Source organism: Peribacillus sp. FSL K6-1552 (genome assembly GCF_038005205.1).
Classification (GTDB): domain Bacteria; phylum Bacillota; class Bacilli; order Bacillales; family DSM-1321; genus Peribacillus; species Peribacillus butanolivorans.
Genome location: NZ_JBBOST010000001.1, coordinates 2,247,632 through 2,305,302, shown reverse-complemented (window position 1 = coordinate 2,305,302; position 57,671 = coordinate 2,247,632). Strand labels below are relative to the sequence as shown.

The following is a 57,671-nucleotide window of genomic DNA, read 5'->3' as shown; positions in this document are numbered from 1 at the left end:
TGAAGGAGATGTAACAGCAGGTCCTGCTGTATGGATGGAACCAGTAACAGATGAGGAATATAACAAGTTAATATAATTTCAGAGAAAAAGTTGAATGACTCGCATAGTGACTTGTCATTCAGCTATTTTTCGTATTATCAATTTGCACAATAAAGCAAGCATAATGATGATTGAGGTTAAGAATTACCCTGTTAAACAGGGCTTTTTTATATCAATCCTCTAATATCTGGATACAAAAATGCGTCCATTATGACCACTTGGGTCTGAACTATTTTAAATCTAGGTATCTCTTACATTTTCGGTGGAAAAGAACAACTGGATTTTACTGTAGTAGTAGAAAAGCTTAAACATTTATTCTCAATTGATCGACTACTCTTAGAAGGCGGCGGAGTTTTAAATGGCACCTTGAAGTATGAAAATAAATAATCATTTATTAATACAGAAAGTTAATAGAAGGAATCAACCGATAATAGACACTTGGTTCGTACACTTAGCACTTATACTAGGAGAAACCAATTGGTTAGACTCTGTTGAAGATGAATGGTGTAATTAATTATAAAACTAACACATCGAGTCAATTGATTCGATGTGTTAGTTTTTTTAGAAAGAACGGCTTTTTCAATAACTTTGTGAAAAATTGTACTTAAACTAACCTGCCCCGATAGTTGCATAAGAAAAAGGCTGTCTTAGCAACCTTCCTTATCGAAGTAAAGCACCTGTTAGTTGAATAATTAATTAAACTCTTTAAACACATTTCTTTTAATATCGTTCCATTCTGAATGAATAATGCTAAAGTATACATCATCTCTGCTTACTCCAGATGTATCCATATAATTTGCTCTAAAAACTCCTTCTTTTGTTGCTCCTAACTTTTTAATTGCCTTTTGTGAACGAATATTTCTAATATCAGCACTAAATTGTACTCTTCTAAAATCCATAATTTCAAATGCATATTTTAATAGTTCAAATTTACAGGCTTTATTTAATCCAGTTCCTCTATATGGATTACCGTACCAAGTCCATCCAATTTCCAATCGCTTATTATTAAACTGAATATGTCCAAACCTTGTTGAACCAGCAATTTCATTGGTTCTTTTATCAATCACTAAAAAAGGATATGAATAGCCCAACATTCTTTGATTTATGGTTTCATCTATGTACTCGTTGAGTTCTGCATCATTCTTACACTCTATTGTATAGTAAACCTCTTCATCATAAATGATATTTTTTAACTGCTCTTTGTATTTTTCTTCAAATGGAATTAACTTAACAAGATAGTTTTCTAAAATTATTTGGCTGTTATAAAATTCATTCACCACTTTTAACATTTCCCCTTAACTTTACATTTTGATTATTCCAAATTATTGCACATACGACTTTATTCTTAATAAACCTATCCTGCCCCGATAAGTTGCATAAATAAAAAGCTGCAAGACAGCTCCGATCTTCAACTAAAGCACCTTTTAGTTTAGTAAGACTTATTGTAGAGTTGATACAAACTTTTCCGATAAGAAGTTTTTTAAATTACATTGGGATATAGCCTTTAACTAGATATACAAATATCACAACAGGTATAAAACTGAAAATCATCAATAAATTGGTCAATGCTGTTAATCTATTGTTTGCTAAGTAACCGAAAATAAATCCAATCGGATTAAGGATAAAAGTTAACATTCCAAAACCGGCTTGGATATTAAATACTAAATAGGGAAACCAAGAAGTAATACCAAGAATCAAAAGTATAATAGATATCCAATAAAAGCAGCTAGCCCTTTTATTAATTGGAATTTCATTCAACTATTTCAAATCCTTTCTGTTTATCTATACCATTATAAGTCATTTGGGTAAATCATGGAAAAATATTACTCATCCCACATATTAATGGTGGTTTAACGTATTAATACCCGGGAGACACATACTGTGCAATAGACAAGATAGAACTGAATGTATGTACGATAAAGAAAAGGTATATGATGATAAAATTTCACCGTTAATGAATCAAATTGTTGAGATTTGCAAACGAGAAAATATCCCAATGGCATCACAGTTTTATATAAAACAGGCTTTCCCTCCCATGACTCAACGGGTCAATTGCCCTATCATTCCGTCGTCATGCCTATCCAAGGGGTGAAAGGCCAGTTATGCTAACCTACCTCGATCGTATTATAAGGTCAGCAAGTTATTTCTGGTTGACCAATTTTTATATGGTTTTATTATAACGGTAGCCGGGGCAAAACGTACCTGCTCGTGGGGATAGACCCCGTCAACTAAACAGTTTGCCCCCTACTTGTAGAAACATGATTAGGCTGGTTGGGACATAGATCTTGTATAACAAGCGAAGCTGTTACACTGCAAGGAGAAATAGGGGTACCGGTAGTCCACTAGATTAGGAGGAGATTTAGAATGAATCCAGTCGTTGGTCTGGATATTTCAAAAGGGGAAAGTCAGGTTCAAGCATTTTGGATAAGGGTATACCTTATCAAACATGCCCATCAAGAAAACGAAACAATTTCAAACACAAAAAAACGTTATTCTTTGAATAAAATACTCGAAAAGGATGACGTTTTTTCATGGTCCTCTCGCTTTGAATTTAATAAATCATCTTGTTCGTTAAGCCTTCTTCATCTAAAGTAGATAGATATATATGATGTAGAGGTGAAGAGATGACATTTCTTTTATTACGGTATTTTATTTTTTTTCTTGGTTTAATTTTCTTTGGATTAGGAAATGCGATTGCGGTGAATGTTCAATCCTTGGGGCTGCATCCATGGGAGGTTTTAAACGTCGCCCTGTTCCAACGGTTCGGGTTCACGATTGGGACGTGGAGTGTCATATGCGGCTTAGTACTTGTGCTAATCGCCTGCGTCGTTGATAGGAAGCATATTAGCATTGGTACCTTTCTAAATGCCTTGTCAATCGGCCCGATTATGGATTTCTTCTTGCATCTCAACATTCTTCCTCATGAAACGGAGCATTGGTGGTTAAATCTATTCATCTTGTTGATGGGTATCATCATATCCGGCATTGGCGGAGGAATCTATGTGGCTGCGGGAATCGGGGCCGGTCCTCGGGATGGTTTCATGCTTTCCGTTTCGGAAAAAACCGGGTTATCGGTCAGTCGTGCAAGAATCGCTGTCGAGAGCCTCATCTTGATTATCGGCTTCATCCTTGGCGGTCCAGTGTTTATTATGACGTTTGCATATACCTTTATTCAAAGCCCGATCTTTCAGTTTTCCATGAAGCTGATGAGTTCCTATATCGCTAATCTTGATCGGAAGCAAAAGGGACAATTTAAGATCCCCTTATAATTAGAAGAGATTCTGTTTGTAAATCATAAAGATGCTATAGAAAAACAGACCTTTGTCATGAAATGTATTGTAGAGAGCATAGAAGTGACAGATTTACGCAATAAAACAAATAAATATAAAAAATCCACTCTTTTTTAAAGAGTGGTTTTTTTTATTAACGATTAGTATAATTAACATTTTATTGGCAAAATATGGTTAAAGAAAACTACACATATTCTAACGAGGTTTATTTTATAATATAAAAAATCTTAATCTTTATTGTTGTTTTTCCGAACAATAGCTCGGATAACTCCAACTTTTTACATAATCTCACCCTAAGAAATAAATGGGAAAGTATTAGCCAAGTCTGCCAATAAGACTAAACTGGTTTGATCATCCATATAATCAAACTCGGATATGTGTCCATAACGATATTTGACCTAATGGCATTTTATATGTATAAAGCGACCGATCTAGATCGTAATCAAATTATAATATTTTAGAAAACTGCCTTATTTTATAAATTTGAGTCTGGTAATGTCTGTGATTTTAGTTTTATGTTTACAAACAAAATACTAATCAAGATAAATAAAAGGCCCACTAATAAATTTAGTGTAATTTTTTCATGCAACATAAAAGAACTGCAAAGGATTGCAATAAGCGGGATAAGGAACGTAAATGAACCTACTTTGCTCGCTTCTCCTGAACCTACAAGTGTAAAGAATGCAAGCCACCCAAATGCAATTACAAAGATAGAGATGAATAATAAATTTATAATAAATGGCAATTCCCACTGGATATTTGACCAGCTTTCAACGCTGGAGCCTACACTTAATAAAAAAATGCCTCCCATAATAAGTTGTAATGTAACCATCCAAATTGAGTCTACACGATCACCAGTTTTCTTAATAAAAACAGTACCTAACCCCCAGGATAAAGCAGAGCCAAGGGCTAGAATAATTCCAATCGCTGAAACATTACCTGTAAATCCTCCTGCACTTATAATAGCAACACCTGCGAAGCCAAGAATTAATCCAACAATTTTTAATCCATACATCGATTCCCCTAGCCAAATCCAACAGAAAACCCCAAGTAAAACTGGCTCAATGAACACAATGGCCGAAAATAATCCCGCAGGTGCAAAACCAAGACCTACCGTTTGAAGGCCGTAAAAGAGAATAATGTTTAGAGAAGCAGAAATTAGGTAAAAATGCCATGTTTTTTTAAAGCGAAGTTTTTTATATCTCGGTAGAGCAAAAATTAGTAAAATCAGACCACCCAATATAGTTCTTGTTCCCGCAAATAATATTGGTGGTGTATAATTCAGCGCCATTTTAGATAATGGCCAATTAACGCCCCACACAACTACAAGAAATATAAGCAGTAAAGCTGTATTTGTTCGAGAAATTTGTTTCATAGTTGTGCCTCCTTAACATTCGTACCTAAATCATAATACTACTTTTAATGATTAATACAAGATAAACGATCAGTTATGTTTTTTAATGATTTTGTACTCAACAGAGCAATTTGTCTAAAGTATTAATGGGATTCTATTTTATTAGAGACAACATTCTATGTGAAAACAGATGCGAAAGTATAAAACCTAACTTTACATAAAGAAAAAAAATACTCTGGAGAATATCTCATCCCAGAGTATTTTTTTACGCTATACTACTTTTTTATTTTTAACCGTCTCTTTTCCTTATCCGGTTTAAAAGCAGTAAACCTTGGAAGCAGCAATTTGTATTTCTTCTCCTGTATGTGGGTTTCTAGTTCGATCTGCTCGTTACACGCTCCAAATCTAATCAAATTAGAGCTTCATAAAAGTAAGGACCTCGAATTCTATACACTATCTTGTCTCCAGAAAGCTTACCATACATGTTAGCACTATAAACTTTGTTATGACCTTGCACCAATTACTGTGGTCCAACCGCTATATACCTTCGCCTTCTATAATGTGTATTCTCTATTCCTTCACAAATTTTAATTTTGGATTTTTCCATTAATAACAACACACTTCCCATTTGTAGGTTGCTTTATCATCCTTCCATCCTTGATGTATACAGTGTAAGTATTATTGACTTTAGCATCTAATCTTGCTAGGTCTCCCGTTCTTGCTATGATATTTTTGACAGCTTCCCTCTTCAGATTATCCATAACTTTCTTTTTCCATTGTTCCCGTTTGTTTTTTTGCTTATTTTCATCAACCATCAGGATCCCATCCTTTTTGTTTGATTTATGTTTTCTTCCTGATATTAGAGTATTATATTTTTATCATCTTGTTACCCTTATGCTTTTCCTTATTAATCCGTTTTGGATTTTATTTTTGTACATAACAGGTAACGGTAAAATGAAACAATAAACGAGTAAAGGGGGACATAAGTACATAGAAGGAATAAAGAATGGAACTGGAAAGAGAAGCTCCTCTCCTACTTATAGTCGCTGAAACAGGTGATTTTTGTTTTCTTTTAATGATTCTACTGTAGTTAGATTTTTGACAAGCTAAAATAAGCATTTGTTCTACCCGATTTTCAAATGCCAAGTTTTTATTTAACTCAAGCCCAACGACACCAGTATAAGTAATTATCAAAATTTTAAAAGCGAGTTATGTTGATTTCCCACTCATCCTGTGTTTTTCATCTCTACTTTGAGTTAAAACAGCCGCATCGCGAAAAAGATTTAACAATGTTGGTTATAACTCACCCTAGTGATAACAAGAAAAGAACACACATAAAAACAGGATGCAACGGAAAGTTGCACCCTGTCTGAAAAAAGGGGTTTGCTTCATTTCGAATTAGCATAAATTCTCTGCGATAAACACCTCATCTACATTAGAGTAAATACGGGTATCTGACTAGAGTTTTCCATCCAAAGCAACCATCCCCTATATCTTAAAAGTTTCATCAACTTTCAAAGCATAAATGACAATTATTGAATGAGTTTTCTGCTTTTACGTGCAAGCGAACCATCTCCTTGCTCGAAACGATTTTTTAATGAAGCTTCTAGTAGTTAAGTTAAACGTCTTTAACTGACACCTCATTTACTATATGATGTGAATCATACGTAATCACTAGCCCCTTCTTCTTTATTTATAATGACCATCAAGCGGGTAAAATATAATTGGTTTTTTATGGATATCGAGAACTGTTTAAAATCAAGTTATATCTATATGATGTTTCTATAAAATGTACTTTTTAACGTTAATCAATTTTTAAAGAAATAATCAACGTTAACTAAGCAAGGGGTTTCCTCGTAAAAGTGTTTTATGGTATGATAGTACGATTGTTTATCTACCCTGTGACACATTTACATTCATCTAAGAAAAGAGGTATTTATGCACGCTACAGAATTATCCAAGCGACATTGGCTACTCATCTTAACACTTACTTTATTAACATTTGTTCTCGGGACAAGCGAATTTGTTATAATCGGGATCTTAACCGATATTTCCTCGAGTCTCCATATAACAAATGCAAAAGCAGGTACACTCGTTTCTGCGTTTGCGATTACGTTTGCCATTGCCACACCACTCGTGATGTCGACAACAAGCCATTTTCCAAAGCGCAAATGGATGTTGTTTTTGATAGGTTCGTTCATCATCCTGAATGCTTTGTGCGTGATTTCGACGAGCTACATCATGCTCCTTGTACTTCGGATGATGACTGCGATTGTAACAGGAGTTTTAATTTCGCTTGCCATGATTGTTGCAAGTGAAACCATACCAATCGCAAAACGTGGACTTGCTATATCATTCGTTTTCGGTGGTTTTACTCTTGCAAACGTAATTGGAGTACCAATAGGCACTGTCATCGCTGATTGGTACGACTGGAATGCAACCTTCCTGTTAACTACATTTCTCGGTGGAATTGCGTTTTTGGCATCTTTCTTCATTTTGCCTACTATGCACAGTACATTCCGCAGTTCAATGCGTGAGCAATTTTCTTTGTTAACACACCCACGAATCTTAATGGCTTTTTTCATTCCATCTCTTGGATTTGGAGCAACGTATGCCGTTTATACGTATCTTGTTCCGATCCTTAAAGGAATGGAAGCACCAAGTAGTTCAATCAGTTTGATCTTGTTTGGCTACGGATTTATTTCCATTTTCAGCAACATACTCGCTGGTAAAATTGCCAGCTACAATGCTATCGGACGCCTCCGGTTTGTTTTTCTCGTGCAAGCAATTGTTCTGATCAGTTTATATTGGACGACAGATAATTTTATCTTTGGATTGGTTAATATTAGCTTGATGTCATTAATGGCTATCCTTTTAACAACATCTACCCAGCTTTATTTGATAGACCTTGCCGTTATTTATCAACCAAAAGCTACAGGACTAGCTGCTTCACTGATGCCAGTAGCAAGTAATGTCGGTATCGCCTTTGGTTCTGCATTAGGCGGAATTGTTTACCATCAGGGAAATTTGATGAATGTGACATTGGTCGGTGGGCTGGTTGCTATCTTTGCAAGTCTTCTAACTTTCCTAAGTCATCGCTTAGACCAAAAACAAAAGAAACCAGCATAAGAGAGAAGCTACGAACGCCTTGGTATGCTTCCTATGGTACCTCCAATAGAACAAAAAAAACAAAAATCTTTCCATGGCATAATAAACGAGATTATAGTTAATCTTTCAAATAAAATTGAAGAAAGAAGTATCAAGAACGTTGAGTTGTTCTTTGATACTTCTTTTAAAATTAGGACTAGGTGCTTACCTCTAAAAATCAAGCGGACAATTGCAAAAGAACTTATCAAGAACAATGTTTCTGATTAAAGGAAATATTGATCTAAGAATCGATACTTATGGTACGGTTCCACCTAGTTAATCCAAAAAAATCCTATAATTGAGATAAAATCCTAATCATTTTCTATTCTTTATTTCTTCAATTTTGCAGCAGGTTTCGGTTCGAGTGGAAAAAACATTCGCTAGAAACATATAGCACTCCTCATGTGCAGAGTGTATGTGGCATCACAAGGGTGCTGGTGGGTTTATTACATTCTAGAAAACAGACTGTATCAAAACAAAAGTTGCCGGCTGCAAAGGAACTTGAAACTGAATAATATAAGTACACATGAGTTGATGTGATTCATTTTTTCTCTAATTTTTTGAGAGTTACATCATTTCACTGTCCCCGTCCCATCAACATTCTTTTCCAAAGTTATCAAGCAATGCACGCACTTCATCTGTTGATTTCGTGTTCATCAATTGATTTCTTAATTCACCAGCTCCACGGAATCCTTTGACATAAATTTTGAAAAAGCGATGAAGCCCTGTGATTGAACGTGGCAGTGCTTCCGCATATTGATCTTGAAGATCAAGCTGCAGTCTTAAAAGATCAAGGTATTCTTTACTGCTATGCTCTCTTGGCTCTTTTTCAAAAGCAAAAGGATTTTTAAAAATACCTCGCCCGATCATAACGCCATCAATACCATATTGTTCAGCAAGCTGCAGCCCAGTTTGACGGTCAGGAATGTCTCCATTGATTGTTAGTAGCGTATTTGGTGCGATACGGTCACGTAATTTTTTGATTTCCGGAATTAGCTCCCAATGTGCATCTACTTGGCTCATTTCCTGTCTTGTACGTAAATGAATAGAAAGGTTCGCAATATCCTGTTTTAAAATATGCGTTAGCCACTCCTCCCACTCATTTACATCCTTATAGCCAAGTCGTGTTTTCACGCTGACAGGCAGTCCGCCCGCTTTTGCTGCTTGAATAAGTTCTGCCGCAACGTCTGGACGCAGAATAAGGCCACTACCTTTCCCTCTCGATGCCACATTCGGTACAGGGCAGCCCATATTAATATCGATGCCTTTAAATCCTAGCTCTGCCATGCCAATACTCATTTGACGGAAATATTCGGGATTATCCCCCCAAATATGTGCCACCATTGGCTGTTCATCTTCTGTAAAAATCAAACGGCCACGCACACTTTTCATGCCCTCTGGATGACAATAGCTATCCGAGTTTGTAAACTCTGTGAAAAATACATCCGGTCGACCGGCTTCACTTACTACGTGACGAAAAACAACATCTGTCACATCTTCCATTGGTGCAAGTACAAAAAATGGTCGTGGTAAATCACGCCAAAAATTATCTATCATTTCAAACTCAAATCCTCTCACTATGGATACAACTTCAATCTCTCGGTCAAAAAATATAAAGCCAAATGTTCCACTTCTTTTACACTTATATCATGATTAATCACTTATTATCAAACACAAGTACATTTGGACATTTATAATTTGTGAAAAACAATCGGCAATGTTTATTTTAACGAAAATCGGTCCTGAATGGTATTTTTATAAACAAAAAAAGCAGATGGTATAGATTTTTTCTATATCAACTGCTTTCTATTATACAAACTCCAACCACACGACCGCTTCACAATGCGGAGTGTATGTGGCAACACAAGAGATGCAGGTGGGTTTATGTAACCTGATTGGTTGAGTTCAGAAACAAATCAGGTTACTATTTGATCACTTAATTTATTGATTTTCCATTTAAATAAGAGCCACAGTTACTATATTTTCTAAATAGAACTTTCCTAAGGTTATTTTTGAAAGGGACATGTGCTCGTTTCTTTATAAATTCTTCTCAAAATACTTTATTTTGGATTATATTGATTTTTTTGCATTTCAAGAGATGTATTAGACAATTTTATTTCTAATTCAAAAGGACGCACTTTTATCTTCTTTAAATTAATTTTTATATCTTCTTCACCGGATAATAACCTATAGTCTTTTAAAATATATTCGTAAATGGCTTTATAATATTCTAAGTTTCCTTTACAACTCTCATATAAACTAATAATCCATTTACCTTCATATTTTTCAAATATGGGTACGTGTATAGGATTGAAATTATTAAAATACCAATCTAATTCTTCCTTTGGCCAAAATTCTTTGATATTTTCTAAATGTGCGTTTAAAAGTGATTCTGGTTCGTGCCTCTTTACAATACTCTACAAGAAGAAAGTTTTGTACAAAATTTATTAAAAAAACTCAATAATAAAAAGCATCAATTTCAGAAAGAACTGGAAAAAATCCAATCAGAAATTGATACTTTAAAGCAAAAGAAATTAAACTATGTCAATTTGTTCACAGATGATATTATATCAAAAGAAGAATTAGTCGAGTACCGCGAGCTAACAGATAATAAAATCTAAGAACTACAGACTAAGGAAACTCAACTCAATGATAAAATGAACGAATGTGAAGATGAAAACTATGCAGTTTCCATCATCCAAAAATTAAAAGATGTTCTTTCATTAGAAGAACTAACAAATTCTTCATTCATTGGTTGAGAAAATTACTTGTACAGACGATGGTGAAATTCATATCCAATACACCTTCATTAACCCTTTACAAGTAGTGTAAGAACTCTATACAAAGGCAACTAGCGATTCGTTAGTTGCCTTCTTTTAAAATGAGTTGCGAGACACACTCTACATGACTCGACTGTGGAAACATTCTATCTTATATCGTCCCTTCAGCATTTTAATGTTTGTCGGAGGTAATAGGGAGTGTCTGTTCAACTATTACTCCTACAGAAAAATACTCTCTTGCGATAAACCTAATTTGGCATACCATCACATCTCACAATCCTATTGATTCCCAAACAAAAAGCTAATTTTCACCTTATTTCTCTCGTAACCTTTACTGTTTATATTTTAAAGCTATAAATACATATTTTACTTAAAGATACTCTTCACTCCCGTATGCCACCCTATTTCTAACCACTTACCATAAGGTGCTTTCTCCTTAAAATACCATGAACGGAAATGTGTAATCCGCCTTTATTAAGGACAGCCATAATTGAATGGACTGGTGATAATTTTTTTATCCAATATAATTAATCATTGCAACTTCATCACAAGAGTTAAACTTTGGGCAATTCATACAATCAATCCACACTTTTTCTGGCAAAGTATCCTTTGAAATAATTTCAAAGTTACATTTTTTAAAAAACTCCGTTTCGTATGTTAATGATATTAATCTGCTAATTTCAAGTCGTGAAGCTTCATTTATAATATGATTAACCAATTTACGACCTATACCTTGACCAGAATGATTTGGATCTACGACTAATGAACGTACCTCTGCTAGGTCCTGACCTAAAACATGTAATCCGGCAACCCCAAGTATTTTATTATCCTCTTTCATGACATACATACATTGTAAATGTTGATATAGTGATAATTTTGTACGAGGCAAAACTACTCCTTGTTCAGCGTGAATTTGTATTAAATTATAAATATATTTAACATCACTGGTTACTGCATGATAAATATCCATATTTTATCTCCTTTTTAGATCTTAGAATGTTTATTATAAAAATATATTATTTTGTATTTTTATGCAATGAAATGTTTTTTTATTTATGTCAACGCTACGACGTCTCCCCACGTAACGAGAATACGTGCAATCCATTTTCGCGCCCCGGACTTTTCCTGCATCACATTGCTTGGAATTTCAAACAAGAAATAGCTGATAAAGAAAATACCAGAAACGATTCCAAACATCTGGCTTGTCAGTGCCAGTGCCTCGTTCATGTCCAAAGCCGCATAACCTAAATTCGCTCTGTCAATGAATGCGATTACATACAAGACAATAAGAAATGGTACTATTCGTCTTGCCACTTTTCTAGTCGTTTGTCTTTCTAAACATAGTTGCATTGCTCATGCAGCTCACTCATAAATGTAAATATTTAAATACAAAAACCTCAATTTATTTATTAATGAGAATAAGCCAAATAACATTCCATTAATTGAGGACTGAAAACAACTTAAAAGTAACCTTTTACATCAGTAAAGTTTCAAAAGTACTTCCCTTTTAATATTAAGTTTTACAGTTTGCGAAACCAGGTTGTAGTCATTAAAGAAAACTCTTGATTAACTCAACAGTTTTTTATACAATATTTGTAATACAAATATTCGTTTTTTGTAGTTTAATTAAAGGTTTTTCTTTTTTATAAACAAATTGAAAGCGCTTTCGAATCAATATTTCTAAAAATTAGAATAAAATCTCAATACATCCCATAAATATGTCATACAAATTTAAATTCATAATACAAATTTTTAGCTTTTATCCTTCTCTATTGAGATAAAACATGAAAGGTGATAGATTATTTTGTCCCAAAAAGAAAGTGTTTCTCAAATGATCTCCCGTGAATTATTAAACATGATTGAAACAGGGCAGTTCCGTCCAGGTTCTAAGCTGCCAACGGAAAAGGAGTTAACGGCTCATTTTTCTGTAAGCAGAGCACCCATACGCGAGGCATTAAGCATGCTGCGTGCTGCTGGTGTCATTAACTCCCGTCAAGGAGGCGGAAGCTATGTGGAAGAAACGACAAGTTCAACATTCATACATCGCATACAAGTAGAAAGAGATGATGTTGAAAATATTAAGTATCTATTTGAGATGCGAAAGATTCTGGAGCCTGAAGCGGCCTATTTAGCTGCCCTAAGACGTACACCAAAATGCCTTGACCAAATGAAGAATATTTTAAAAAGAATGGAAGAAGAATCTATTGAAAAAGGTACTACTGCCATCCATTCTGATATAGAATTTCACAGTTCCATTATTAAGGCTACGCAAAATCCGATTATGATTCAAACGCTAGAAAGCTTATCTACTCTCTATGAAAAAGCGTTAAACATTACTCTTCGTCCAAACGAACAATTAAAACGAAAACGTAAAGCAGTCTACGATGAACATCAAAGCATTCTTCTGGCAATTGAAGCAGAAGAACCCGAATTGGCTAAACTTCAATGCCAGATTCATTTAAGAAACGCCGAGAAAAAATTAAGTTTATTTTTACAGGATTATACAGTATAGCAAAACAGAAAGGATGATAATGAAATGAAAGTAGTAACCACCAATCACATTCAGGAAATCGATGCAATTATAAAAACGGGAAAAGTCTATACAGATGAAAGTGACCGCTTTAGCTATTCATTCGATGCTTCATTCGGGACGTATTTGCCGGACCTCGTCATTCAGACAAAAAGTACAGAAGAGCTAGTATCCCTCGTGAAGTTTGCGAATCGGGAGAAAATCCCTCTTTATCCACGGGGCCAGTCTACTAGTTTAAGTGGCGGGCCGCTTCCGGTTAAAGGGGGCATCGTCCTCGATTTATCTGTGATGAATGATATTCTGGAAATTCACGAAGAGGACCTTGTAGCAGTGGTTTCTCCTGGTGTTTTGACATCGAATATACATAAAGCAGCTGAACAAAAAGGATTTATGTATCCACCTGACCCAAGCAGTTCTCACGTCTCGACAATTGGCGGCAATTTAGCTGAAAACTCTGGAGGGCCGAGGGGGCTGAAATACGGCGTAACGAAAGATTATGTTATTGGCCTTGAAGTGATTACACCTGAAGGAGAACTCATAAAAACAGGCGGGAGTACCGTTAAGAATGTGACCGGATACGACTTAACGAAGCTGATTGTCGGATCAGAAGGTACACTCGGCATCATTACGAAAGCAGTGCTCAGACTCATTCCTAAACCGAAGGCTACTGCAACAATAATGGTTATTTTTGATAGTTTAGTAGATGCAGGAAGTGCGATTTCCAAAATTCTTTCTGCCGGTATCTTCCCTTCAAAAATGGAATTGATGGATCAGGCATCCATTGTAGCAGTTGAACAGTTTGAGCCACTTGGCTTACCTGTTGATGCGGCTGCACTTATTTTAATTGAAATGGATGGCCATCCACTTGCTTTGCAAGAAGAAGTTGCCCAGGCATCTGAATTATGTCGTGCCGTAGGAGCAAGAGAAGTTAGAATTCCAAAGGACAAAGTCGAAGAAGCGGAACTATGGAGAGCACGAAAGCTCGTATCTCCGGCCATTGTACGGATTAAGCCTACGAAAATTTCAGAAGACGCCACCGTTCCTCGCAGCAAAATTCCTCAAATGTGTGAAAGACTACAGAAAATAAGAGACAAGTATGGTGTTCATCTCGTTGTTTTTGGGCATGCAGGTGATGGTAACCTTCATCCTAACATTATTTGTGATAAAACGGATAAAGAAGAAATGAGCCGCGTTGAACTAGCTGTTGCGGATATTTTTATGGCGGCCATTGAGCTTGGCGGAACCTTGTCCGGCGAGCATGGCATTGGAATGATGAAAGCTCCCTTTATGGAAATGGAGCTAGGGGCAGCCGGCCTCGATATTATGAAACGGATTAAAGAAGTATGGGATCCAAATAACATTATGAACCCAGGGAAAATTTTCCCTGAACCGGGACAAAAATTGGAGTTGAGCTAACATGGAAACATCACTTAAACAGTTAAGAGAAGAATTTCAATACGACAAAACGAATAACTGCGTCCAATGCGGCTATTGTTTGCCTGTGTGTCCGACTTATACAACATTCGGAAAAGAGACACATTCACCACGTGGTCGGATTAACTTAGTGAAAATGGTCGGTGAAGGAAAAATTACAGACTTATCTATTCTCGAAGAACCATTCGATTTGTGTTTAGGCTGCAGGGCGTGCGAAACAGCCTGCCCGACAGGTGTAGAATATGGTTCCATTTTAGAAGCCACTCGCGCAGCACTTGTCAAACGCAAAACCTTTTCTATTCCTGTGCGACTACTTCGAAAATCAATGCTGAAAAAGGTTTTCCCAAGTAGGAAGATGATGAACGTCACTGGACACTCCATTTGGCTGTACAAAAAAAGTGGGCTGCAAAAAGCGACTCGTTCATCAGGTATTATGCAAAGGTTACCTTATAATCTTGGTGCATTCGAAGCAATCATGCCGGAACCGGTTTCACCGGTGGAACGAGGGCGTGCCCTGAAAGAAGTGAAAGCAAAATTGAATTCGAAATATATAGTAGCCTTTTTCACCGGTTGTATTATGGATGCGATGTTCCACCACATTAACCAATTATCCATTAAGCTTCTTTCAGAAGCGGGCTGTGATGTTGTCGTTGTACCGAAACAAACATGCTGCGGCGCACTGCACGCCCATTCTGGAGAAATGGATGAAGCACGCAATCTTGCGAAACAAAACATTCTAGCTTTTGAAAAAGTGGAAGCTGATTTTGTTGTCAATAATGCTGGAGGATGCGGCGCCATGTTATATGAATACGGTCATTTACTTTCAGATGACAGCGAATGGGCAGACAGAGCAAGAGCTTTTTCAGCTAAGTCAAAAGATATCAGCCAAATTCTTGTTGAATGCGGATTACCAGAGATAGCAGCCCGAGCTGGCGAGAGAGTTACGTATCAGCGCTCTTGCCATATGACGAACGTTCAAAAAGTAACGCAAGAACCAGTCGAATTATTGAAAAAAGTGCCTGGAATACAACTTATTGAAATGGATCAGGCTGATATGTGCTGTGGATCTGCAGGCATTTATAATATTGTAAACTATGGTTCATCCATGCAGATTCTTGATGAGAAAATGAAGCACACGAAAGCCACAGAGACAGCTGTTATTATTACAACAAATCCTGGCTGCCTATTACAGATGAAACTTGGTATTGATCGTGAAGGACTCACACAATCAATGCGCGCCCTTCATCTAATTGAATATTTAGCTGAAGCTGCCGGTATCGATTATTAAATTCCTTCATCTATTGGTCTATTTGGCAAGGTGACTTTCCCAATAGACCAATAGAATCTCAAGTAAATAAAGTGTTATTGTAACTTTTAAACAAAGTTTGATCAAATTAATACAAGAAACCTTGATAACTGAAAAAATAGAAAGAGCATGTTTTGAAAAAATATTAATCAAAACATGCCCTTATACTATTTAATTGGATTATTCTTTTATTAAAAAGATTGAGAATTTTTGTGTTCATTAATCAACTAACGCACCCGTTATTTCTATTAGGTTAAGGAACTTTATTTCATTTTAGGCTTTATTCTCTGTTCAAATTCATCTTTGGCTATATCCCAAACTTCATATTCTTCACCAAACTTATCTCGAACATCTTGAGCCATTAAATCAGTAATTATTTCATAATCATCTACTATATCTTCGTTAAGGATTCCCTTAACTGTACTCCACTTAATAAATTTATCATCACTTGGGCTGATAATATAAAAATATCTGATTTCAAACTTGTTTATCATTGGTTCCTCCAGGATGAATTTTGGGTTTAAATCTTAATTCCAGTTTACAATACGAGTTATGTCCTCTTAAACTATCCTGCCCCGTTAGTCCTATAAGAAAAAGCTTTAAAGATAGCTCCGATCTTCAGCTAACGCACCTGTTAGTTGAAGAAGAAATACTAATCCCTAATAAGATATTTACCTGCCTCATTTTTAATCCTTGATATTACATCGTTCTCATTAAACTCTAAAGGTATATCACCATTTCGTAGTTCATCAATCATTTCACTTATCTCATACCACTCCATCAAATCATTTGGATAATCTAAATCCGAAGCAACAATCCGATAAATCATATAAGCAAAATCAAAGGTCAATGAATGGTTATTTTCTTTAATAATTTCATTTGCTAAATGACCTATATAGGCTCTAGCACATATCTCAAGGGTTGGTTTCTCTATTACCAATTCATTCAAAGCTCTTTTAAAATAAACTTCCACTTCGAAAATATTTTCGTCAAATGGAAATGAAGAAATAATATTTACGGATGGTGATGACACATCGGTTTTTAACAAGTTGTGCGACCAATTTACATAATCCTCAGTCCAAATAGTTCTCTTTTGAATCTTGTAAAATAAAGCATTTGTTTCCATTTTATTAACCACCTTATAGGTTCTATTCCTACAACCAGATTATAATCCTTATTAAACTAAACTGCCCCTATAGTTCCATAAGAAAAGGAGCTGTTGATCAGCTCCTGGCATGAAGTAAAGCACCCGTTAGTTTGCAATAAGAAAGTGTTTACTCTTTAATCCACTCTAACATTTCCATACGGTTACCAAAAGGATCGGAAATATAGAACCTTTTAGCTCCTGGAAGTTTATCGTCTTCAATAACATCAATACCGTTTGTTACCAGATGTTTTTTTAATTCCTCTATATTTTCTATTTCAAAAGCAGGATGTGCCTTTTTGGCTGGATAAAATGGTTCTTCGATTCCTATATGTATTTGATAATTTCCAAATTCAAACCAAACCCCGCCACGTTTCTTTAATTCTTCAGGTTTTTCAACTTCGTCAAAACCTAAAATATTCTTAAAAAATTTTCTTGCAGTGTCCTCACTACCTTTAGGAGCAGCGAGCTGAATATGGTCAATTGCTTTAAAAATAAAGGGCATTTATATCCTTCTCCTCTGACTTCAAATGGATATTACTTTTGCTATTTCCAATTTTACGTCAACTGGAATGATAAGGAAATTTTAAAGTTATTATTTATAACCATAAGTCTTCCTTATGGTTATAAAATGGTTATAAAGCTTTTGTTCTTCAACTAAACTGCCCCGATAGTTAAATAAATCGAGTAGGAGGAGGCGCCTAGCCTCCGACCTCTCACACCACCGTACGTACCGTTCGGTATACGGCGGTTCAGTTTAAGTCTGACGTAGTTTTGTATATCGTTCATATAGATTTACTAACCCTTGGTGGAGCCAATAAACATTATTAAGGATTTTGTCTAGAATAGGACTATGCGCTATGCGCCAATAACCCTTTCTGCTATTTCCCCATTCATATGCTTTTCCAAATGGGACGCCTAATCCTTTGAGTTTCTTCACCCTCGTTCTTGGCAATTTCCATTGCTTCCATAGGCACATCCTGAGTCTTCTTCGAATCCATGAATCTAAATTCTTCAATACGTTCGGAGTATCAATGAGGGCGAAATACCCCATCCAACCTCTAAGGTATTGCTTTAACTTATTTATTCGGAGTTTCATGGGTATCGGTAATTTTCTCGAGGTCATTTCCCTGATTCGTTTCTTTACTCTCTTCACCGTTTGTTTAGCCAGTAGAACCTTCGGGTTCTTCTTTGACTTCGTGAAACTAAAACCGAGAAACGTTCTGTTCCAAGGGCGATCATACTTCGACTTCTCGTAGTTGACCTTTAGCTTCAGTTTATTTTCAATGAAGCTTGAGATATTTCCCATTGCACGTTTGGCGGCTTTTCGTGTCTTCACAAAGATAGTACTGTCATCCGCATACCTTACGAATCGAAGATTGCGTTTCTCTAGTTCTTTATCTAAATCGTCTAACATGATATTAGATAATAAAGGACTTAACGGACCTCCTTGCGGAGTTCCCTCCTCACTTTTATGAAAAAGTCCGCCTATCATAATGCCTGCTTGAAGGAATTTACGAATCAGTTTGAGAACTCGTTTATCTTCAATTTTCCGCTCTAACATTCCCATGAGCTTGTCATGATTCACTTTATCGAAGAACTTCTCCAAGTCCATATCCACTATCCATGTATAACCTTCGGTTATATAGGACTTTGCCTTTCGAACCGCCTGGTGCCCTTGTTTGTTAGGGCGAAACCCATAGCTATTCTCCGAAAAGGTTGAGTCATATATCTTGGTCAATATTTGGGCAATGGCTTGTTGAATGAAACGGTCTAGAACGGTTGGAATACCCAATAGCCGAACTCCGCCGTTTGGTTTCGGGATTTCGATACGACGGACGGGCTGCGGTTGATAGGTACCCTGTAAAAGGGCAGTTTTCATGTTGTACCATTCGGTTGCGAGGTGCGGTCTCAGGTTTTGAACCGGCATTCCATCTACACCATGGCTTCCCTTATTTCTTTCTACACGCTTCAATGCCTGTATTAAGTTTTCCCTCTCTAGTATCTGTTCCATTAACATCGTTGATATCCTTTCCCTGCGTGGACGAGATGGTCTATTTGTGCCTTTATCTGCTCCGCCCTTTTGAAGTTCCCCGTGTATTCACCACTTCTTCCTTCAAATAAGTTCCGTTAGGAATTGTTTGCTTCTTCGCAGATAACGAACGCCTAGTATTCATCCTCCTTAATCTGTTCGGTCCTTCCTTATCTTCTCGAGTAGACAAGTACTATGACCTCTGCTGACTTCTGATGATTCAGCTGTCCATCACTGGACAGGTTACCAAGTGTACTTGGCTGTCATCAGACCTCCCCGGGTAAGAGTGCAATCTTTCCCTCCATCTATCTGCTTCATTTACTCTGTACCACCTTCGGCAGTAAGGACTTTGTTTTGTTTCGCAAACTCATCCAATGATACCTAGCCTTATATGAAGTTCGTGTTCCTCAGACCGGAGGTTTGCCGCTTGCTTCCTTCAGATTCCACGTCACCATGGACACCCTTGCATTAAGCTAACCATTACTACTGCCTTCATGGTTCGGGACTCACACCCTATAGATTGCACCCATGCCGGGCGCACGAAAAAGGTTGCCGAAGCAACCTCCCTTATTGAAGTAAAACACCTGTTAATTCATTAACCATAATAATTCTGGTAGATTTATCAAGACAAAAAGTAAACCTAACCATCTACTTTCAATCATAGGGGCAAGGTATGTAAGAATTATTACTAACCAACATCCCCTTGCGATTAGAAAATCCGATTACCTTTGCTTCTTACTTAGAAGAAATCCAATAGTTGCTACTAAAATCACAAGAAAGCTACCTATACACGCAGTAACTATCCCTTCTGTTTTGTCTTTTGCATAAAAACAAATAAATGTATTAAAAGAGACAAAAATTAAAAAAATTAATAACTTTGTAACTAAGTTAATTGTATTTATTGATTTCACAGTAAACCACATTCCTTAATGGTGAATTAACGATATCATATTAAAATAATTTGAACCTTTAAGAAAATAATAACAATAAAGAATAAATATTCATAAGGGTAAAATAATCCATAGTTGATAAGTTATATAATACTAATCTGACTTTAGTACCAATAAAAAAAGAGCTATAATCATAGCTCCAAATTCATTTATGTTATTCAACTAACGCACCCGTTAGCCAACCATGCAGCGCACGACCAGCGCTGCACCACAGAGAATGAAAATGGTGGAAAACCGTCCATACTGATTCTATGGCTGGGTGAGGAAGGTCGATGAACTATGGTGCCATTAGAGCCCATCCGTTAGTCTGACTCCAACGACCTCGGTGCATCACAGACTGTCGCTCCCTTACGGGAAGCACTCATGGTAGATTAATCCTATTCTGGTTTTTGCACCAGCCTCTAATTTTTTCGCCATAGGAAGGATGGTTTCAATGGAAGTTATCATTGAACGAGTATGCGGAATGGATGTACATAAAGATAACATTACCGCCTGCATTATGACCCCCGAAGGAAAGGAGATTCAAACATTTTCTACAAAAACGGTGTTTTTAATTCAACTGATGGATTGGATTAAATCACATGGTTGCACTCATGTCGCTATGGAGAGCACAGGTGTGTTTTGGAAGCCTATCGTGAACTTAATTGAGGCTGAAGAAATGGAATTTTTAGTTGTTAACGCACAACATATGAAAGCAGTCCCTGGTCGAAAAACAGATGTCAAGGATGCCGAGTGGATCGCTCAACTTCTTCGTCATGGGTTGTTGAAAGCAAGCTTTATCCCTGATCGAAATCAGCGAGAATTACGTGAGCTTGTTCGTTATCGCAGAAGTATTATTGAAGAACGAGCTAGACAGCATAATCGAATTCAAAAGGTACTTGAAGGTGCAAATATCAAATTAGGATCTGTCGTATCTGATATTATGGGCGTTTCATCAAAGGACATGCTTCAAGCGATCGCAAATGGTGAGGATGATCCTGAGAAACTAGCAAACTTTGCGCGACGCTCGATGAAGAAGAAAAAAGATGATTTAATCCTTGCCCTGAATGGGTATGTGAATCCTCATCAACGCATGATGCTCAAAACGATTCTAACTCATATTGATTTTCTGACTGAACAGATTGAAAAACTTGATCAAGAGGTTGCCCAAAGAGTTAGTGTGTATCAAGAAAGCATAGAACGACTGGATTCAATACCTGGTATTGCCACTCGGATGGCAGAACAAATACTAGCTGAAATCGGAACGGACGTTGAAAAACAGTTCGAAAGTGCAGCCAGATTATGTTCATGGGCCGCCCTCGTACCAGGACACAATGAAAGTGCAGGAAAAAGGAAATCAACCAGAGGCAAAAAGGGAAATAAATATTTAAAATCTGCTTTAACCGAAGCTGCTCATTCAGTTGGAGCCTCCAAAAACTATCTTGGAGCTCTATACAGACGGACAGCTGCGCGAAAAGGAAGAAAACGAGCTGGAATTGTCGTTGCCCACGCCATGTTAAGAATTTCTTATTATCTTTTAACAAGGAAAGAAATGTATGTAGACTTAGGCGAAGATTATTTTGATAAACAAAAGCAAGCTTCCATTGTAAGAAATTCGGTCCGAAGGTTAGAAAACTTAGGATATACCGTAAATATATCAGAGGCATCCTAACCACCGATTTATTAGAAGATCTAATAGGGCGCTGCTCTTTTTCAAAAAAATTGAAGCTTGCGTTTTATTTAATATGGTCTTTTTTCTTATTATTAGTGTTTAATTTTCATGGTAGTTTAAGTACAATCCTTCACAAACTAACATTGAAATAAGAAAAAGAGGTGCGGCAGCTACCTCCGTTGTTCAACTCAAGCCCCCTATAGCATTCCTGTGAGCATTAATTATCGGCTTAAAAAAAACAGAGCCCCTCGGTATGATGAGAGTATTTCACTGGCGGGCATCTTTGGAGAAGCTGGAGATCTGAGTACTCACGGGGGATTTTCAAATGATCCCCTATTTCAATCTGCCCCCATCTTATCAAAAACGGTCCTACCTCTTTCGTTCCTCTAAAGCAACCTTATACCTTGTGGTTTGAAATCCTGCGAATAGGCGAGTATTCGTGAGCATTATCTATTAAACTGAGGGAGTTCAATAAGAACGTAATAATTTAATAAAAACAGCCAGTTAGGTAAACTGGCTGTTTTTGAAATGAAAATATACATGAACTACCACAGAATTAACGCAAGGTGTATGATAGCATTAAATATCAAGTTTACGGGTACCAATCCATTTCACAATTTCAGGATCGCGATGTGAAAAGAACAAGCTCTCTTTCGTATCTAAAGTAGCGATTCTTTCCATATCCTCTTGACCTAATTCAAAGTCAAAGATATTGAAATTTTCAATCATTCTTTCCTTACGAACAGACTTCGGAATCGCAACGACTCCTCTTTGTGTCAACCATCGTAGAATAATCTGGGCAACGGATTTATTATGCTTTTCGGCTATTGATACTAAAATTTCGTTCTGAAACATGTTATTTTTTCCTTCAGCAAATGGCCCCCAAGACTCTATTTGAACATTGTTCTCTTTCATAAATTTAGAACTTTCTATTTGCTGGCAGAAAGGATGTGTCTCAACCTGGTTTACAGCAGGAATTACTTCATTATGAGTCATCAAATCCATCAGACGGTCCATTTGGAAGTTACTAACTCCGATAGCCTGGACTTTACCTTCGCGGTACAATTCCTCCATAGCGCGCCAAGAACCATATACATCTCCGAATGGCTGATGAATTAAATACAAATCCAAATAATCCAATTGCAGTCTTTCAAGTGAACTACCGAATGCTTTCTTTGTGCTCTCATAACCAGCATCCTGAACCCAGAGTTTTGTGGTAATAAACAATTCCTCTCTTGGCACACCACTCCGTTTGATTGCTCTGCCTACTGCTTCTTCATTTAGATAAGAGGCAGCAGTATCGATCAGACGATAGCCTGCCATTATTGCGTCATAAACGACTTGTTCACACTCATTTTCATCTTGAATCTGAAAAACACCAAAGCCTAGTATAGGCATCTCAACACCATTGTTCAAAATTACTTTTTGCATATAAAAACCTCCTGTTTTTTAAATAATCGGAACATACTACTTACAATAAACAAAATTTATTGGTGTTAAATTATCTCTCTTGATGTGTAGGACGAATAAGCATTTCATTAATTGCTACATCTGATGGCTGTTCAATGGCAAAAGCTATCGCACCAGCAATACTCTCAGCGTCTATCGCACCTTCATATGCTTTATCGATTCCTGGTTTAAGATCCATATCTGTAATGGAATTTATTATTTCGCTCGTAACAGCTCCTGGTGAGATAATGGTTGTACGAATATTGTTACTTAACTCTTCTTTGCGAAGACCTTCTGTAATTGCACGTACCGCAAACTTTGTTCCTGCATAGACCGTACTTCCAGCTCCAACAACATGTCCAGCTACTGAAGACAAATTAATGACATGTCCTGATTTTTGTTCTCTCATGGACGGAAGCACAGCCGCAATCCCATAAAGTACGCCTTTAATATTTACGTCAATCATCTTATTCCAGTCTTCGATTCTTTTTTTATAAAGAAATGAATGTGGCATAACGCCAGCATTATTCACTAATACATCAATTTTTCCAAACTTTTGAAGCGCGTACTCAGCAAGCTCTTCCATTTGTTCATGTGACGTTACATCGGTTACTTTATAAATAGCTTTTCCACCATTTTTTTCGATTTCTTTCTGTAACTGCTGTAAACGATCTTCACGACGAGCTGCCAAGACCAACTTCGCACCTTTAGAAGCAAGTTTTTTAGCTGTTGCCTCTCCAATTCCACTAGAAGCACCTGTAATAATCACAGCTTTTTCTTTTGTATTAGACATAATTTATATCTATCCTTTCTTAATAAAAAGTAAATTTATTGATCCAGATGTTTTGCCATCCAAAGCATCTGCTGAATCTATTTTCTAAAACTTCACTGCTGTGCACTTGAGAGCTCACGGCTGCGTCTAAATGAAAACACTCCAATCAGTAGAGCAATCACGACTGATGTAGCTCCAACCCAACTGATTTCTAGTATTGATGACCTCCCTGCAACAATACCTCCAATTCCAGCACCAGCTGCAAATCCAAGTTGTACAAAGGAACTGTTCAGACTAAGCACGATACCAGAGGCTTCTGGAGTCAACGAGACTAGGTTAAAGTTTTGGGTAGGCCCGAACGTCCAAGCAGCGATTTCCCAAATCATAAGCAACGGGAGGGTAACCATTCCCCATCCAAATCCAGAGACAGTGGACAGCAACACTAGTGAGATGATGTGGACAACCATGGAGCCGACCAGCGTGCGAACGATGCCGATCCGGTCTGCCAATAAGCCACCAACCTTAGAGCCAATCAAGCTTGCTATACCCATAGCTAAGAGAATGATACTTAATTTTCCTTTCATGGTTGGCATAACGGCGGTCAGAAAGGGAGTGATATACGTATTGAGCATCGAATAGCTAATAAATACAAAGAAGGTTACACCAAGTGTGAGTGCGATCCTCGGATTCTTCAAGAGGGTAAGACGTTTGCCCAGAGAAACAGACGCTTCGCCCTCCATGACCGGAATCGTCCGTGCAACGGCAAAGATAGCCAATAGGCTGAAGAGGCCAATGCCCCAGAAGATGCCCTTCCAATCATAAGACGTAGCAATCATACGGCCAAGGGGAACGCCGAAGACAAGTGAAGAACTATACCCCATTGCGACGTTAGCCATCGCTCCACCTTGACGTCCAGGAGCCGCCAGTTTTGCAGCTATACCATAGGCGGTGACAACGAAGACCCCTGTTCCTACCCCCAGTAAAACGCGAGAGACCATCAACAATCCAAAGCCTGGAAGAGTGATTACCCCAATGACGCCGAGTAGTATGATGGCCAGAGCCAGTAACAATTGCTTACGCTGATCCATCTTCGAGGTTGCTACCATAACAAGGGGCGTGCCGATTGCGTTACCGAGAGCGAATACGGTAATAAGCTGACCTGCGGTTGCTACCGATACATCGACGGAATCCGCCACTTTATCCAACGTACCTACGATGACGAATTGTGAAGTACCGACCACGAAGCTAATAAGGGTCAGCATGTAAATTTTCCAAGTATTTTTCATTCTGTTCTATCTACCCCTTTATCTATGATGTGATATATTAAGTTTTGCATTTTAGACTTTTTGTATCTTGTTTAGTTACCAGTAAAAATCCCCTTCGAACTTCTACACTTGGAAGCCACAGCATAACAACAGCTTATTTCCATACAATCAGCCCGTTAGAAGAAACTTCTGGATCACTTCGTTCTAATGTACGCTTTGCATGATTTATCTTTCATTCTTTGCATTATTATCGCTTCAAACGGTTATATTATTTATCCGCATCCTTATTATGCTACAAGGGAGAAAGCAACCGGTATCCCATTCTTCTCAAATGATTGCCCAATCCTCTCACGACCATTTACGCAGAAAGTAAATTAGCCTTATAATGGGACCAACACGGATGAAGAAAACAAAGGAGGATTTTATGTTTGAACAATTATATAGACAAAGAGTTGAGCTCGCCAAAATCATAGAGGGTCACACAGGACGGGACGGTTCTCAAATGACTGCTATTCCGTCTTTATTTTTCTCCCGTTATTCTAATGATACCGGACCAAATTACGGAGTTCACAAGCCTTCCTTATGCATTGTGGTTCAAGGGATGAAGGAGGTATTCTTGTCACAGGAGCTCTATAGGTACGGTCCTGCCGATTACCTTGTTGCATCCGTTAAGCTGCCAATTACCGGACAAGTCACGGAAGCCTCTTCCGATGTGCCTTATCTTGCTCTCAAACTTGAATTTACACCGAGTGAAATATTAGAGGTGTTACGTGAATTCCAAATGGGAGTTGACAAAAAGGAAAATGCAAAACGAGGTATGTATGTCAGCAAAACAGAGCCATCTTTGCTAGACGCGGTAACAAGATTAGCTCGTTTGCTAGATACTCCAAAAGACATCAAGGTACTTGCTCCTTTAATCGTGAAAGAAATCATCTATAGGGTTCTGCAAGGAGAACATGGGGATATGCTGAAACAAATAGCAATAGAAGGAAGTTCTACTCTTCAAATCAGTGACGTGATTGAACATATCATGAATAACTATGAAAAGTCTTTTAAGATTGAGGAACTTGCGGAAATAGCAAATATGAGTGTTTCTTCACTTCATCGGCACTTTAAAGAGATAACCGCGATGAGCCCAATTCAATTCCAAAAACAACTGAGACTTCAAGAAGCCCGAAGCCTGTTATTATCCGAATCAGCAGATGCAGCAGATGTTGCATTCCAGGTAGGCTATGAAAGTCCATCACAATTCAGCCGTGAATATTCGCGCATGTTTGGTTTACCACCAAAAGAAGATATAAAGCACCTGAAGGAGCAATATGAACAAAGGGTAAAAGCTTGATTCCCCTTCACGTGGGTTCATTCTATATTAATTTAGTTAAAAAAGTGCATTAATCTAATCCCGGATTAATGCACTTTTTCATTCTGCAATTTACCTATCTTTGTACGCCATAGCTTTATCCTGCTTCCGAACAAATTTCAGAGCATAATGAGTCCCACTAATATATATTCCCATGATGGATAGATGATCTATTAAAAATCCCATGGAGGACTTATCAATGTTCCAACCAAATGGATTATATACCGTTAACTTGTAAAACATATCTCTCTCGAAAGAAGCCTGCACACCATAAACAACAATCATCACCGCTATGACACGAAACACAATTGTGTGGATACGACTGGTGCTAGTAATTCCCGTTATCTTTCGTACTGCATTGATAATTGTTCCCCAGGACATTCCTATATGCACAGCCATGAAGATAAATCCCCAATATGAAGTCATAACATGTATCTGTAATAGAATCATGTCATTGTTTATAGGAATAAAGGCAAATATGTCATGGGAAATTGGCACAGAACTTAGCATTACTACAGCCATAGATACAAGAAAAAGCAAATTGACCGCAATGCTCAGAATACGTCGTACATTGTGCTTTCCCTTAAAAATTATCTTATACCATCTTCGATTTAAAATATTGTGGGCAATAAACAACAAAAACAATAAAACTCCTACCAGTTCATGGATTGTATTTCCAGTAATATGGTAAGCCATTGCAACTAACATCAGAACTGTCATTGAAAGGTCAATAACCAGCCTGATTAACATAATTCGATTCAAAAGGCTCTCCTCTTTCAACTTTAATTAATACTTGGGTCGTTCTTCGTAGGGAAGTATCATTGATGATAACATCCAAATTTCGTTTAAATGCTAAAAAATCCCCTATGTCTCTTGATTAAAATGGATCATCAAAAGAACCTTCTGGATAATCCCCACTTTTTCTTCATCTTCCATTAAGCTATTTCCATGCAAAATATCCCGCGAGGCCTCCAGATTATCGTCTAACGCTTTTACCTCCCAGTGTTTTGTAGGAATACCTGCAATCTTGGATTCTGTACTGCTGTCCTTTGATCCTGTAAAATCTTCAAGATCATATTTCTTCATTTCATCCAACGTGTTCACGAAGTCATCACGCTCCTGATTGGCGTGACAAGAAAAGCAGCGACCGATGTCTTCCTCGTAATCCACTGACTTGTCTCCATTGAACTCCTGGTATAGCCAATCGCCGTTACGCATCTCAGGGGGATTCTGGTCTACCCAGCCATCGCGCTTTTCCATCACGAAGATTTCATCAAGCTTTTCATCCCTATAGATTTCGAGAGTGATTACGGTGCCGTCAGGGATTGGCTGACCGTTCTGCACCGCTTCGATTGCTTCCTGGCTCGTGTAGAGCTCCTCTCTGACATTTCCTCGATTTACAGTCGTGTAGTTCACGACTGAACTCAGACATCTCCTGCTGTGAGGTGTCACCCGATGGCTCCTGTTGAGAAATCCCATTTGTGTCATTATTGTTGTTACAAGCAGTAAGAGTGAGGGACATCACCAATGCAAGGAACGGAAATAATAGTTTTTTCATATTGTTTTCCTCCTACAATTTTTAGTATTTGTATTGATTCGTTGGAGTCAAAATAGTATAAGATTCTGGGATGTGGTGCTGTTTTTATGGTTATAAATTCTGAATTACCAAAGGTAATGACTATTATTATTGGGGACTAGCTGCTTATGTTTCTTTTCATAAAGTGTACTCTGTTTAGAACTTTGGGTTTTATTTTCAACAGAATAATTGTTTTAGAAAAAGTAGAGGCTTTTTTATTATGCAGCAAATGAAAAAACGACCGATATCCTATTCCTCTCAAATGGTTGCCTAATCCTACCACAATAAAAATTAAAGTTATACGCCTGGTTATTTTGACAAAATCACAAATATCTTCGTATAGAATTATTTAATAGAATGAAATGACTTAACTGCTATAAGTCATAACGGTACCAGTGGATATTATTGGTGAAGAATCTATTGTTATCCCCTATGAAAAACAGCGTCAATATATTGAGGAAGAAGAGAATGACATAGGGCAAAGAAGATTTAACCAGGAGTATAAACATTTAAAATGGAGTTTGTGAAGAAATGTACTTAAACTAAACTGCCCCTTTAGTTTAAGTACATTTCTTCACAATCTTTATAGTGATATTAACATTGTCAGATTAGACAACTTTGAAGGGGTTTATTTTAAAGGGGCCGTTTTGATATAAGAGAATTTGAATTCAGTGAATTTCTATAACAAAATGAAAAAAGTCTAATTTTGTAAAAATTTGCATTGTTAAAAACATATAAAAATTTGGAACATAAAACTATAATTAGAATATAATGGTAGCTTTTCATTTGGAAGGGGAAATATTAATGAAACTTAAAAAAAATGTACTTATGTTTCTGATTTTACTATTATCTGTTTCTGTTCTACCACTTCAAGCTGGTGCTACCGTCAGTGATACTTGGCCAGTGAGATTTACCAATATCGGTACATACGATGGGTGTACTATTGATAACCACGGGGGTGGGAACATTGTGGTAAGAATTAAACAATGGGGTGTTCATTCTGGTGAAAAAGCTTCAACAAGATGGGATTTGAGAAAATTGGATGGAGGAGCCCTTGTTAAACGAAAATATGTTACTTCTGACTTTAATTCAAACATAACTTTTTATGATATTCCAAGAGGAGATTATACACTTACATGGGTAGCTGAAACTAATAATGATACAAATGGTTGGTATTATGTAATAAGTCCCGGAGCAGATATTTTCAGATGATTAAAAAAAGAAAGAGCTGCCCGTAGTAGCCAATAACTGACTACTACGGGCAGCTCTTTTCAATGTCATTGTATTGTTGACCTTAATATTCAATCATTCGGAAGGTTTTTCATTAAGTTTTTGAGTTTTATAATTAATATCATCTTCAATAGCACGGTTTAAATTATTTTTTATTTGTGTATAGCTTTCTTTATTAAGTTTACCTTCATTGAGTTGTTTATCTAATTGAGTAGTCATCTCGTTTCTTAAAAAGTTAATTAAAGATTGTTTTGAGACGCCCTGACTTTCAGCAATCTCTGCCATACTCTTTCCTTCCTTTAGTGAATGTGTATAATCCTTTTCTGTTATTTTCAAAAAGTTGTATAGATTATTGTAATTAGGTGTATATTCAAAAACAGTATTTTGATTTTGATTAGATAACGTTTGAGCTCGTACAACGTCTGTATTTGAAATAGTTAAGGTTAAGGAAAACAATAAAATAAAAATAGCTATTTTGTTTAACATCAGATCACTCCCTTTTGATATTTATTACCTATTATTAATCTTATTAATTTTTTTTATGTAAAAATTTTGATAAGACTTTAGTTCAAAAAATAAAACCTTTAAATGTTAATTTAAAGGTTTTTTATTATGCTCAAAATTTCCAAATTGGTGGATATTGCATTACAGATTAGTTACCTCATAATTGGTTCCATTAAACAATAATGGATACTAAAGACATAAAAAATAGACAATCATTGCGATGGTCTTCTTCAACTAAACTGCCCCTTTAGTTCCATAAGAGCTGCCGAAGCAACTCCCTTATTGAAGTAAAGCACCCGTTAGCCATCCATGAAGCGCAAAAATCAGCGCTTCACCACAGAGAATGAAAATTCTAGGTCGATAATGTTTTAATGGCTGCCTGGCATAAGTGAAAAACAATGGAAAACAAAAAAGCTATTAAAACCAATGGGCAAATCAATCAACTTTTAGATGAATGTACCGGGAAAATAAAAACTGAATAAACTGTTTGTATGATGAAAGGAGGTTAACAACGGATGTCTTCTCACAATTCTTATGAACCGAATTGGAACTATTATCGTCAGGGCCAAAGAGTAAGCCGCCAACAAGGTGGATCCTTAGGTCAAGCCAGTATAAGAGCACAGGGATCAAACTTAGGAACACAAGCTCATGGTGGTATGTCCCATCCGTCCCCTTCTCAAGACTCTGGTAGGCCATGGACAAGGGAGTACTCCAGGCTATTCATATCCGTCATATCCGTCATATCCGTCATATCCGACCAGTTCATATAATGGTCATTCATCAGATATGCAGCATATGTTCCAAATGTTGAACAGTCTCGGGAATCAATTGGATCAACTGAGTAAGTTGATTGCGCAGAACAATCAATTGTTACAATCCATGCAAGACCAAGAAGATACCAAGTGTGTCCAGGGTGGTGGCGGAACGGTCATTGTACGGATGTAGGATTACTCTGAGATATAATTAAATCTAAAATATGTCCAAAATTAACTCAATTTAAATTAATTTAACAAGAAGCTAAAAGGATCCTCGAGTCGAAGATCCTTTTTCAATGCCGATAACATTTGATTATGTGAACTAGCGTTTTTTCGTTAGTTGAAGAAGAAAAATCAAAAGCATTGTTTAAGAGAGTCTATTTTAAAGAAGTAACAATCAAAAAAGTTCGTAAAAGTGTACTTTTACGAACGAATTTTAATTGGTTATTTCTTCTAAGATCTCTTATGTAACCTAATTGATTAGGTTCTTCAACGAACTGGCCAGTTCGTTGAAAAAGGTATTCTAAAAAAAATGTAACAGACACAGAGGTGCCTGCTAAGTGAAGTAAATATAGATGACGTGAAACGTCATTTGCAAGAGGTATTAGATAACTATCCAAGAACAGGATTAAGCTGTGAAATAGGTGTTCATCCAGAGCTTGTAATTTGAGTTGAGGGTTAAATTACCAAAAACACCTTCTTCTACGATCGAATCGATCGAATCTGTCAAAACGATCAAATCGATCGAATCTGTCACGACGATCGAATCTGTCAAAACGATCAAATCGATCACAACGGCGTCTTCTATCACAAAAAAACATTCAAATCCCCTCCTTTTAACACTCTTACTATAGAATATGTTGGTATGAAAATAATGAATAGACAAGAGGCCATAAATCAAGAATACATAATCAAACAAAATAAATTCTGGTGCCAATCGATTTTATTTCCCTATACAAAAACCCCTTGTGCGGCAAGGGGTTTTTGTTTTTCGTACTTCCGTTAAAATACATTATGGGGTCCCGCCAACATTTCGCGGAAAACATACGGTAAGACATTTTTTGGAATGAAAAAGCAGGCTTTTTATACGCTAAGGAAGGATATTTTTCACCATAAACCCTCGTTTTTGGTGAATTTTAAGATGCAGTTCGTAGCGTGGCTGTCACATTGACCGATAATTTGCGTATATTTTAAGTGTTATTTTGCACATCCAACTTTAAAAACCCAGCTACCTTCACATCAGAAGATTAGCTGGGTTTCTTAATTATTTACATCTAATTATTTATAAGAAATATTCGGATCCGCCTAGTAAAAAAGCGACTGCTCATTGTTCAGCAATCGCGCCCGATTACTGAAGATGTAATGTAATATCAAAGGTTGTTAAACCCGGCTTGTGTGTAGAGATAATAAAGTTGTTTAATTCAAGTGCCGAATATTAGTGTTCAGCCCCAAATTATAAAGTGAATTTTCCACCATGATAACAATAGTAATTTTCAGCTTTAAGATTTTTAATCTTTGTCAAAGACTGTTTTGCTTTCTCAAGATTTAAACAAAAGTGTGGATTAGCAATGACTAATTCATGATTTTCTTTAACAGCTGAATCACCTGTAATTACACTTTTTAAACTTGGAAAATATAAAGAAATATGCCCTGAAGTATGCCCTGGTGTTGCTATTACTCTACAATTGTTATCTAAAATCATATCACCATCATGTATCTTTTCATCTATTGAAACATGCTTCAAATTCTTTAATTGCTGTATAAACCATTTACCAAATTCCATATCTTCATTTGGCATATTTTCTAGCATTTTTTCGGCTTGAACCAATCTCTCTGCCTTCATTTCACCACTAATGTATTTTGATTCAATTTCACTAGCTATAATGTTAATCCAAGGATACTTTTCTTTGAAATCATATAAGGAACCTATATGATCATCATCATAGTGAGTAATGATTATATTCTTTAAATTTTTTATTTCATATCCATTATTAAAAATTTCATTTTCGATTAAATTTAAAAAATTTGTATACCCTGTATCGACCAAGGTAAGTTCATTTTCTAATATAATTAAGCTAGGATAAATGTAATTTTTTTGTCCATTAAATTCAAATTCAATTGGTAATTCTATAATCTTCATTTTTCTTCCTCCATACTGCGCATTATAATAAGTATAATCCTACACAATTATATCTATAATTCAACATACATATCTAGTTTGGTTTAAAGTGCGTTGTTCAATTAAATGGTGTCACTTGACCGATAATTTGCGCATATTTTAAGTGTTATTTTGCATATCCACCTTTAAAAACCCAGCTACCTTCACATGAGAAGATTAGCTGGGTTTCTTAATTATTTACATCGAATCATTTATAGAACTATTCTGATCCGTTTAATAAAAAAGCGATTGTTGAAGAGCTTGTTGAACTAACGCCCCAGTTACTTTACCGTGTATAACTTCACAATCTAGATATTGTTGCATTACTGCAATTAAAAAAGAAGTTGCTGTCCACTAAGAAAAAGTCAACAATGATCGTAGCTGAGAAATATTTGTATTTAGATATCATATTCACTTTTAAATTCGAAAACCTCATCAACAGCTTGGTGATACCCACCCGATTTTTGAAAGGATTCCTTAATATTTACAACAGCTTTATGGAAAGATTGGTGGTTTAACACATGATCTGCGGATTCACGTAGTTGATTTGCTGTTAAGTTTTGCATTTGTAATTTAATACCGGCTCCGATATTGGCAACTTGTTGAGCAATTATAGGCTGATCAGCGCTTTGTGGGATTACAATTAACGGTACCCCGTAATAGAGACCTTCATTGGTACTGTTCATTCCACCATGTGTGATAAATAATTTAGTGTATTTCAGCACCTCAATTTGTGGAACATAATTTTTTACAATGAAGTTTTTAGGAATCTCCCCCAAATCAGATATTTGAGCTTTTTCCCCAATAGACATGACAACAGTATGATCAGTGTTCCCAAATGCCTTAAAACAAAGCTTATAGAAATCAATTGCTTGGTTAAAGACAGTACCCAGAGAAATGTAAATTAGGCTTTTTCCCTTGATTGCGGTAAGGTCGAAGTTTTCTTGCGTTGATCGTAAAGAGATGGATGGACCTACAAATTTGTAAGTTTGGTCAAATGTTTCTCCAAAGGGTTGAAACTCCCTAGTTGTATAAACGATTGTAAGTGGTGCAGGGTTACAAAAAACTTCATAAGGAGAACGGATTTCAACATCATATTTTTCTTTAATTTTTGTTGTCAGGTTTTGAAAATCATCATTTATCGTTTTAACAATTTCTGTTGGGATATTTTGTGAAAGATGTTCCAACATTTTATCAAATGATGCTTTTGTCTGTGCAAAAGAAGTACTAGAATTAATTGCCGGAAGTTTTAGTATTTGTGCAAGTAAACGTCCACAACCAAACATGGAATCGTGAATGATATAATCAAATTGTTCCCCTTCGATTTGCTCCAGAACACTAGGTATCATGATATCTGCCGTAAGCAAAAGACCATTGATTCTTTCGAGTAAATAATTTCTTCCACCTGAGATAAAAGCTTTTATAAATTTTTCACCGTCAAATGTTCGTACAGTAGCTCCCGTCTTCTCAATACGTTCTCGAAAAGCTTCTATCGTAAAGTACACTACCTCTTCACCACGCGAAATAAGCTCTTGCACAACTCCAATAGTTGGATTGAGATGTCCTTCTGATCCACCATTAATAAATAAAACACGTGCCATTATAACCACTCCTTAGGTAAAATGTTCTCTAGATTGTGTAAGAGTAAGGGTCATTGCCCCATACAATTGCTCAACTTAAATAATGGAATTAAATTTATCATAGTACAATATTTTAAAATCTCAAACTTTTAATTAACCTTGTAATTTAAAATTTGCATCAAACGAGATCTTTGTGATGCGTGTATTAAATATAAATACATAGGTATTTGTTTGCACGGGATAGTTTAGTAATCGGAATCAAATAAATATGAAAAAGCGATTTAAACAGGTGCAAAATAACGTCTAAAGTGACAGATAAGGTTGTAACTTTGATTTAAATGGATTTCGAAAACGTTCCTATTGGGTGTACTCTATTAGAACGAATTTTTGAGAGGGATTTTTTCAATAGAAGACTCGATAAGATAAAAGCACTGAACTTAGGTAATTTGGACAAGCATGTATTTTTTCATCCCATATATATAGTAGAAAAAGGAGTGTTGTATATATGGGATGGTATAACAAAAGCTACAATCAGCGTCCTCCACAGCTTCCAATCCCACCCGAACCACCAGAACCACCAACCCCAACAGTCTAAGCTGAAATTGGGGTACAGACATCAAAACGGAAACCTGCTTAGCCTGTAATGGGCTGGGCTTTTTTACTTTGGCTGTTTTCGTAAAGATTGTTGTTTTTTTGACCAAAGCAACCGTTAGCTCTATTTTGACTAACCACTTCACCAAATGTCCTTTATTAAGCGAATCATCATTCTTGGTATAAACATTAAGATGTTCCAAGCCACTTCAAATAAGAGCTCAATTAGGCTTTCTTTAAAAAAGCCGTTCTGCCTTTCTTTTTTTATTTTTTTATTTTTCATCTTCTAACTCCTAATAACTCAATATTTATTTAAATTATAATCCAATTTTCTTTGTTGTAATAAATATATGGTTTGATATAAAACTTCCTCCTTTACTTCATAAATTAATCCACCAGCAAGGTCTCAATCTTTGTTTAACTATTCTGCCCGGTTAGTTGAAGAAGCTATTTCCATCTAAATGTACCGTAAAATGGTATATTAATCTTTTTTATGCCATTAGAGCAACAATCCTTGCGAAAATAGCCTTTACTTTTTACGGTATGGCGGAAACTATCAGAACCTTGTTATTTGATTTTTTATCGTCAGTATTCATTTTTAAATAACCTCTAACAACCATAAAAGTTGGTATTCCCCACATAAATATAAAAGTTACAAGAGAATCAGTATTTATATTCAATAGTTACCTCTCCCATTCAGCATTACCATTTTACCATAAAAATCCATTATCCTTGTACAACTAACCTACCCCGATAGTTCCATAAAATCGAGTAGGAGGAGGCGCCTAGCCTCCGACCTCTCACACCACCGTACATACCGTTCGGTATACGGCGGTTCAGTTTAAGTCTGACGTAGTTTTGTATATCGTTCATATAGATTTACTAACCCATGATGGAGCCAATAAACATTATTAAGGGTTTTGTCTAGAATAGGACTATGCGCTATGCGCCAATAACCCTTTCTGCTATTTCCCCATTCATATGCTTTTCCAAATGGGACGCCTAATCCTTTGAGTTTCTTCACCCTCGTTCTTGGCAATTTCCATTGCTTCCATAGGCACATCCTGAGTCTTCTTCGAATCCATGAATCTAAATTCTTCAATACGTTCGGAGTATCAATGAGGGCGAAATACCCCATCCAACCTCTAAGGTATTGCTTTAACTTATTTATTCGGAGTTTCATGGGTATCGGTAATTTTCTCGAGGTCATTTCCCTGATTCGTTTCTTTACTCTCTTCACCGTTTGTTTAGCCAGTAGAACCTTCGGGTTCTTCTTTGACTTCGTGAAACTAAAACCGAGAAACGTTCTGTTCCAAGGGCGATCATACTTCGACTTCTCGTAGTTGACCTTTAGCTTCAGTTTATTTTCAATGAAGCTTGAGATATTTCCCATTGCACGTTTGGCGGCTTTTCGTGTCTTCACAAAGATAGTACTGTCATCCGCATACCTTACGAATCGAAGATTGCGTTTCTCTAGTTCTTTATCTAAATCGTCTAACATGATATTAGATAATAAAGGACTTAACGGACCTCCTTGCGGAGTTCCCTCCTCACTTTTATGAAAAAGTCCGCCTATCATAATGCCTGCTTGAAGGAATTTACGAATCAGTTTGAGAACTCTTTTATCTTCAATTTTCCGCTCTAACATTCCCATGAGCTTGTCATGATTCACTTTATCGAAGAACTTCTCCAAGTCCATATCCACTACCCATGTATAACCTTCGGTTATATAGGACTTTGCCTTTCGAACCGCCTGGTGCCCTTGTTTGTTAGGGCGAAATCCATAGCTATTCTCCGAAAAGGTTGAGTCATATATCTTAGTCAATATTTGGGCAATGGCTTGTTGAATGAAACGGTCTAGAACGGTTGGAATACCCAATAGCCGAACTCCGCCGTTTGGTTTCGGGATTTCGATACGACGGACGGGCTGCGGTTGATAGGTACCCTGTAAAAGGGCAGTTTTCATGTTGTACCATTCGGTTGCGAGGTGCGGTCTCAGGTTTTGAACCGGCATTCCATCTACACCATGGCTTCCCTTATTTCTTTCTACACGCTTCAATGCCTGTATTAAGTTTTCCCTCTCTAGTATCTGTTCCATTAACATCGTTGATATCCTTTCCCTGCGTGGACGAGATGGTCTATTTGTGCCTTTATCTGCTCCGCCCTTTTGAAGTTCCCCGTGTATTCACCACTTCTTCCTTCAAATAAGTTCCGTTAGGAATTGTTTGCTTCTTCGCAGATAACGAACGCCTAGTATTCATCCTCCTTAATCTGTTCGGTCCTTCCTTATCTTCTCGAGTAGACAAGTACTATGACCTCTGCTGACTTCTGATGATTCAGCTGTCCATCACTGGACAGGTTACCAAGTGTACTTGGCTGTCATCAGACCTCCCCGGGTAAGAGTGCAATCTTTCCCTCCATCTATCTGCTTCATTTACTCTGTACCACCTTCGGCAGTAAGGACTTTGTTTTGTTTCGCAAACTCATCCAATGATACCTAGCCTTATATGAAGTTCGTGTTCCTCAGACCGGAGGTTTGCCGCTTGCTTCCTTCAGATTCCACGTCACCATGGACACCCTTGCATTAAGCTAACCATTACTACTGCCTTCATGGTTCGGGACTCACACCCTATAGATTGCACCCATGCCGGGCGCACGAAAAAGCTGCCTTAAAGGCAGCTCTGATCTTCAGCTAACGCACCCGTTAGTTAAGTGAAGCTGTTCACAATCATTCGTTACATTAATGGAATGTTACTTTATAACTTAAAGACTAGATAAAATTTTAATAAAAAGAACTTGGAAACTGAACTGCACCCCAATTGTTAGACAACATCAAACAATTGGAGGTGCAGTTTTTTTGACTAAATATACGATAGACGAAAAATTACATGCAGTTTTAGAGTACTTGGAGGGGAAAAAATCCTATAAATCCATTGCACAAGAAAGAAATGTAGGTTTATCCCCTTTGAAGAGATGGGTCGCTCGCTATCTAGAACATGGGATGGAAGGAATTGCTTCATCCTATACAAATTACACTCTGCCCTTTAAACTAGAGGTACTTAAATATATGAACGATTATGGGGCATCGATCAGCGAGACCGCTGTACACTATAATCTTCCTTCCGATTCTACACTTTTGAAATGGTCAAATCAGTTGAAGGAAGGAGGTATAGACGCCCTTAAACCAAAGAAAAAGGGGCGTCTATCCATGAAAAAAGAAACCAAGAAAACATCACCAGCTAAAGGCTCTCAAGAAGCACTTCTTGCCGAATTAGAATACTTACGTGCAGAGAATGCCTATCTAAAAAAGTTGAATGCCTTAGTTCAAGAAAAGGAAGCCCTACAAAGAAAGACAAAGCGAAAGTAGTCCATGAACTAAGGGAACAATTTGATTTAAATCTGCTTCTATCCATTTCTAACATGGCACGGAGTACATACTATTATTGGGTAAACGCCTTCGGGCGTGAGGATAAATACACAGAAATGAAATCCCTTATCGAGGAGATTTTCCATACGCATAAAGGGCGTTATGGGTATCGTCGTATCACCCTAGAATTACGTAACAGAGGTGCTCGCATCAATCATAAAACAGTTCTCCGATTGATGAATGAACTAGGATTGAAGTCTTTAGTTCGCATGAAGAAATACCGTTCGTACAAAGGGAAAATCGGCAAGATTGCACCCAACATTCTAGCACGTGATTTCAAGGCAACAAACTCAAATGAAAAATGGGTGACAGACGTCACAGAATTCCATCTAGCTGGGGAGAAACTATACTTATCGGCCATTCTTGATCTGTTTAATGGAGAAATCATCGCCTATAATATCGAATCTCGGCCTGTTTATCCCCTCGTTTCCAAAATGCTGGAGAAAGCCTTTGACCGCTTGGAATCGAAAGATTCACCCATTCTTCATTCAGATCAGGGCTGGCATTACCAGATGAAACAATATTCGCATGATTTGAAAAGACATAACATTACACAAAGCATGTCCCGTAAAGGAAATTGTCTCGATAATGCGGTCATAGAAAACTTCTTTGGCCTATTAAAATCAGAGTTACTTTATCTTCAAGAATTTGAAAGCATGGAGCATTTCAAACAAGAATTAGAAGAATATATCCATTACTACAATCATCAACGAATCAAGGTAAAATTAAAAGGCATGAGCCCGGTAGATTACCGGGTTCATGCCCTCAAGGCTGCCTAATTAAATAAAGTGTCTAACTTTTTGGGTTCACTTCAAACTTTCCAAGTTCTTTTTTCGTTTGTTGTAGAACTAGAAATTATAGTATCACTCCTGAAAAATCCCCTCTCAGCACTTCCTTCTGATTTTGATTTTTGCACAAAAAGCAGGCAGAAATATGTGTTCTATTAACCTGCTTTTCAAATTGCTCAATTGTTACTTCACAAATTATTGTATCATCAGTAAATACTGGTCTTAAAAACTCAAAATTCATTGTACGAGATAGTACGTTGTTATCGCCTCCTATTTTTGTTGGTAAGGTAGCGGTTAGTAATCCCTGTATTACAAGTCTTCCCTGTTCATCAGGAGTAACATGGTGAGAGCCTTCATCACCTGAGATTTTAGTAAACAATTCAACATCTTCTGCTGTGAAAGTCCGTTTAAATGTAATAATGTCGCCTACTTTTAAAGACAATTTTATTCCCCCTTTATTTTAAATCCATTTATCTCAATTTAAATGTGACATATATTCAAATGCTGTTGTTCCATATACGCTTTTAAAGTGTTTATTTAAATGGGTTAAATCAACAAAACCACATTCAGCTACTGCTGAATAAATATCTCGTTTTTTTTCTATTAACTGCTTTGCACGTTCTATCTTGCAGTTAAGAAAGTATTGGTATGGTGAAATTCCAGTATGGGCCTTGAATGATCTGATAAATTTAAATTTTGACAAATTAAGCTCTTTACATATCTCGTCAAGCTTAAGTACATTTTCTAAGTTGGTATGAAACATATCCTTTGCTTTTCTAATTAGAACGTTATCTTTCTTATAGTCTGTAGAAAGATTAGTTTGAATAAGGCTATCTGTGAGGGATAAAAGTAATTCACTGCACAAAGCCTCATCCTTTCCACTCAATATTGCATTAGAAAGATTTAATATTCTTTGTTCAAGTCTATTATCATACACAATAGGGTTTGAAAAACGTACTATATCCTTTTTCTCAATAACCTCTAAAAGCAATTGTGGCTCAATATATAGCATCACATAATCAAGGCCTGTCTCATCATGTGCCCTTCCGTCATGTGCCTGTTCTGGATTAAAAAGCATAACACCATTTTGATATGATAATTGTAAACTGCCATCCAGGTTATAATGTTGAATACCACGCAATGTTACACCTATTGCATACTCCTTGTGAGAATGCTTTTTATACGTAAAATCAGTCATACTTGCTGACAACGCAGTAATACCTGCCGATTTTTTATAGATAAATTTGTCCATTAAATTCACCTCTTAATTAGCTTACCTACATCCATATCATTATTGCAGCATAAACTAAAAACAATGCCATCATTACATTAACAGTTTTTTTATGCTTCTGTAAAAACTCCTTGAAGATTGCACCGAAAAGTACCCATGTAATAAATGCTAAAAATCCAATAACAGTTATAGCAATGACGCTTATTGTAACCGCAGGCTTTGAGACATAATAGGGCATAACATAGGTAGGAATTACAGTCATTGTAAATACTACCACCTTTGGATTTAAAAACTGCGTAAGGAAGCCTGACATAAACGTACCAGATTGGTTTACAGTTGGTTTTGAAGTATCCGTTTTGTAAACTTGATAAGCGAGATACAATATATAAAAGCTTCCGATTATCTGCATAACAATTAAAATTTTGGGTATTATCGTTACAAGTATAGTATTCAACATAGCAGAAATAACAAGTAATAAACCAAAAGCAATAGTTGCTCCATACGTATATTCCATTGCCTTTTTTGTCCCAGAATTATGCACTGTGGATAATATGACGATATTAGTAGGTCCTGGTGTAAAAGTAACAATAAAACAATACATAATAAAAGATGTAATATTCATGAGGAAAACTCCTTTCAAGATATCCTCATTTAACTGTACATCTTAAATTCAAATGGCATATAGTATATTATTGCAGGAGTATATAAAACTTCTATAAAGTTAACTCTACAAATTTAGGTAGGTTCTTCTTCAACTAATCTGCCCCTTTAGTCGCATAACAAAAAGGTTGCTTCAGCAACCTCCCTTATTGAAGTAAAGCACCTGTTAGTCAGAAACTCGCAACATTTTTATTAACATCGTGACTTTATTTTAAATCCACTGCTCAGCCTTAAATTCATTCATACAGCATAGTTACAACACCAGCATATTCTGACAAATTTTCTTTGGAAATATCCAATATCTTAACTTCGGTTGTTTGCTGTCCGGAAATCTGAAGAAACTTATCTACCTTTGAAAACATCAAGCCAACAACCGACAAAGCCTTTGTTCTATAGTGCATAGGAATTGTAATAGTAGATTTCAATTGATGCATTACTTGAGTAGCTTCTAGTGCATTAATCGTGAATGTACCTCCTACGGGAATGATGAGAATATCTACTTTTCCAATTTCCTTTACTTGTTCTTCTGATAATAGATGCCCTAAATCTCCACAATGACAAATAGTTAGACCGTCCATTTGGAAACGATATAAAATATTGGGGCCTCTCTTCTCGCCATTTACCTTGTCGTGAAATGTCTTAAATCCACTAATTCTCACATCATCGCGGATGTATTCCTTCGGCTCTTTAACAAGCAAGTAATCACCTGTTGCAGCTTGAATTTTACTGTGATCGAAATGATTATGTGTAACGGCAACTATATCTGGTTCAACAATCGGCATACGGTAGCGGATAAAGCGATAATATGGATCAATGAGAATCCTAGTTCCTCCTTCTGATGTCAGTAAAAAAGTAGAATGTCCATACCATTTTATTTTCATACTAAAATTCTCCTTACTATGCATTTAATTTAAAATTTTTAAAATCAAGCAACTTTTAATGAACCACTAAGACCAACCGGATTTAGAATCCCAGTATGTAAAGAAGATATCAGCACCTTCTTTTTCTAATTTGCGGCATTTAGAACCAATTCCTTAGCTATGGCTTACACCTGTAACTATGGCAACCTGTCCTTTTACCTTAGTAATAGCAAAACACCACCTTATAGAAATTTTTTCCATTCGTTATAATTCCATTATTCATGTAATAGTCCTTCTTCTACTAATCTACCCCTGTAGTTCCATTAGAAAAAGGCTGCCGCAGCAATCCCTATTAATGAAATAACACACACGTTAGTTTAAGTGATATATTTTACAAACTTCCTCTAATCCATTAAAAAGACGATGCCTTGTTAAGGCATCGAACAGTTTTAAAATTTATTCAATACTCTCATAGATTTCAATCAGTGAACCATCAGGATCTCTAAAATGAGCTACTTTAATTCCCCAGCCTTCTTGTGCAGAAGGCTTTGTTATGAATTCAACCTTTTCTTTTAATTCCTTATATTTCTCTTCAACATTATCGACCTTGAAAATTAAAGCAATTTTATCAGTATTATGAGTATAAGAGACGCTCTCAGCACCTATTGCTTCAAGCATTTGTTTCCTCTCAAACAGTCCTAAGGTACAACCTCTAAATTTAAATTCAGCATATAAAGAATCTTCATTTCCCCAAGTAACCTCAAACCCTAAAACATTTCTATAAAACGAAAAACATTCTCTATAATTATTTACTAATAATCGTGTGTGTGTCAGCTCCAAACTAATTCACTCCAATTCTTTTCTTTACTATGTAGACATATACCTAATTCCCTTTAGTTCCATACAAAAAAGAGCTGCTGATCAGCTCCTGGCATTGAAGTAAAGCACCTGTTAGTTGAAAAAGACTTATTGTAGAGTTGACATAAACTGCGCAACAAGAAATTAAAAGAGCTAGGTATATAATAGCTAACAAACTCGTTTTATCATTAACAATTACAAATCATAAGTACATTACCATCTTTGTCTTGAAAGTTAAAATAAGCAAATTCACCAATACGCTCTATTCTTTAACAATGAATATGTTATTACCTTTAATGAATTTATATGCTTCGTCTATATCTTTTACATAGAAATTAAACAATACATTATTGGATGGTTCGAATCTTAAATCCGGATACAAATGTATGGTCATCTAAAGTTAATCCAGTTTCACTTGTTACAGGAATATTGTAAACAGGCGATTCTACAGGGTCATTATTCTGAGAGATGCCAATGAGATTGGAATACCATTCAACTGATTTTTATAAATCTGTAACATGTATAAAAACATTGTTAACTTTGCGATAAATAGGAGAACTTGTTGATTTCATACTTTTCCACCTTTCTTTGAATCTTACCTAAAGAAATTCAACAAATCTCAAAAAATTCCTTTAGAGTTATTTCAGAGTTCGAATAAACCATGAATCAAAAAAGTAACTATTCGTGGGGATGCTTCTGTTGGATATAGTGTATAAGTGCAGTGACAACTTGTGGACCGGATTCTACGAGTCTACCTTGTTGCAATGCAGTGAAGTTATCACCGCCTGAAGCTAAATAATTACTAACCGCTACTTCATAATCGTTGTTTGGCTGAATCTCTTGACCCTTCCTGTCTTTCATCGCAACAATGCGGCTGCCAATTGGAGCATTGGAGTCCCAACTATACGTTAAACCAACCGTCTGTAACCTATTTTCATAATCTTTCGTCCACTGCTGTTCTAAAGCAAGTTTTATTTGGTCTCCTGTTAAGATTAACTTACTGACACTATGACCAAAAGGCAAGTCTGTATAAAGGTCTTCTACAGTGATATCCCCTTTTTTTAAATTTTTCCGCATTTCGCCTTGATGGACAAAAGCTATATCTACCCCCATCGCTTCCCGCTCAGATTCTGCAATCATTTTCGCTAATGGGGATTCACCGTTTGCATCTTGATTTCGTGTGATTTCTTCAGGCATTTCTCCTACTATCTGATTAAAATAGCTCCCTAATCTTTTTCTATATTTATTAAGAAGAGCAACCGTTTCTTTATCTGGTTTTATATGATCATGTGAAGTGACAATAATCTTTGCTTGTTTTTTAACAATATTATTAGTACGTGGGTCAATTTCAAGATTTACTTGAGAAAAAGCTTTCCCATTAGAATAAGCTTGAACGATCAGTTTACCCGCTACAACGGTATTGGCATATTCATGGCTGTGACCGGCAAAAATGACATCGACCTCATCATCGATTTTTGGAGCCATCTCCACTAAAGCTCCACTGGGATTTGCTCCTGTCTGATCTGATTTAGCTGAATCATGTGCCAGTACAACAATAACTTTGATCCCTTTTTCCTTTAAAAGCTTAACGGTTCGGTTAATAACTGAAACTTCATCCGTAATTTCTACTTCTTTTCGATTTTCAGGGGTCACATACAGGTTGGTCTCTTTTGTGACCACACCGATAAATCCAATATTAATTCCGTCAATTTGTTTAATAACGTACGGTGGTAACAAGGGAGTACCCGACTTTCTATCGATGATATTTGCAGAACTGTATGAAGTATTGGCACCTTGAAAATAACCTGTTTCTTTATTGAATCCTCCATAAATAAGGCGTTTCATTTCATTTACGCCTTGGTCTAATTCATGATTTCCAGGTGTCCCAACATCAAAGTGCAGGAGGTTTAAAAATTCAATCGTGGGTTCGTCTTGAAATTGAGAAGAGATTGGAGGACTTCCTCCTACCATATCACCAGCATGAACAAATAGTGTATTTGGGTTTTCTTGTATATATTTTTTTAAATAGGCAGCCAGGTATTCAGCACCCCCTGCCATGGTTCCTGAAACCCTTTGATACTTGTTTAGTTGGCCGTGAAAATCATTAACGCCTAACAATTGTACTTGAATGTAGCGGTTCGATGTGGAATGATTCATTGTGGAATGATTGGGTGAGAATGCTGTGATTTCATAAATTACGAAAATGATAAATACCAAGATGAGCAAAGAAGATATGACCTGAAATTTTGACAACTTCCGATCCCTCCCTCTAGATGTAAATTTAGAATAACTCTGGGATTTTAAATCCGTATTAAAGAATCGTAATTTTTTGTTATATTTAATATATTAATTGTTAAATTAACCCAGTACGTGCATATCTTTTTAAAATACTCATATGGCTTAACATTTAGAAATGTGTTAAGATTTTGACTAGCCCTATTGGAAATAAAATACAATTCTATTTAGAAAAACTCCAATATTTCTTCCATTAACCTGATAGTGAAAAAAACGTTGCTGCTAATTCAGAAACGCACCCGTTAGCCATCCATAAAGCGCAAAAACCGGCAGTTTTTCCTTTTTACTTTCTGTACCCCTTAAAGCGTTTTGTATGGAGATACATTTTATAAATCAATTTATAATTCCTTCTTTACAACGTAAAAGCACTCATTGTAATTGTATGAGTGCTTTTACGTTGTAGAATATTCATTCAATTATTAAAACAAGTTTACCATTACCTATACCTTTTGCTAGCTGTTCAAAGCCCTGCGCCACTTGTTGGAGCGGCAAAGTTGTACCAATAATCGGACGAAGCGCACCGCTTATTAGCATGCCTCTTACACCGTGAATACTTTGATCATATTCATCTTGTGGTGCGTTCCAAAGAGCTGTTGCAAAAATATCACATTCCTTTTGCATTGCAAGACGTGGATTTATTTCAACCGAACCGCGATTTCCAATAATTACAATTTTACCAAATGATGCAATCAGCTTTAAATCCGTTTCTAAATTAATATTTGCTAAAAACTCAATAATTACATCTGGCCCATCGCCATTTGTTAAGGCTAGCACATCTTCAATCGTTGCTTCTGTCACATGATCAATGACAACATCTGCACCAGCTTGCTGAACCATTTTTTTACCTTCTGGCTTACTAGCTGTTCCAATCACTTTAGCACCGTGAGATTTCGCCATTTGCACAGCCTGTAATCCAACCCCACCACTGGCTCCATGAATAAGCACGGTTTGACCAGGCTTCAGACAGGCACGTTGAAATAATGCACGATATGCAGTCATTGCCGGTACCCCTAATGCCGCACCTTGTTCAAAAGATACATGGTCTGGTAATAAATGAACCAAAGCTTCATCACATACTATTTTTTGTGCAAATGTGCCCGTACTATTACTTCTCATTAAGGACGCAATAAATACACGATCACCAACACGAACATTTGTGACTTCTTCTCCAACCGCCTCCACAATTCCCGCACCGTCTAAGCCTGGGGTATATGGTAATTGAGGTATATAAAACGCATATGTACCTGTTAATGTATAGGCATCACTCGGATTGACACCGGTTGCATATAAACGAACACATACCTTTCCCTTACCTGCTACTACTTCCTCAACGTCTGTATATACTAATTTTTCAGGTCCGCCAAACTGTGTAACTTGAATTGCTTTCATATTATCAACCTCCTGCATTTATTTTATATCGTTAAGTTAGAATTTACAGTTTAATTCAGGATTAAATTCTTGAACTCACAAATTCTTTACAGTCTATACTCCATCCTTTACACGTTGTTTATCAATAGCCTTTTTAATGAAAAGTTCACTAAGTGATGTCATTTTTGTGAGGTTTTATCTCATCTATAATCTCAAGAGAATCCATATCAGAGTCATAATAGATAGGTTCCCCTTATTTATTCAACGGTTCTTTGTTTGCTAAGCCGATGGCATCCCCTCTACTTATATGTCGAGTGTAAATAACAGGTATCCCTTGTTGACGGCATGTATGAACAAGAGTCTTGGCCTTTTGAACAAAATGGAAATAACGAAGGTAGACCCACGTGTTTTACGAACAAGAAGGCTTTTAATAGCTTCTTTTATTACAGTGGCACAAGTGAAGGAGTTTAAAGATATTACGATAAAAGAAATTACAGATGATGCAACCGTTAATCGCGCAACGTTTAATGCTCATTTCATTGATAAATACGATTTGCTCGATGCTGTTATATCAGAAAAAATAGTAAAAAGTATCCAGGAGAAGTTAAATTCTCATGATACTTTAAACGAAGATACAATTATAAAAATCTTTCTTGCGGTGACTAACTTTCAGACTGAGTTAAGTACACAATGCAGAAAGATTTATGAGTCTATTAGTGAGATAATAGAACAAAAAATTAAAAAGGAATTAGAAACGGTATTTTATGCCCTGCTCTTGAAACGCAATCTTCCAAAGGAGAAGGAAGCATTAAGAATTGGGGCAGTTATGCTGAGTTGGTGTATTTATGGAGCTTCTGTTGATTGGCAAGATAATAGCTCTATATCAGCAGAGCAATATATAAAAATAGCCATGCCCTATTTATTAAATGGGATGGCTGTTCATTAAAGGAAGGTTTTGACCTGCCTTTTTTAAATGTGTTAAGGTAATCACTTGATTTTACAGTTATGACCAATTCCCTTTTACTTATAAACCTCAATCCGAATATAAAGATAGCACAGATCAAGCTGGCGATATTATGATGGAATTATATCGTAAAAATTACAGAAGATGGGAACACTTTGACTATTGGAGATTTCGAAATCCCCTTAAAATAAAAAAGACACCATATTTAATATGGTGCCTCAGGCTGTCGACAAAGTCGACAGCTGTTTTTTGTATAAAGTTTAGCAACAATATATTGTGTCCTTCTGTAGCTTTGTAAAAAAGTTTGATTAAATTAACTCTATAAACCTTATAAATGAGCAAATATTAAAAGCGTGTTTTGAAAAAAAGATTGATCAAAACACGCTTTTAATATATTCAATTGAATCATTCTTTTATAAAAAAGTTTGATCATTTCTGTGATCCTTATTCCATTAAAGGGCCCGATTGCATTTCTTATTTTGCTGCAGTTGCGAAATTCCCCATTGAAATGGAGAGTCGATTCCAACTATTAATTTGATTGATCAAAATAACAAGATCTACATAGTCTTTTTCACTAAAATGTATACACACTCGATTATAAAGATCATCAGGTACACGCTTAGTTGGAACTAACGTCACATGTTCAGTTAATTCTAATGCCACTTTTTCAGCATCTGTGTAGAAATCGCATTCTCCCCATGCGCTGACGCAGTATAAACGCTGTTCCGTTTCACCCATTTTTCGAGCGTCAGAGGTATGCATATTAAGACAAAAAGCACAGCCATTAATTTGAGAAGCACGGATTTTAATTAGTTCACGTAGTTTACGGTCTATTCCAGTAGATTTAGTATACTTCTCCATTTCCATCATAATGTTAAGTGCTTCAGGTGCTACTTCAAGATAATTAATGCGTTGTTCCATTTCCATTCCTCCTAAAATAAATTGAAAGTTTATATTAACCAAAAACAGGAAATTATATTAATGAAGGACTTTTTGAAATTCCATGTTACATTCTCCTTTTCAACGAATTATATATAATACTATTATTCACTTTCATTGTCATTTCGGAAAGGTACAGTTTATAATATTTAAAAATGACAGATGAGGTGCGTAGAATGAAAGAACTTCTATTTAATGTTGATCGAAACAGCACTCTACCTATGTATCAACAAGTTTATCGCTATATTAAAGCCCAAATTGTCTCAGGTAAAATTGGAGAGAATTCGAAACTACCATCTGTTCGGCAGCTTGCAGAGATGTTACAAGTGAGCCGTAATACGTCACAGCTGGCTTATGAACAATTACAAGCAGAGGGTTACATTCGCAGTGAATATAAAAAAGGTTATTATGTACAAGCTTCTATTTCGGAACTATTACCTATTTCCGAGATAATACGTCATACCAAAGCATCATCTAAGAGTATTGTAAATCCTACAATTGATTTTCAAGCTGGAGCTGTGGATGGAAACAACTTTCCTCTAGCGAAATGGCGCTCTCTTTCGAATAAAGTCCTAAAAGATAATCTGATTTATCAATATGGAGAGAATCAAGGGGATTTATTATTACGAGAATCTTTAGCAAAGTATTTATTTCAATCAAGAGGGGTGAGAGCAAACAGTGAACAAATTGTTATTGGTAGTAGCACACAGCAACTTTTGATGATTTTATCAATCCTTTTAAAAGAAGAACATAATCAAATCGCTGTAGAAGATCCCGGATATAATGGTGCCAGAGAACTTTTTTTATTACAATCATATTCAGTTGTGCCCATACCTGTTAAAGAGGACGGTATTGACATCACACACTTAGATAAATGTAATGCCCGGTTAGTTTACGTAACACCATCACATCAGTTTCCACTAGGGATAACTATGCCTATCAACGAAAGATATAATTTAATTGAATGGGCTGAAAAAGTAAATGGGTATATTATCGAAGATGATTATGATAGTGAATTTCGCTATAAACAGCAGCCTATACCTTCATTACAAAGTTTAACAAACAGCGAGCATATCATATACTTGAGTACTTTTTCTAAGGCATTATTGCCTTCCATTCGGCTGAGCTATATGGTGCTACCAAAAGAATTACTAGTTAGATATCATCAAATTGCACCATTACTAGAGCAAACAGCTTCAACACTTCACCAACGTACAATATATCATTTTATAGAAGAAGGATATTGGTATGCACATTTACGTAAAATGAAAACAATATATAAACGGAAAATGAAGGTGTTATGTGACACCATTCAAATGTACTTTAATGATACTGTTACAATAATAGGTGGCTCCTCTGGTCTCTATATTGTTATTGAAGTTACAACAAAGCAAAGAGAAGAGTGGCTCGTCAAAGAAGCGCTCAAAAACGGCGTTAAAGTATATCCATGCTCCCCATTTCACGTAGAGAATTTTCCAAGTCACCCCACTATTCAGCTCGGTTTTGCCGGCTTAGAGGATTGTGAAATACGTAAAGGAATTGAAAAGTTAGCAGACGCTTGGTTAAATATAGTGTGAACAACATATTAATGAGTATTTTATTGAATTATTCATCCTTAAAAACAGCATTTTCCAGAAAATTAAAAGACCATCTCTTAAAAATTGATTTTCTAGGAGATGGTCTTTTACGAATATTTTTATCTATCTTTTTTGCAAATGATCAAAGTATTTTATTAATTTTCAGTCTTTATTTTAAATCTACACCAGTCTGTATTGTTCAACATACTAAGACCAATTGTAGAACAAAGATTAAACAGCACTCGTGAACCAACCTGCCCCTTTAGTTCCATTAGAAAAAGGAGCTGCCGATCAGCACCTGTTAGTTTAACAACATAGTTATTCTTCTCTATCAATTAATTTTTGGTCATGCACCTGTTAATTTAAAACCTAATTTTCTTCTTAGGTAGTTTATTTGGTATTTCTATTAGCTTTGCAACTTTTTTATCTTTGTTGAACCTTACATTGTTAAGCCAATATACGAAAGCCTTTCCATTAAAACAGACTCCAAAAATTTTTTCGCCTTCCTCACCTTCTCCTGCGACTTCCCAGTATGAATGCTTGTTTTCTCTGTCATATAACCATTTATCAAATTCTCTCTGCATTTGATGTATATTTCTCCCTACTTTTGCAAGACAACTTATATATTCAGTATCCTCTTCGTACATAAATTCGACTTTCACAATCATAAATATTTTTTCCTCTCTTGCTTTTTAAATTTTACTAAACTGCCCCGTTTGAGTCGAAATCTTCACAATCTCATATTTATCTTAATATAAATCTCCTGGTATCTTTAAGAAAATAGATCATCCAAATTATTTAGCGATAAAGCAACCATTTCCTTTAACATAGCCAATATTAAAGGCTAGATTTATGTCATTTTACCATATTACCTTATGGAACTATCCTGCCCCGTTAGCGCCATAAGAAAAAGGCTGCCTCAGCAACCTTCCTTATTGAAGTAAAGCACCCGTTAGTTCTATAAGAAAAGCGAACCTTATTCAAGAATCGCGCTCAATTGTGGAATACAATCTGATAGAGTTCAAGAATCATACTAATTTCATCTTGCTTTACTTTTTATGACCAATAAATTACGGTTGCTAAAAACCTCATCCCAACTTCATCGTTCATGTTCCAAAATAAATTGTATCATCATGTAACTTTTTAAGCTTGGAATTGTTTTTCCTGAATATCTTTTTGAACGTTTATTCTTCTCACGATAAAGATGAGGACAATTGCACCCAATAAGCAGGTTGCCCCTCCTGCTCCTATCAAGACGAAAGAAACTCCAAGCCATTTGGCAAGAAGGGATCCCACAGCAGGTGCAATAAGCATAGAAAAGGTTTGTAATGATGTGGCCGCAGCAGATACTCTGCCCATCATTTGCTTGGGTGTCTCCGATTGCAAGATAAATCCATAAGGGACCGACTCACCGGAGCCCATGAAACCAAGGAAAAATGCGCCAATCACCCAGGCTAATGCAGGAAGATCTACAATCTCCATACTACCAAGTCCCATTACAATGATTAATGAACCGCTAAAAAGTAATGCACTTGACATAAAATGAATAGGTTTTCTTTTCCAATGAGTCCAGTTGCCCATTAAAAGTGAGCCTGCTACGCTTCCCAGACCCACAGCACTAATCAGTAACCCAAAATTCCCTTGCGTGAAGCCAAGGTTTTGGGCAATAAATACGAATAGTCCATCGTACAGGAAAATGATAAAAAACGCTACAGAGGATAGGATAACTGAGCTTTTTAATAATGGGGTATATGAAATGTGCTTAATGCCATCTAATAGTTCATTCCAATAGTGACCATTATTCCTATTTTTCTTTTCAGATTTAATGTCAGCATTCATTTCTTTTTCATCCATGTTGGGAAGAGTTAATAAAATTAATATAGCGATGAAAAAACCTGCAGCTTCAAATAAGAATGGACTTTTTGCTCCAAATAAAGCTATGACGCCTCCTCCAAGTGCAGGACCAAGAATTTTCATCGTATTAACGGAAAGCTGGCTAAGTGTTACCGCCTCTGGAAGGTGGTTATCAGGGACCGTAAACCTAATCATACTTTGTCTTGCTGGGTCGTAAATTGCTGCGACTGTTCCCTTCAAAAACACAAATAATAAAAGGATATAAAGGTTAGGAGCAAAAAACAGCCCTCCTACAAACATGATCCTTAAAAATAAACAAATGATCATCATTTGCTTTTTTGGAAGTCGATCCACGAATACACTTGCAAAGGGACCTATGATGACCCAAGGTAGCCCTAATACAATGATCACTGCGGCAATGGCTGTTTCATCTAGCCCCCAATGGTAAGCAACAATAACCTGTAAAGCAATAAAATCGAGCCAATTACCCAGATCAGAAAATAGCTGCGCGCCAAATAATGAACGAAATGGACGGAATTTTAAAGGCTCAAATATTCCAGCTTTCATGAGTTATTTCTCCTTTTCTCCTTGGGTTGCCTCTCTTCGTCTTGCTAGCAGTTTTTCTGTATTCCCATTTGGATCCTGCCCTTTTGGAAGTTGATTATTTCCCAATGCATTTATCGATTCTTCAATCCATTTCAACTCAGCTTCCAGTCGTAATTCGGCATAGCGGATGGTTAGCATACCCACATTACTGATGTAAGAGCTTCCGTTTGTTGGCCAGGCTTTTACAAATTCAAGTAAATCTTCGGTTGTCTCTTTTCTTTTTAGTAGATGACTGATTAATACTGAACTTTCCATATCTTCGTGCCAAGTGGACATCTTCATTAATAATTCGTCTCTAATAATTGGGTAGGCAGGAGGGAGTCGAAGCCAGTTTTCAAATTCCTCCCACCCTTTTGGGGTAAGTTCATAAAGTTTCTTTTTACGTCCCTCTTCCTCTTGTTCAATAGGATAAACAAGTCCTTCTTCTTCAAGCTTCTTTAATTTCGGATAAATACTCCCATAACTCATTCCCCAGTATAAGCCGGCAGCTTTATGCTCAAACTCTGCTTTAATATTGTATCCTGTACTGGGCCAAAAGCTTAATATAGCAAGAATAGAACTTTCAATTGACATGTAACAATCCCCTTCCACATATCATAATGATATATCAAACTGATATATCATTATGATATGTCTAATAACAGGTAAAAACAACCATAAAATAAAAAAATTCCATAATTTTCAGAAAGTTATCTTTCAGTGATTCAATTTTTTAAGAGTTGTTGTTTACAATCCGGCCCAATTGTTCTAGCAGCACTCTTGAACTCCCTCAGTATGATAGCTATATCTCTCGAATGCTCACTTATTCGCAGGATTTCATAACCCTTGAAAATACATTAACGGTTAAAAGCAATGAGCTCAGATCATTTTGGTTTCATGGAGGCATAGTTAAATAAAGGAGTAATAGGAAACTCCATATTCTACCATATAATGCACATAATCTCCACGCCGCCCCTGGAGGCTTTCCCTCCCATGTCTCAACGGGTCATCGAAAAATATGCCCTCTCATTCCTTCGTCATGCCTATCCAAGGGGTGGAGGCCAGTTATGCTAACCTAATGGGTCGGTGCCCTTTTGTTCAAGAAATCTGGTACTCCGTGCATCTTTGAGATCCTACGAATAAGAAAACATTCGACAAAAGATAAGCTGAAAATAAAGTATTAATTATTTTCAAGTGAGGTTCCCTTCGAGAACCTGTAAAGCATGATTTATTCAATAAAAACTAGGCTGTTAGAGCTGAAAAAGGTTGTAATTTTTCTGGGGAATAAGATTCATTTCGTTTGGCTATGCCTACAAATACTCGAGCCAGTTTACCAACCAATTTCATAATTGATTTCATTTTCTTTATTTTTTTCACCTTAACATTATTAGCGTGCAACACTTTAAACTCAGGGTTATTCATGACAAGGCACATCGTCGCTAGGTATAAGAAACGCCGCAGTCTGGATCTCCCACGTTTAGAAATGACAATCTGACCTTTCCATTTACCAGAGCTCGCCTCGGAAAGATGTAACCCTGCATGACGAAGGAGAGAATTACCATGGGCGAATCCACTTAAATCTCCAGCTTCCCCTAAAATTCCAGCTAAAGAGATTTCACTGATCCCTTTAATAGCCAACAGTTTCTTTGCGAAAGGAATTTGTTGAAGCACGTTAGTGACTTCTTGTTCCACTCTTTCGAGTTGCGTTGTAGCTAGATCATACTCTTCCAGTAGTTGTTCTAAATGTAGCTTGTAAGCATCATGTGCTTGGTGGGATCCGATAGAGCGTTTAGCTAAATCTATAAGTTGATAAGCTTTTTTCAACCCAGGCTGACGCTTCATTACCGATTTCCATTTGGCTACAATATCTTGAGGTTGCATCGATCGTAACTCGATTGGTGTCGGAAACAAACGTAGAGTTGCGATTGCCCCTTTTCCTTTCACATCTTTAAACACTTGTCGTAGCTCAGGAAAGACAACATCTACCCATCGATTTAATTGATTAATAGAACTAACGAGACGTTTTACGATTACGTCACGGTTGGACATAAGAACTCGAAGTTTTTCGAAAGACTCTGAAGCCACATGAACAAAAGAATAGTATCCATTCTTGACCATATCCGCAATCACGAGAGCGTCTTTTTTATCACTTTTGGACTGAGTGTTATCTCGATTTTCTTTATTTCTTTTTACAAGGTGAGGATTGACTGTTACGACATCAACCTTTTCGTTAGATAACCATTTCGATAGATTAATCCAGTAATGACCTGTAGGTTCCATACCGACAATAGTTGTGTCTAATCTGTTTTTACCTTTTAGTTTATTAATCCATTCTAGAAATCTGTTAAAGCCTTCTTCGTTATTTTCAAAAGTAAGAGGATCACCTACCACGATTCCTCGATAATTTACAGCTCGAGCAACGTGAAATTGTTGGGCGATATCCACGCCAACAACGAGATGTCGATCAGAAATTCGTTCAATGAGTTGATTTTGTTTGTCCTGCATTTTAAAATTCATATTAGGGTTCCTCCTAAGGTTTTGAGTTAGAGTGATGTCTTACTCATATCTTACTGAGGAGCCCTATTTTTTTCAAAGTTAATAATTAACGCTCTACAGGAATGCTAACCTGCCCCTTTAGTTTAAGTACATTCTTTCACAATCTCAATAGGGTAGAGCCTTTTTAGACACAATCCAATCACCTACAAAATAGAGTTCATAATGTCCATATGACTTGTATCAGAATGCTTATCGTTGTAAATACGCATTTTCCTGATGCTACCCCCTATTAGGGGTACCGCCAACATTTCGGAATTTTTGTACGCTAAGAAATTTTCAAAGTGGAAAATAGGTGATTTACGTACGTTAAGATAGTTTCATAAAGGGTGTAACTGATACTTTGATTTTGGAACACCTTTTGGTACTAATATTTAGCCTGGATTGAGTTTAAATGCATCAGTACCATAAACGAACGTTAATGGAACACCCCTTTTATATCAACATTTATATCCTTAACGTACAATTTTGCCAAAATGCTGTCTGGACCCCTATTATTGCTATCACTAGCCCTAAGTCAATCTTTTTCCAGTTCGGGTGGCGGTAGAATAAAAAATCCCCCTACGAAAGTGGGAGGATTACAATTTTGGTGGTGCAGGGGAATCCTTGCCCCACCTGCCTCGGCGAATGCCGAGAGGCTATTCTACTAAAGAGCGACCCTATTGGTGGTTTTCTACTTATACTGTCATTGGTGAGTGCAATTCTCGTTGCACCGTCGGCCCGGCACCGGATTCAGACCAGTTCCATCTTGACGATTTCCAACGAAACCGCCGCTCCGCCTTGCGAGAAAGTGCCTGTTCCCGTCTCAACAAAGCCCAATTTGCGATAGAAATCCCGCGCCGTGGTTGTGGCTTCTAAGTAGATCCGTGTCTTCCCATTCTTTCGAATGTGCCCGATGACCTTCACCATCAAGGCTTTACCGACTCCTGAACCCGCTGCCGCTCCGGAGACAAAGAGTTTGGTTACCTCGTTGCCCTCCACTTCGACGAAACCAAGGATTTTCCTGTCCGACACGGCGACCCAAAGCTCCCCGCGTTCTATGGCAGGGAGGTACATGTCCGGGTCCCTCCCATCCAGCCACATGTTGATCTGCTCTTCCGTGTATTGCTCTGAGCAGAGGTTGCGGACTGAATGACGGTGAACATTGAAAATCTCTTTGCGGTCCTCAGGGGTGGCAAGGCGTATAGCGAAATCCGTCATGAAATCTCCTCCAACTTACGACTGTAATTTTTGAAAATAAACTTATATTCTTATTCCTAATTATAGGATTAAACCATATATAAATAAAATGAAAGTTTCCTGTCTAACTTTATGGGGTCAGTTCATACCTGCTACTCGACTTATCCTTATTCAGCTAACCTGCCCCGTTAGTGCCATAAGAAAAGCTGCCTTAAAGGCAGCTCCGTTCCTCAGCTAACGCACTTGTTAGCTCAATAGTTATTTCTCCCAAAGCTCGATCAGTCGACCTTCAGGATCTTCTATCCAAATAAACTTTCCAAATTCACTAATCTCTTCTTTCTTTGCAAGGGGTACACCAATCTGTTCAAGATGCTTAATAGTCTCGTTTAGATTATGTACTTGGAAATTTAACATCACTTGTTGTTCTGTTGGAAAATAACTGTCATCATCGGTAAAGAAAGAAAAGATGGTCTCATTTCCTGATTGGGGCTTTATCACAGTCCCGTTCCAATTATCTATTTCAAGCTTCAACACTTCACTGTACCATTTTTTCACAACTTCAAGATTTTTAGTTCTCCAAAATATTCCTCCGAAACCTTTTATCATCGTATCTAGCTCCTATCTGTCATCAAAATTTTTATCTATCTGATTACATTATATATTCGAGATTTAAATTCAAGTTCCTTTTTCAACTATACTGCCCCGTTAGTGCCATAAGAAAAAAGAGGTTCCAGAGCAACTCCCTTATTTCACCTGTTAGGTTAAGAACTACGCTTTTTTATTTTTTATCTCTTCCAACAGAGAGATAACCTTTTCATTCTGTTTAATTATTGTTTGATTTTGATTTCTCATTTTTGTGAAGTCAAATAAAAATATTAATAAGATTGCTACTATAAGGAAAGCCATAATTCACCTCTACACTCTACTTTTCTCTAAATTATACCAGTTCTTATTCAACTAACCTGCCCCGTTAGTTGAATAACAAAAAAACCGGCTATTCAAGCCGGATCTTAAACTCTTGCTACCATTTAGTTTAAGTGTACTTATTCACAATAATAAGCAACTACCTTTTTAAATGATATTTGTATTTACATTTTACCGATTATATTTCCAACATTATCTAAGAATTCTATTTTTATGTTATCGAAGTTTTCTTGATTGTTATTGTTCATCATTATCCAAATTCCAGCTTTATCATTGAGCATAACAATATCCGCATCTTTTCCATTAACTTTTATGGTCTTGGTTTTAGTAACTATATCTTTTGGTATGACACCGTGTAAAAGAATATCTCCATTTAACTCATCAACAACACTTGAATATGAATAACCTCCATTTTCATCCTGAGAATAATAGCTTAGTTTCCAACCAAATATTCCTTTCTCAAACTGTACTAATGAAACATTATTACCAACTTCAAATGGCACAAATGTATAATTACCAATTCGGTAAAATTCTTTATCACCAATTTCATTTTGAGCAACTTCAGTTTTAAATTCACTATTTATGAATTTTTCGAATGCTTCATCGGCAGTTTTGGAGCTTAGATTTACTGTTTCTATAATTGCGAGTATTGCATAGATAAAAACAATTGTTGTGACAAAAATTAAGGTTGCTTTTGTACGTTTCCCCATAC

52 protein-coding genes and 1 pseudogene (1 of these 53 cut by a window edge) are annotated in these 57,671 nt (G+C 36.6%); 14 read left to right on the top strand and 39 right to left on the bottom strand.

Translation table 11 applies throughout. The features are described from left to right. A protein-coding gene (locus NST21_RS11235) for a cupin domain-containing protein (RefSeq protein WP_340889155.1) crosses the window boundary here: on the top strand, positions 1-76 show its 3' portion. Its footprint begins 350 nt before the window's first position; only the last 76 of its 426 coding nucleotides appear in the window; its start codon lies off the left edge, out of view; it ends in the stop codon at positions 74-76. A gap of 655 nt (positions 77-731) precedes the next feature. Here the strand turns inward: NST21_RS11235 and NST21_RS11230 are convergent. Further along, a complete protein-coding gene (locus NST21_RS11230; protein ID WP_340889154.1) occupies positions 732-1,328 on the bottom strand; it encodes a GNAT family N-acetyltransferase in 597 nt (198 codons plus the stop codon). Between the two features lie 196 nt (positions 1,329-1,524). Beyond that, entirely contained in the window at positions 1,525-1,797 is a 273-nt protein-coding gene (locus tag NST21_RS11225; protein WP_340889153.1) for a hypothetical protein, read from the bottom strand. A gap of 606 nt (positions 1,798-2,403) precedes the next feature. On the opposite strand from NST21_RS11225, the gene NST21_RS11220 reads away from it, so the two are divergent. Together NST21_RS11220 and NST21_RS11215 are read left to right on the top strand one after the other, a co-directional pair. Beyond that, entirely contained in the window at positions 2,404-2,634 is a 231-nt protein-coding gene (locus NST21_RS11220; protein WP_340889152.1) for a hypothetical protein, read from the top strand. Between the two features lie 29 nt (positions 2,635-2,663). Continuing rightward, positions 2,664-3,308, top strand: coding sequence for a YczE/YyaS/YitT family protein (locus NST21_RS11215; RefSeq protein WP_057217846.1), 645 nt, complete (start codon positions 2,664-2,666; stop codon positions 3,306-3,308). 496 nt (positions 3,309-3,804) lie between these two features. Here the strand turns inward: NST21_RS11215 and NST21_RS11210 are convergent, their stop codons facing one another. From NST21_RS11210 to NST21_RS11200, 3 genes and pseudogenes are all read right to left on the bottom strand, one after another. Further along, on the bottom strand, positions 3,805-4,704 hold the full coding sequence (locus NST21_RS11210; RefSeq protein WP_340889150.1) for a DMT family transporter: 900 nt from the start codon (positions 4,702-4,704) through the stop codon (positions 3,805-3,807). A 566-nt stretch (positions 4,705-5,270) separates the two neighbouring features. After that, positions 5,271-5,498: a hypothetical protein gene (locus tag NST21_RS11205; RefSeq protein ID WP_053345595.1), complete on the bottom strand. Its 228-nt coding sequence runs from the start codon at positions 5,496-5,498 to the stop codon at positions 5,271-5,273. 256 nt (positions 5,499-5,754) lie between these two features. Further along, positions 5,755-5,875, bottom strand: a pseudogene (locus NST21_RS11200) (IS1595 family transposase); the annotation flags it as partial. Between the two features lie 746 nt (positions 5,876-6,621). On the opposite strand from NST21_RS11200, the gene NST21_RS11195 reads away from it, so the two are divergent. Continuing rightward, complete coding sequence (locus NST21_RS11195) at positions 6,622-7,812, top strand: MFS transporter (RefSeq protein ID WP_252433601.1); 1,191 nt, start codon at positions 6,622-6,624, stop codon at positions 7,810-7,812. A gap of 612 nt (positions 7,813-8,424) precedes the next feature. Here the strand turns inward: NST21_RS11195 and NST21_RS11190 are convergent. The 3 genes from NST21_RS11190 to NST21_RS11180 all read right to left on the bottom strand — a co-directional run bounded on the left by NST21_RS11190 (position 8,425) and on the right by NST21_RS11180 (position 11,960). Continuing rightward, positions 8,425-9,408 (bottom strand): tRNA dihydrouridine synthase, encoded by a 984-nt coding sequence (locus NST21_RS11190; RefSeq protein WP_340889147.1) that lies wholly within the window; start codon positions 9,406-9,408, stop codon positions 8,425-8,427. A gap of 1,716 nt (positions 9,409-11,124) precedes the next feature. Further along, positions 11,125-11,580 carry an N-acetyltransferase gene (locus NST21_RS11185; RefSeq protein ID WP_056528836.1) on the bottom strand — a complete coding sequence of 152 codons (456 nt, stop codon included), beginning with the start codon at positions 11,578-11,580 and terminating at the stop codon, positions 11,125-11,127. A gap of 83 nt (positions 11,581-11,663) precedes the next feature. Then, the gene (locus NST21_RS11180; protein WP_340889145.1) at positions 11,664-11,960 is read right to left on the bottom strand and encodes a hypothetical protein; all 297 of its coding nucleotides are present in this window, start codon (positions 11,958-11,960) and stop codon (positions 11,664-11,666) included. Positions 11,961-12,414: 454 nt separating this feature from the next. On the opposite strand from NST21_RS11180, the gene NST21_RS11175 reads away from it, so the two are divergent. From NST21_RS11175 to NST21_RS11165, 3 genes are read left to right on the top strand one after another with little or no spacing between them, the layout of a single operon-like run. Further along, positions 12,415-13,122, top strand: a complete 708-nt coding sequence (locus NST21_RS11175; protein ID WP_056528840.1) for a FadR/GntR family transcriptional regulator — start codon at positions 12,415-12,417, stop codon at positions 13,120-13,122. Positions 13,123-13,146: 24 nt separating this feature from the next. After that, positions 13,147-14,556, top strand: coding sequence for an FAD-binding oxidoreductase (locus tag NST21_RS11170; protein WP_340889142.1), 1,410 nt, complete (start codon positions 13,147-13,149; stop codon positions 14,554-14,556). A 1-nt stretch (position 14,557) separates the two neighbouring features. Beyond that, positions 14,558-15,862: a (Fe-S)-binding protein gene (locus NST21_RS11165; RefSeq protein WP_340889141.1), complete on the top strand. Its 1,305-nt coding sequence runs from the start codon at positions 14,558-14,560 to the stop codon at positions 15,860-15,862. Positions 15,863-16,143: 281 nt separating this feature from the next. Here NST21_RS11165 and NST21_RS11160 read toward each other — a convergent pair whose 3' ends face one another. The 4 genes from NST21_RS11160 to ltrA (NST21_RS11145) all read right to left on the bottom strand — a co-directional run bounded on the left by NST21_RS11160 (position 16,144) and on the right by ltrA (NST21_RS11145) (position 19,044). Further along, on the bottom strand, positions 16,144-16,374 hold the full coding sequence (locus NST21_RS11160) for a hypothetical protein (RefSeq protein WP_201250005.1): 231 nt from the start codon (positions 16,372-16,374) through the stop codon (positions 16,144-16,146). Between the two features lie 158 nt (positions 16,375-16,532). Next, on the bottom strand, positions 16,533-17,006 hold the full coding sequence (locus tag NST21_RS11155) for a hypothetical protein (protein ID WP_057219596.1): 474 nt from the start codon (positions 17,004-17,006) through the stop codon (positions 16,533-16,535). Between the two features lie 148 nt (positions 17,007-17,154). Beyond that, entirely contained in the window at positions 17,155-17,529 is a 375-nt protein-coding gene (locus NST21_RS11150; protein ID WP_340889139.1) for a VOC family protein, read from the bottom strand. Positions 17,530-17,781: 252 nt separating this feature from the next. Continuing rightward, a complete protein-coding gene (gene ltrA, locus NST21_RS11145; protein ID WP_340889138.1) occupies positions 17,782-19,044 on the bottom strand; it encodes a group II intron reverse transcriptase/maturase in 1,263 nt (420 codons plus the stop codon). Positions 19,045-20,439: 1,395 nt separating this feature from the next. Between ltrA (NST21_RS11145) and NST21_RS11140 the strand changes: the two genes are divergently transcribed. Beyond that, on the top strand, positions 20,440-21,657 hold the full coding sequence (locus NST21_RS11140) for an IS110 family transposase (RefSeq protein ID WP_340888989.1): 1,218 nt from the start codon (positions 20,440-20,442) through the stop codon (positions 21,655-21,657). A 579-nt stretch (positions 21,658-22,236) separates the two neighbouring features. Here NST21_RS11140 and NST21_RS11135 read toward each other — a convergent pair. From NST21_RS11135 to NST21_RS11125, 3 genes are all read right to left on the bottom strand, one after another. After that, on the bottom strand, positions 22,237-23,088 hold the full coding sequence (locus NST21_RS11135) for an aldo/keto reductase (protein WP_340889137.1): 852 nt from the start codon (positions 23,086-23,088) through the stop codon (positions 22,237-22,239). Positions 23,089-23,158: 70 nt separating this feature from the next. Continuing rightward, positions 23,159-23,899 (bottom strand): SDR family oxidoreductase, encoded by a 741-nt coding sequence (locus tag NST21_RS11130; protein WP_340889136.1) that lies wholly within the window; start codon positions 23,897-23,899, stop codon positions 23,159-23,161. Between the two features lie 92 nt (positions 23,900-23,991). Continuing rightward, complete coding sequence (locus NST21_RS11125) at positions 23,992-25,164, bottom strand: MFS transporter (protein WP_340889135.1); 1,173 nt, start codon at positions 25,162-25,164, stop codon at positions 23,992-23,994. Positions 25,165-25,567: 403 nt separating this feature from the next. Between NST21_RS11125 and NST21_RS11120 the strand changes: the two genes are divergently transcribed. Beyond that, on the top strand, positions 25,568-26,485 hold the full coding sequence (locus NST21_RS11120; protein ID WP_340889134.1) for an AraC family transcriptional regulator: 918 nt from the start codon (positions 25,568-25,570) through the stop codon (positions 26,483-26,485). A 90-nt stretch (positions 26,486-26,575) separates the two neighbouring features. Here NST21_RS11120 and NST21_RS11115 read toward each other — a convergent pair whose 3' ends face one another. The 3 genes from NST21_RS11115 to NST21_RS11105 all read right to left on the bottom strand — a co-directional run bounded on the left by NST21_RS11115 (position 26,576) and on the right by NST21_RS11105 (position 28,061). After that, positions 26,576-27,265, bottom strand: coding sequence for a DUF4405 domain-containing protein (locus NST21_RS11115; RefSeq protein ID WP_340889132.1), 690 nt, complete (start codon positions 27,263-27,265; stop codon positions 26,576-26,578). A gap of 102 nt (positions 27,266-27,367) precedes the next feature. Next, positions 27,368-27,847: a cytochrome P460 family protein gene (locus NST21_RS11110; RefSeq protein ID WP_340889130.1), complete on the bottom strand. Its 480-nt coding sequence runs from the start codon at positions 27,845-27,847 to the stop codon at positions 27,368-27,370. Further along, positions 27,822-28,061 carry a hypothetical protein gene (locus tag NST21_RS11105; RefSeq protein WP_340889127.1) on the bottom strand — a complete coding sequence of 80 codons (240 nt, stop codon included), beginning with the start codon at positions 28,059-28,061 and terminating at the stop codon, positions 27,822-27,824. The genes NST21_RS11110 and NST21_RS11105 overlap by 26 nt, the downstream gene beginning before the upstream one ends. Positions 28,062-28,883: 822 nt before the next feature. On the opposite strand from NST21_RS11105, the gene NST21_RS11100 reads away from it, so the two are divergent. Then, positions 28,884-29,291 (top strand): hypothetical protein, encoded by a 408-nt coding sequence (locus tag NST21_RS11100; RefSeq protein WP_340889125.1) that lies wholly within the window; start codon positions 28,884-28,886, stop codon positions 29,289-29,291. 93 nt (positions 29,292-29,384) lie between these two features. Here the strand turns inward: NST21_RS11100 and NST21_RS11095 are convergent, their stop codons facing one another. Then, on the bottom strand, positions 29,385-29,795 hold the full coding sequence (locus tag NST21_RS11095; protein ID WP_340889123.1) for a hypothetical protein: 411 nt from the start codon (positions 29,793-29,795) through the stop codon (positions 29,385-29,387). A gap of 666 nt (positions 29,796-30,461) precedes the next feature. On the opposite strand from NST21_RS11095, the gene NST21_RS11090 reads away from it, so the two are divergent. Next, complete coding sequence (locus NST21_RS11090) at positions 30,462-30,758, top strand: hypothetical protein (RefSeq protein ID WP_340889121.1); 297 nt, start codon at positions 30,462-30,464, stop codon at positions 30,756-30,758. Between the two features lie 438 nt (positions 30,759-31,196). Here NST21_RS11090 and NST21_RS11085 read toward each other — a convergent pair whose 3' ends face one another. From NST21_RS11085 to ltrA (NST21_RS11065), 5 genes are all read right to left on the bottom strand, one after another. Beyond that, a complete protein-coding gene (locus NST21_RS11085) occupies positions 31,197-31,361 on the bottom strand; it encodes a hypothetical protein (RefSeq protein ID WP_340889119.1) in 165 nt (54 codons plus the stop codon). 660 nt (positions 31,362-32,021) lie between these two features. Beyond that, the gene (locus tag NST21_RS11080; protein WP_340889118.1) at positions 32,022-32,708 is read right to left on the bottom strand and encodes an MBL fold metallo-hydrolase; all 687 of its coding nucleotides are present in this window, start codon (positions 32,706-32,708) and stop codon (positions 32,022-32,024) included. 416 nt (positions 32,709-33,124) lie between these two features. After that, positions 33,125-34,327: a macrolide family glycosyltransferase gene (locus NST21_RS11075; RefSeq protein WP_340889117.1), complete on the bottom strand. Its 1,203-nt coding sequence runs from the start codon at positions 34,325-34,327 to the stop codon at positions 33,125-33,127. Between the two features lie 712 nt (positions 34,328-35,039). Further along, complete coding sequence (locus tag NST21_RS11070; protein ID WP_340889116.1) at positions 35,040-35,180, bottom strand: hypothetical protein; 141 nt, start codon at positions 35,178-35,180, stop codon at positions 35,040-35,042. Positions 35,181-35,738: 558 nt separating this feature from the next. Beyond that, positions 35,739-37,001 (bottom strand): group II intron reverse transcriptase/maturase, encoded by a 1,263-nt coding sequence (ltrA, locus tag NST21_RS11065; protein WP_053344638.1) that lies wholly within the window; start codon positions 36,999-37,001, stop codon positions 35,739-35,741. A 753-nt stretch (positions 37,002-37,754) separates the two neighbouring features. On the opposite strand from ltrA (NST21_RS11065), the gene NST21_RS11060 reads away from it, so the two are divergent. Continuing rightward, positions 37,755-39,103 (top strand): IS3 family transposase gene (locus tag NST21_RS11060; protein WP_340888119.1). Its coding sequence is split into 2 segments (ribosomal slippage): positions 37,755-38,199 and positions 38,199-39,103, totalling 1,350 coding nucleotides; the frame shifts between segments, so codons are not numbered across the junction. 76 nt (positions 39,104-39,179) lie between these two features. On the opposite strand, the gene NST21_RS11055 is transcribed toward NST21_RS11060, so the two are convergent. The 7 genes from NST21_RS11055 to NST21_RS11025 form a co-directional block, all read right to left on the bottom strand. Continuing rightward, positions 39,180-39,554 (bottom strand): enoyl-CoA hydratase, encoded by a 375-nt coding sequence (locus tag NST21_RS11055; RefSeq protein ID WP_340889115.1) that lies wholly within the window; start codon positions 39,552-39,554, stop codon positions 39,180-39,182. Positions 39,555-39,587: 33 nt separating this feature from the next. After that, positions 39,588-40,364, bottom strand: a complete 777-nt coding sequence (locus NST21_RS11050) for a helix-turn-helix domain-containing protein (RefSeq protein ID WP_056528933.1) — start codon at positions 40,362-40,364, stop codon at positions 39,588-39,590. A 25-nt stretch (positions 40,365-40,389) separates the two neighbouring features. Beyond that, positions 40,390-40,965: a LysE family translocator gene (locus NST21_RS11045; RefSeq protein WP_056528935.1), complete on the bottom strand. Its 576-nt coding sequence runs from the start codon at positions 40,963-40,965 to the stop codon at positions 40,390-40,392. 274 nt (positions 40,966-41,239) lie between these two features. Then, a complete protein-coding gene (locus NST21_RS11040; RefSeq protein ID WP_340889114.1) occupies positions 41,240-41,884 on the bottom strand; it encodes an MBL fold metallo-hydrolase in 645 nt (214 codons plus the stop codon). 435 nt (positions 41,885-42,319) lie between these two features. After that, entirely contained in the window at positions 42,320-42,703 is a 384-nt protein-coding gene (locus tag NST21_RS11035; RefSeq protein WP_056528942.1) for a glyoxalase/bleomycin resistance/extradiol dioxygenase family protein, read from the bottom strand. A gap of 696 nt (positions 42,704-43,399) precedes the next feature. After that, positions 43,400-44,974 carry a bifunctional metallophosphatase/5'-nucleotidase gene (locus tag NST21_RS11030; protein ID WP_340889113.1) on the bottom strand — a complete coding sequence of 525 codons (1,575 nt, stop codon included), beginning with the start codon at positions 44,972-44,974 and terminating at the stop codon, positions 43,400-43,402. Between the two features lie 450 nt (positions 44,975-45,424). Further along, positions 45,425-46,405: an NADPH:quinone reductase gene (locus NST21_RS11025; RefSeq protein WP_340889112.1), complete on the bottom strand. Its 981-nt coding sequence runs from the start codon at positions 46,403-46,405 to the stop codon at positions 45,425-45,427. A gap of 358 nt (positions 46,406-46,763) precedes the next feature. Here NST21_RS11025 and NST21_RS11020 point away from each other — a divergent pair, with 358 nt between their 5' ends. Continuing rightward, complete coding sequence (locus NST21_RS11020) at positions 46,764-47,330, top strand: TetR/AcrR family transcriptional regulator (protein ID WP_340892502.1); 567 nt, start codon at positions 46,764-46,766, stop codon at positions 47,328-47,330. Positions 47,331-47,822: 492 nt separating this feature from the next. Here NST21_RS11020 and NST21_RS11015 read toward each other — a convergent pair whose 3' ends face one another. Then, complete coding sequence (locus NST21_RS11015; protein WP_340889111.1) at positions 47,823-48,269, bottom strand: carboxymuconolactone decarboxylase family protein; 447 nt, start codon at positions 48,267-48,269, stop codon at positions 47,823-47,825. Positions 48,270-48,463: 194 nt separating this feature from the next. Between NST21_RS11015 and pdxR the strand changes: the two genes are divergently transcribed. Continuing rightward, complete coding sequence (gene pdxR, locus NST21_RS11010; RefSeq protein WP_340889110.1) at positions 48,464-49,864, top strand: MocR-like pyridoxine biosynthesis transcription factor PdxR; 1,401 nt, start codon at positions 48,464-48,466, stop codon at positions 49,862-49,864. 362 nt (positions 49,865-50,226) lie between these two features. On the opposite strand, the gene NST21_RS11005 is transcribed toward pdxR, so the two are convergent. The 7 genes from NST21_RS11005 to NST21_RS10975 all read right to left on the bottom strand — a co-directional run bounded on the left by NST21_RS11005 (position 50,227) and on the right by NST21_RS10975 (position 57,669). Then, positions 50,227-50,532, bottom strand: a complete 306-nt coding sequence (locus tag NST21_RS11005; protein ID WP_340889109.1) for a hypothetical protein — start codon at positions 50,530-50,532, stop codon at positions 50,227-50,229. A 475-nt stretch (positions 50,533-51,007) separates the two neighbouring features. Continuing rightward, positions 51,008-52,285: an MFS transporter gene (locus NST21_RS11000; RefSeq protein ID WP_340889107.1), complete on the bottom strand. Its 1,278-nt coding sequence runs from the start codon at positions 52,283-52,285 to the stop codon at positions 51,008-51,010. Between the two features lie 3 nt (positions 52,286-52,288). Then, positions 52,289-52,897 (bottom strand): PadR family transcriptional regulator, encoded by a 609-nt coding sequence (locus NST21_RS10995; RefSeq protein WP_201224903.1) that lies wholly within the window; start codon positions 52,895-52,897, stop codon positions 52,289-52,291. Positions 52,898-53,545: 648 nt separating this feature from the next. Then, complete coding sequence (locus NST21_RS10990) at positions 53,546-54,820, bottom strand: IS110 family transposase (RefSeq protein ID WP_340888116.1); 1,275 nt, start codon at positions 54,818-54,820, stop codon at positions 53,546-53,548. Positions 54,821-55,588: 768 nt separating this feature from the next. Then, positions 55,589-56,056 (bottom strand): GNAT family N-acetyltransferase, encoded by a 468-nt coding sequence (locus tag NST21_RS10985; RefSeq protein ID WP_252433474.1) that lies wholly within the window; start codon positions 56,054-56,056, stop codon positions 55,589-55,591. A 237-nt stretch (positions 56,057-56,293) separates the two neighbouring features. After that, positions 56,294-56,641 carry a VOC family protein gene (locus NST21_RS10980; RefSeq protein ID WP_252433473.1) on the bottom strand — a complete coding sequence of 116 codons (348 nt, stop codon included), beginning with the start codon at positions 56,639-56,641 and terminating at the stop codon, positions 56,294-56,296. Positions 56,642-57,123: 482 nt separating this feature from the next. Continuing rightward, positions 57,124-57,669: a hypothetical protein gene (locus NST21_RS10975; protein WP_340889104.1), complete on the bottom strand. Its 546-nt coding sequence runs from the start codon at positions 57,667-57,669 to the stop codon at positions 57,124-57,126. Between the last annotated feature and the right edge of the window lie 2 nt (positions 57,670-57,671).

Coding starts and splice junctions, on each gene's coding strand:
- NST21_RS11230 (WP_340889154.1), bottom strand. CDS start 1,328: ATGTTAAAAGTGGTGAATGAATTTTATAACAGCCAAATAATTTTAGAA.
- NST21_RS11220 (WP_340889152.1), top strand. CDS start 2,404: ATGAATCCAGTCGTTGGTCTGGATATTTCAAAAGGGGAAAGTCAGGTT.
- NST21_RS11215 (WP_057217846.1), top strand. CDS start 2,664: ATGACATTTCTTTTATTACGGTATTTTATTTTTTTTCTTGGTTTAATT.
- NST21_RS11210 (WP_340889150.1), bottom strand. CDS start 4,704: ATGAAACAAATTTCTCGAACAAATACAGCTTTACTGCTTATATTTCTT.
- NST21_RS11205 (WP_053345595.1), bottom strand. CDS start 5,498: ATGGTTGATGAAAATAAGCAAAAAAACAAACGGGAACAATGGAAAAAG.
- NST21_RS11195 (WP_252433601.1), top strand. CDS start 6,622: ATGCACGCTACAGAATTATCCAAGCGACATTGGCTACTCATCTTAACA.
- NST21_RS11185 (WP_056528836.1), bottom strand. CDS start 11,580: ATGGATATTTATCATGCAGTAACCAGTGATGTTAAATATATTTATAAT.
- NST21_RS11180 (WP_340889145.1), bottom strand. CDS start 11,960: ATGCAACTATGTTTAGAAAGACAAACGACTAGAAAAGTGGCAAGACGA.
- NST21_RS11170 (WP_340889142.1), top strand. CDS start 13,147: ATGAAAGTAGTAACCACCAATCACATTCAGGAAATCGATGCAATTATA.
- NST21_RS11165 (WP_340889141.1), top strand. CDS start 14,558: ATGGAAACATCACTTAAACAGTTAAGAGAAGAATTTCAATACGACAAA.
- NST21_RS11160 (WP_201250005.1), bottom strand. CDS start 16,374: ATGATAAACAAGTTTGAAATCAGATATTTTTATATTATCAGCCCAAGT.
- NST21_RS11155 (WP_057219596.1), bottom strand. CDS start 17,006: ATGGAAACAAATGCTTTATTTTACAAGATTCAAAAGAGAACTATTTGG.
- NST21_RS11150 (WP_340889139.1), bottom strand. CDS start 17,529: ATGCCCTTTATTTTTAAAGCAATTGACCATATTCAGCTCGCTGCTCCT.
- ltrA (WP_340889138.1), bottom strand. CDS start 19,044: ATGTTAATGGAACAGATACTAGAGAGGGAAAACTTAATACAGGCATTG.
- NST21_RS11140 (WP_340888989.1), top strand. CDS start 20,440: ATGGAAGTTATCATTGAACGAGTATGCGGAATGGATGTACATAAAGAT.
- NST21_RS11135 (WP_340889137.1), bottom strand. CDS start 23,088: ATGCAAAAAGTAATTTTGAACAATGGTGTTGAGATGCCTATACTAGGC.
- NST21_RS11130 (WP_340889136.1), bottom strand. CDS start 23,899: ATGTCTAATACAAAAGAAAAAGCTGTGATTATTACAGGTGCTTCTAGT.
- NST21_RS11125 (WP_340889135.1), bottom strand. CDS start 25,164: ATGAAAAATACTTGGAAAATTTACATGCTGACCCTTATTAGCTTCGTG.
- NST21_RS11120 (WP_340889134.1), top strand. CDS start 25,568: ATGTTTGAACAATTATATAGACAAAGAGTTGAGCTCGCCAAAATCATA.
- NST21_RS11105 (WP_340889127.1), bottom strand. CDS start 28,061: ATGAAAAAACTATTATTTCCGTTCCTTGCATTGGTGATGTCCCTCACT.
- NST21_RS11100 (WP_340889125.1), top strand. CDS start 28,884: ATGAAACTTAAAAAAAATGTACTTATGTTTCTGATTTTACTATTATCT.
- NST21_RS11095 (WP_340889123.1), bottom strand. CDS start 29,795: ATGTTAAACAAAATAGCTATTTTTATTTTATTGTTTTCCTTAACCTTA.
- NST21_RS11090 (WP_340889121.1), top strand. CDS start 30,462: ATGGTGGTATGTCCCATCCGTCCCCTTCTCAAGACTCTGGTAGGCCAT.
- NST21_RS11080 (WP_340889118.1), bottom strand. CDS start 32,708: ATGAAGATTATAGAATTACCAATTGAATTTGAATTTAATGGACAAAAA.
- NST21_RS11075 (WP_340889117.1), bottom strand. CDS start 34,327: ATGGCACGTGTTTTATTTATTAATGGTGGATCAGAAGGACATCTCAAT.
- NST21_RS11070 (WP_340889116.1), bottom strand. CDS start 35,180: ATGAAAAATAAAAAAATAAAAAAAGAAAGGCAGAACGGCTTTTTTAAA.
- ltrA (WP_053344638.1), bottom strand. CDS start 37,001: ATGTTAATGGAACAGATACTAGAGAGGGAAAACTTAATACAGGCATTG.
- NST21_RS11050 (WP_056528933.1), bottom strand. CDS start 40,364: ATGGACAAATTTATCTATAAAAAATCGGCAGGTATTACTGCGTTGTCA.
- NST21_RS11045 (WP_056528935.1), bottom strand. CDS start 40,965: ATGAATATTACATCTTTTATTATGTATTGTTTTATTGTTACTTTTACA.
- NST21_RS11040 (WP_340889114.1), bottom strand. CDS start 41,884: ATGAAAATAAAATGGTATGGACATTCTACTTTTTTACTGACATCAGAA.
- NST21_RS11025 (WP_340889112.1), bottom strand. CDS start 46,405: ATGAAAGCAATTCAAGTTACACAGTTTGGCGGACCTGAAAAATTAGTA.
- NST21_RS11020 (WP_340892502.1), top strand. CDS start 46,764: ATGGAAATAACGAAGGTAGACCCACGTGTTTTACGAACAAGAAGGCTT.
- NST21_RS11015 (WP_340889111.1), bottom strand. CDS start 48,269: ATGGAACAACGCATTAATTATCTTGAAGTAGCACCTGAAGCACTTAAC.
- pdxR (WP_340889110.1), top strand. CDS start 48,464: ATGAAAGAACTTCTATTTAATGTTGATCGAAACAGCACTCTACCTATG.
- NST21_RS11005 (WP_340889109.1), bottom strand. CDS start 50,532: ATGATTGTGAAAGTCGAATTTATGTACGAAGAGGATACTGAATATATA.
- NST21_RS11000 (WP_340889107.1), bottom strand. CDS start 52,285: ATGAAAGCTGGAATATTTGAGCCTTTAAAATTCCGTCCATTTCGTTCA.
- NST21_RS10995 (WP_201224903.1), bottom strand. CDS start 52,897: ATGTCAATTGAAAGTTCTATTCTTGCTATATTAAGCTTTTGGCCCAGT.
- NST21_RS10990 (WP_340888116.1), bottom strand. CDS start 54,820: ATGAATTTTAAAATGCAGGACAAACAAAATCAACTCATTGAACGAATT.
- NST21_RS10985 (WP_252433474.1), bottom strand. CDS start 56,056: ATGACGGATTTCGCTATACGCCTTGCCACCCCTGAGGACCGCAAAGAG.
- NST21_RS10980 (WP_252433473.1), bottom strand. CDS start 56,641: ATGATAAAAGGTTTCGGAGGAATATTTTGGAGAACTAAAAATCTTGAA.
- NST21_RS10975 (WP_340889104.1), bottom strand. CDS start 57,669: ATGGGGAAACGTACAAAAGCAACCTTAATTTTTGTCACAACAATTGTT.